Origin of the sequence: Vibrio sp. 10N.286.51.C3, from assembly GCF_003050065.1 — a bacterium.
GTDB lineage: Bacteria > Pseudomonadota > Gammaproteobacteria > Enterobacterales > Vibrionaceae > Vibrio > Vibrio crassostreae.
In genome coordinates this window covers 1-57671 of the sequence record NZ_PIGC01000009.1, presented here as the reverse complement: position 1 = coordinate 57671, position 57671 = coordinate 1, and the positions used below count along the sequence as shown (strand labels likewise).

The following is a 57671-nucleotide window of genomic DNA, read 5'->3' as shown; positions in this document are numbered from 1 at the left end:
TAAAGAAATGTTCATGGGTCATGTGGGGTGGGGATATATATCCTGATACACCCGACGAAAATTCTCCCTTATTATCGGTAATGCATCATACGTCTGAGTTTTGTAAAAGAATCATTGCGCCCCGTATTGGTAGATTGGTTACTTGTGTTAAGGGTGACTTAGTGCATGTTCGAGAAAAATATAAAGCTAAAGGTCAGTATGTATATTGCATAGTGTACGAGAGTAACTGTTTTGACAATAGTTTACAATTGGCGAAAAAAGAGTTCTCTCTTCCATTATCTATTCAGTTGGGAAATTCAGCAGATCCAGAAAACAACCATGAAAAAATTTTACATCGCTTAAAACATGGGGTTCCATCTACCTATAAATTGTTTGTTCCGCTGTCATACGGAGATAAAAATCACGCGAAACATATTTCGGATGTTGGAAAGAAAATTCATGGTGATTCATTTGTACCTATGCTTGAGTTTATGTCCTTAAAAGAATACCGAGAATGGCAGTCCAGTATTGATATTGCAATATTTGCACATAATCGCCAACAAGCCATGGGGAATATCATTACGTTATTAGGTCTTGGTGTTACTGTATATATGAACCTTAATATTTCTTCAGCAAAATATTTCTTAAGCTTGGGGCTTGTACTTGGAGATATTAATGATAAAGAGATAGTAAGACTACCTGAACTGTCGTTAAAAAATAATAGAGAAATTATTAGTCGTGCCTTCTCAAAAGAAACATTGGTTAGTCAATTAGTGTCGTGGATGGAACATTAAAATGATAAAAGAGAAGCCATTACTTAATCGAATATTGTCATTCTCAATAGGTCCAATTGGTCTGGCTGCTTTGAGTTTACTGTCTGTCCCACTTACGGCATGGATTTTTCCACCTGAAGTAATCGGAAAAATGAATTTTGTCGTAATGTTTTCAAGTTTCTGCTTGTTGGTTTTATCTCTAGGATTAGATCAGGCGTATATCCGTTTTTATTATGATGAAGACGATTCTCCTCGGTTGTTAATACAAACCTTTATACCTGGACTTATATTACTTTCAGCAGTTATGTCAGTGTTTGTTTTATTACTCCCTTGGTCTAAGGAATGGTTTGGAGTTGAAGGCTTAGTTCCAATGCTTATTATTGTTACTTACGCCATTCTTCTATTTATTTATAGAAGCTCAAGTATGATTCTGAGAATGAAAAACAAAGGATGGTTGTTTTCTATAACTCAAATATCGATTAAACTTATGACAGTGTTGGTTCTCCTCTATTATTCTTATTTCCTTTCCGAAAAAACATTTATTTGGTTATTATTTGCTCAAATAATAGGAGTTCTCTTTGCTGTAGTTGTTTCAGTAATTGTTACACGGAGAGAGTGGCTATTAGCGATGAAGGCTAAGTTCAATAAATCATTTCAAGTCGAGTTATTGAAGTTTTCCTTACCTTTGGTTATATCCGGTTTGTCTTTCTGGTGTATGACCTCATTAGATCGAGTTTTTATTAAGCATTATTTGGGGTTTGATTTATTAGGTATATATTCTGTAGCTATCAGTTTTTCTGGTGCGGTACTAGTATTGCAGAGCGTTTTTTCAACAATATGGGCGCCAATGGTGTACGAGTGGGCTGCAAAAGGCAAAGGTTTGGAAAATGTGGATGCGGTGACAAGATGGATGACTTTTGCCATCGGAGGTATCTTCTCCCTAGCTGGCCTTTTATCGTGGCTGCTACCCTATATACTTCCCACTGAGTACGCTAGTGTTGAGTTCCTACTTGTTGCCTGTGTTGCTTACCCATTGTTTTATACCTTATCAGAAGTTACTGTCGTAGGAATTAACTTAGCGAATAAAAACTAAATTTATCATGATTGGTTCTGTTTTTGCGTTATTAATTAATATTTCTCTTAATTACATTCTCGTTCCGGTTTATGGTTTAAAGGGAGCGGCTTCTGCAACTGCTATCTCATTTTGGTGCTTTTTGATTATTCGTACAGAGTTATCATGTCATTTTTGGAAAAAGTTACCTAGAGCATCTATCTATTTAGTTTCCACTTGCTGTTTAGTATTATCTATAATGCATGTTTTTTTTGCGAAGTTATACTTTAAAGAATTTATGCTACTTTGGCTTGCGTTTGGTCTTGCTTTAATAGCTAAAAGTTTTATTTATTTCAGGCAGCAAAGATCTCTTTGGGTTGTAGATAAATGAGTAATTATAATATTTATTGGATGAGTGAAAGTTTTGATTAATACGAGTGCAATTGAATTTAGAAAAAATAGTATATTAATTTTTTCTATAACTATAATTATTTCTATTGTGTTATCTTTAATTTCGAGTAATCGTAGTGACGTAAATAAAGACAGAAATGATACCGCTGTTTATAGTGAGCACTTTAGTTGTCTCGTTAAAAAAGGAGAAGACTGCTCATCCATTGTAGGTGGGTTGGACTATGGTTATGGTATTGTCGCAAGCATATCGGAAAAGTTTTCTTTCCATAGTTTTTTTATATTTAAATTTTTTGTTTCTTTTGTTATTTTATTTCCTATTTTGTATCTTGTCCTAAGCAAATCGATCAACCCAGTCCTTTCTTTTGCTTTTTTATTATCAGATTATCGTTTCTATGAATATTTTTCAAATGTTCTTCGACATGGTTTGGCGCTCTCTTTCTTCTGTATTCTAATATTGTTCTTTAGTCGTTATAATTGGAAATATTTACTTGCATTTATCATTGTTCCATTAACACATTTATCGACCAGTGTTCTATTATTGATTCCATTTACTAAACTTAGAACTGTTTTTATCTTTGTTTTATTATCCGGAAGTATTTTTGGTATATATTTTTTTGCACCAATAGGTGAATATTTCAGTGGTTATTTGCCAGGGAAGATTCAATATTATATCGATCATAGTGAGGGTTTTAAATTTGCATCACCTATACAGTATACAACAATGTTTTTGCTAACGGTTTTATTATATAGAAGTTTTGACAAGTCAAAAATTTTCTTTGCAAACGCGGTTGTTATATTGTTCTTACTATCTATTTGCTTTAATACCATTGGAATGGGATATAGGTTTATATCTTTTTCTTTGCCATTTTACGCAATACTCATTCCATCTATTTTGAATCTATTTTCTAAGTATTTTGGAAAGTTTGAAAACCAATTTTATGTTACATCTAGTTCGGTGCTCTCTATTGTTTTTATGTTATTGTTTATAAGAAACTATGATTTCATATATTTACACCTGTCATAGTTATTTGAGGTTTTTATGGATTTTTTAAAAATTGACCTCCCATCATTGGGGGATGAGCGTGGTGGATTAGTCGTTGCTGAGTATGGTAGCCATATCCCCTTTGATATAAAACGGGTATATAGCATATTTGAAACAAAACCTGGTGTTAGGCGTGGTTTTCATGCACACAAACAGCTCATTCAGGCTGCTATCGTTTTATCAGGGTCTTGTCGTTTCCTTTTAGATGATGGTACCGACAAGGCAGATGTATTGATTGATAGCCCGACACAAGCATTAATGATAGAGCCATTAATTTGGCATGAGATGTATGATTTTTCAGATGATTGCGTTCTATTAATGTTGGCTAGTGATTTGTATGATGAATCTGATTATCTACGAGATTATGACCAGTTTCTAGCCTTTTGTAATAACAGTGTTGTATGATTTATAAAGATTTTTAAGGATTTGGTAGTGATTAAGTTTTTAGATTTACAGTTAATGAATGAGCAGTATTCATCACAAATTGTTGAGGCTTCAGCCCGTGTAATCAAGTCTGGTTGGTATGTTCTTGGTCCAGAAGTTGATAACTTTGAGAACCAATTTGCAGAATTTTGTCAGGTCAAACATGCATTAGGTGTTGCCAATGGGTTAGATGCGCTGTCATTGATTTTTAGAGCCTACATTGAAATGGGATACATGAAAATAGGAGATGAAGTTATTGTTCCTGCTAACACTTATATTGCGAGTATTTTGGCAATAAGTGAAAATGGCCTCGTACCTATTCTTGTTGAACCTGAATTGGAAAATTACAATCTAGACCCTAGTTTAATAGAAGCAAACATAACGGATAAAACAAAAGCTATTTTATCCGTTCACCTTTATGGTCAAGTTACTAAAGCTAAAGAAATAAAAGAAATTGCCAGTAAACATGGTCTCAAGGTAGTAGAAGACTGCGCTCAAGCTCACGGTGCATTATCTGAAGGAACGCCTGTAGGCTCTTTATTTGATGCTGCTGGTTTCAGCTTTTACCCTAGTAAAAACTTGGGTGCACTTGGAGATGGTGGTGCTATAACAACAAACGATGTAGGTCTCTTAGAGTGCTTGAAAAAGCTAAGAAATTATGGGTCATCGCAAAAGTACGTTAATGAGTATAAAGGCTGCAACAGCAGGCTAGATGAACTCCAAGCAGCATTCTTATCCGTTAAGCTGAAAGGCTTGGTTGCTGACACTAATGTAAGAAAAAATATTGCATCTAGGTACTTAGCTGAGATAGATAATAAGTATGTAACTCTTCCATCTTGCAAAGATGTATCAGCGCATGTTTGGCACTTATTTGTATTGCGTTGTGATGATAGAAATTCATTTATTGAGCATATGAATAAAAATAATGTTGAAGTTTTGATTCATTATCCTATTCCTCCTCATAAGCAGGAAGCTTATTCAGAACTCAATGAACAATCGTTTCCGATTACAGAGCTGATACACGATACTATTGTAAGCATTCCAATGAGTCCAGTGATGAAAGATAGTGATGTCACTTTTGTTATTAATGCTGTTAACAGTTATGTGCCTCAAAATTGATTCTGAGTTTTAATATATGAATATCTTACAACTATCATTGGTTTGTGCTCCTAATTGGTCTCATGGTGGTCCTCCTAGAATCATGGCTGACTATGCAAATGGCTTAGCTAAAATGGGGCACAAGGTTACTATTTATACACCTAAAGGAAATAAGCCATTAGAAGAAGAGCAGTGGTCCGGTTTCGAAGATGGTGTAACCGTGGACTATTTTGAAAAATATAATGATTGGCGAAGCTCTTTTTATTTTGATTTTTCTTATAAAGAAATATATCAGTATTTGGTGAGTAACATTGATAATATAGATGTTATTCACCTACCTCAAACTCGCTCTTTGTTAAATGTTATAGCATTAAGGTTCTCGAGAGAGTTCAATATACCGATTATATTACACTCCTTCGGCTCTCTACCTGCGAGATCAGGGTTTGTTAAATCTCTTTACGATAAACTATTCGTATTTCCGATGGTGAAACATTCAGCTTTACTTTTAGGGCAAACAAACAACGAATTGTCAGTTTATCGGCAGTTTGGTGGAAAAGAAGAAGCAATTAAGCTTCTTCCACTAGCCGTTGATAAATACGGAATTCCGGAGTTAAAGGACGTCAATATTGTCAGACAGGAATTTTGTCAACGGTTCAATATTGAATCAAACCATAAATTATTCTTGTTTTTAGGGCGATTACACCCAACGAAAGGGGTACCTTTGTTGGTTGAATCATTCATTGAGGCGACAAAAAATGATGAACAGAGTACTCTAATAATTGTCGGAAATGATGAAGGTGTTGAAAGTAATGTTCGCTCCATCATTGCTGAAAATGATGCCGATAAAAGAGTACGGCTATGTGGGCCCCTATATGCAGATGAGCGTTGGGCTGCTTATCAGACAGCTGATGTCTATGTCATTTCACCTAATATCTTCGAAGAAACACCTTTGGCAGCTGTTGAGGCGTTATCTACAGCGACACCCGTTATAACCAATTTAAAAGCTGAACTGCCTTGGTTGGACGAGTACAAAGCAGGTATTGTTATGCAGTCTGACACTCATCAAGAGCTGCATGAAGCAATAACTCAGTTTGTTGAAATGGATGAAGTTGAGTTAATGAACCATAGAAATGCGGCCTATAAACTATTTTCTGATAAGTATGAGCTGACCGCAGTTTGTGAACAGCTTGATAACTATATATCAAGTATTGTTACTCTTAACATAAAGTCGGTATAAACAGGTAGAACTAATGAAAATTATCATTATTCAAAATACACTCAGCGCATATAATATTCCACTTTTTGATCAGATAGGTAAGCAAAATAATATTGAGTTGTCAGTTTTTTGTGCATCCTCCGAATTGTCTAAAAGTGCGCATAAATATGACCAGTCCGTTTTGAACTTTAATATTGTAAAGTCTCATTGTGGCTTTATTGGAAATGTTTTCAACTCAGTGGGAGTCCCTGGTCCTAGTTCTGATTTGATTGAAAATATAGAGTCTTTCAACCCTGATGTTATTGCTCTCGATGGTTTGAGCAGTGTCGGAAATGCCATGCAATTGTTCATGTCATCTATTGGGAAAAAGTACCCAATTATTTGGTGGTCGCTTGGTGCAATTCCACAACGTGATAATAATATTAGATCCAAAATCGGTGATGCAATACAAAAATTCTGTACACACAAGGCTAGCGCCATTTTTTCATATGGAACCCATTCTAAAAGGTATTATGAGTCACTGGGTGTGCCAAGTGAGAACATTGTTGTTGGTCATAATACAATCGACGAGCAAGATGTGATCAATAATATTAGTTCCATTTCTGATGATGATTTAACAGCTTTAAGAAATGAGCTAGCTATTAAAGATTCAGATAGAGTCAGCGTATATTGTGGTCGAATGCTCACACAGAAAAAAATCGACGTATTGTTAACTGCTTTCAGCCAGTTACAGGATTCGAAGAAGCCAAATGATAGACACTTGGTGTTAATTGGAGATGGGCCTGAACGCGAAAATTTGGAAAATTTAGCTTCGGAGTTGGGTATTGTTGAATCCGTATCATTTGTCGGTGCTCAACACGCAAAACTTAGTAACTATTTTTTGTTAGGTGATTTTTGCGTTTTGCCTGGTCTTGGCGGCCTTGCTATTAATCATGCATTCGCGCATTCACTCCCCGTAATTAGTGGTCCAGCTGATGGGACCGAACTGGATTTAGTCATCACAGATGAGACTGGGATCTACCTTGATTTTGTGAATGTTGATAGATTAAAATTTTCTCTGCAACGTTTATTTGACGATACTGACCTTTGTAGAAATATGGGTAAAAAGGCAAATGAGCTAGTGGTAGGTGAATACTCATTAGAAAATTATGCGAGAAGATTTATAGAAACTGCGGAACGTTGCAGTAAATCAATTTGATAATACTCATTATTTGGAATATGTATGTTCAACAATAAAACTTTATTAATCACTGGTGGTACCGGTTCATTTGGTAACGCTGTACTTCGTCGCTTTTTAGATAGTGACATAAAAGAAATCCGGATTTTCTCTCGAGATGAGAAAAAGCAAGATGATATGCGTAAAGCATTTAACAATGAAAAACTAAAGTTTTATATTGGCGATGTACGTGATCCACAAAGTATTTCGACTGCAATGCGTGGCGTCGACTATGTCTATCATGCAGCAGCACTAAAGCAAGTGCCTTCTTGTGAGTTTTATCCATTGGAGGCTGTTAAAACTAATGTACTTGGTACTGAAAATGTTTTAGATGCCGCAATTTTTCACGGTGTAAGTCGTGTTGTTTGTTTGAGTACAGATAAAGCGGTATACCCTATCAACGCAATGGGTATATCTAAAGCATTGATGGAGAAGGTTATTGTTGCTAAGAGCCGCAACTTGGAAGGTACGAGTACAGTTATCTCTAGTACTCGTTACGGTAATGTAATGGCTTCACGTGGTAGTGTTATTCCTCTGTTTATTCGTCAAATAATTGAGGGCACACCAATCACTTTGACTGATCCATCAATGACGCGTTTTATGATGACATTAGATGATGCTGTTGATTTAGTAATTCATGCGTTTGAGCATGGTGCAAATGGAGATATTTTTGTTCAAAAGGCACCAGCTGCAACAATTGAAGTATTGACACAGGCAATTTTAGAAATGATTGGTAAACCTGAACATAAAGTTAGTGTGATAGGTACGCGCCATGGTGAGAAACTGTTTGAAGCGTTATGTAGCCGCGAAGAGATGTTCGTTGCTCAAGACCAAGGTGATTACTACCGAATTCCTGCGGATAACCGTGACTTGAACTATGCACAGTATACTGAAGAGGGTGAAAAAGACCTGTCAGCCATCGAAGATTATAACTCGCACAATACTGAGCGGTTAGACGTTGAAGGTATGAAAGTTTTACTACGTAAACTTGATTTTATGCGGGAGATTGAGGCTGGTAATATCAATGTACCAGAGGGTGTATAAATGAATATTCTAGTTACGGGAGCTGCTGGGTTTATTGGACGTAACCTATGTGTGTTTCTAAATGAAGCTGGTTTTTCAAATATTGCAAAAATCACTGTTGATGACAATGACGCAAGCATTGTAGAAAAGGTGAAGTCTGCTGATTTTATTTATCACCTTGCGGGCATCAATCGCCCGAAAAATGATGAAGACTTTAAAAAAGGCAATACGGATCTAACACAGAAAATCATAGATACCTTGATTGAAGCAAAGCTTGAAACACCGATCGTTCTAACCTCTTCAATCCAAGCTGAATTAGAAAATCCGTACGGTAAGAGTAAAGCTGGAGCAGAGTTAGCTGTTGCCGAGTACAAGAAAGAAACGGGTGCAGCGACATATATTTATCGCTTACCGAATGTATTTGGTAAATGGTGTCGTCCTAATTATAATTCTGCTGTTGCCACCTTTTGTTACAACACTATTAATGACTTACCCATAACAATTAATAACTCAGAAGCTGCTCTTAGCTTGGTATATATTGACGATGTTTGTCAGTCATTTGTTGATTTGTTAAGTAATGCACCTCAAAGCGATGAGCAATACAGCCACGTTGAGCCGATTTACCAAACAACGGTTGGTGAAGTTGCTTCATTACTTGCGGAGTTTAAAGAAAGCCGCGAAAGCATGATTTCTGCAGAAGTGGGTGGAGGCTTTGTTCGCGCACTTTATTCAACTTATGTTAGCTACCTTGCTCCGGATCAGTTTGCTTACTCTGTGACTCGTCATAGTGATGAGCGTGGTACCTTTGTTGAAATGCTTAAAACCAAAGATTCTGGTCAATTCTCATTTTTCACTGCCCACCAAGGTATTACTCGTGGTGGTCATTATCACCATACTAAAACTGAGAAGTTTTTAGTTATTAGTGGTAAAGCATCATTTAAGTTCCGGCACATCACCACTGGTGAATCTTATGAATTGATTGTTGGTGGTGAAGAGTCTCGTATTGTTGAAACAGCCCCAGGTTGGTCTCATGATGTAACCAATATTGGTGAAAGTGAGTTAATCGTAATGCTCTGGGCAAATGAAATATTTGACCCTGAAAAGCCAGATACTGTTAATTTTAAGGTTTAAAAATGAAAAAGCTACATGTAGTAAGTGTTGTCGGAACACGCCCAGAGATAATTCGTTTATCTCGCGTACTAGCTAAATTAGATGATCACTGCGAACATACTATTGTGCATACTGGTCAAAACTATGACTTTGAGCTAAACCAAGTGTTTTTTGATGACCTAGGTGTTCGTAAGCCTGATTACTTTTTAGATGCTGCAGGTAAGAATGCGGCAGAAACGATTGGTCAAGTTATCATAAAAGTCGATCAAGCTTTAGAGGAGCTTAAACCTGATGCAATGTTGGTATTAGGCGACACTAACTCTTGTCTTGCGGCTATTCCAGCTAAACGTCGTAAGGTGCCTATTTTCCATATGGAAGCGGGCAACCGCTGTTTTGACCAACGTGTGCCCGAAGAGACCAATCGACGTATTGTTGATCACACGGCAGATATCAACTTAACTTACAGTTCTATTGCGCGAGACTACCTGCTTGCGGAAGGCCTACCGGCTGATCGTGTGATCAAAACAGGTAGTCCAATGTTTGAGGTATTAAATCATTATATGCCTCAAATTGATGGTTCAGATGTACTGTCTCGTTTAGAACTTGAAAAAGGTCAATTTTTTGTGGTGAGTGCTCACCGCGAAGAAAACGTGGATTCTCCAAAGCAATTAGCAAAACTGGCTGAAACTTTAAATACCGTTGCAGAATATTATGATTTACCAGTGATTGTTTCAACACACCCGAGAACTCGTAATCGAATTGAAGCTCAAGGTATTAAATTTCATCAGAACATTCAATTGCTGAAGCCATTGGGCTTCCATGACTATAATCACCTCCAGAAAAATGCCAAAGTGGTTCTTTCAGACAGCGGTACAATTAATGAAGAATCTTCCATAATGAATTTTCCTGCGTTAAACCTACGTGAAGCACATGAGCGCCCTGAAGGAATGGAAGAAGCTTCAGTCATGATGGTAGGTTTAGGTGTGAACCGTGTAATGCAGGCTCTACAAGTATTAGAGACTCAACCTAGTGGTAATGAGCGCCTATTACGCCCAGTATATGATTACAGTATGCCGAATGTATCAGACAAAATGGTCAGAATCATTCACTCGTATACTGATTACGTCAAGCGAGTAGTTTGGAAAGAGTACTAAGCGAATTAACTCGTGGGGCTAACTCACGAGTTGCAAAATAGAGTCATATATGAAAATTCTTTTGTTGACCCAATGGTTCGATCCGGAGCCAACTTTTAAAGGCCTTCTTTTTGCACAAGCTTTACGCGATAAGGGGCATGAAGTTGAGGTTCTTACTGGCTTTCCGAATTATCCAGGGGGAAAAGTGTACGATGGTTATAAAATTAACGGCTATCAGAAAGAGGTTATGGATGGGATAACGCTTCATCGAGCACCTTTATATCCAAGCCACGATGGCTCTGCAGTTAAACGAATTTTTAATTATATGTCGTTTGCGGTAAGTTCTTTTATTATCGGGCTTTTAAAAACTAGAAATATTGATGTTATTTATAGTTATCATCCTCCTTTGACGACATCATTATCAGCTTGTTTATTAGGGTTTTGTAAGAGGGTGCCCTTTGTTGTGGATGTACAAGACTTATGGCCTGATACGTTATCTGCGACTGGGATGGTTAATAACAAGAAAGTTCTTAACGTAGTAGGCAAAGTTTGTGATCTCGTATATAAAAGAGCATCTAAAGTTGTCGTTTTATCACCAGGTTTCAAAAAAAGACTCGTGTCAAGGGGGGTACCTGCCGAAAAAGTCGAAGTTATTTATAATTGGTGTAATGAACCAGCTTTAGATAACTTTGAGCTGACAGATATTAAATTGCCAGAAAACGGAAACTTAAACCTGTTATTTGCTGGCAACCTTGGTTTTGCCCAAGGATTACCTTCTATTGTCAAGGCGGCAGAGATACTACAAAGTAATTGTGTTGGCGTAAATATAGTTTTTCTAGGTGACGGTGTTGCTAAGCAAGCCGCTATAGAGGCTACTGAAGAACTAAAGCTAAATAATGTATATTTTTTACCAAGAGTTTCTATGCAACAAGTTGGTTCGTTGCTTTCTTGTGCTGATATGCTTCTTGTTCATTTAAACAAAAATGAATTATTTGAAATTACAGTACCTTCGAGAACTCAAGCAAACATGGCAATAGGTAAACCCATTATTATGGGGGTTGCGGGCGACGCTTCTGATTTAATTAATAAAGCTAAAGCTGGGATTTCTTGTCAACCTGATAACCCTGAATCTTTAGCTGAGGCTGTAACGAATATCTGTTCTTTGACCGAGTTGGAAAGGTTAAGCTTAGGTGAAGCTGGTAAACAGTATTACGAACAACACCTTTCATTGAAGCAAGGTGTTAATAAGTTTATTTCGATTTTTGAGGAAGTTAAGTGAAAAGAATCTTTGATTTTATCGTATCTTTGACTGCTTTGATTGTATTGTTACCAATCATTGCTTTAGTCGCTTGGAAGATCCGAAAAAACCTTGGCTCCCCAGTTTTATTTCGTCAAACTCGTCCAGGGTTGAATGGAAAATCCTTTGAAATGTTCAAGTTTCGCAGTATGAAAGATGCTGTTGATGCTAATGGTAACCTGCTACCTGACGACCAACGTATGACGCCGTTTGGCGGTAAGTTACGTTCAAGTAGCTTGGATGAATTACCAGGGCTTTGGAATGTTTTAAAAGGTGATATGAGCTTAGTTGGTCCTCGTCCTTTATTAGTGCAGTACCTCCCTCTTTATAACAAAGAACAAGCTCGCCGACATGACGTTCGTCCTGGGGTTACTGGTTGGGCGCAAGTTAATGGCCGCAATGCGATCAGTTGGGAAGAGAAATTCACGTTAGATGTTTGGTATGTAGATAACCGAACATTTTGGTTGGACATAAAAATTTTATATCTAACGGTAAAAAAGGTTTTTGTAAAGGAAGGTATCTCAGCTGATGGACACGTCACTATAGAACCTTTTACTGGCTCAAAAAGCCAAGGCTCACAAAGTCATGATAGTAGTCACTCATGAAAAGCTGCGCAATTTTAGGTGCTAGTGGACATGGTAAGGTAGTTGCAGAGATAGCTGAGTTAAATGGCTATCAAAATATTTCTTTCTTTGATGATCGTTGGCCTAGCTTGACTACTGTCGAGCATTGGTTGGTGTCTGGTGATACAAGTACGCTTTTAGCTAACGTAAAAGAGTATGATCTTACTATCGTAGCTATTGGCCACAACGCAACTCGCTGTGTAAAGCAGCGAGAGTTAAAACAAGCGGGCGCCAAGTTTGGTGTTATTGCACACCCTAGCGCAGTTGTAAGTAAACACGCCAAGATTGGTATAGGTTCGGTTGTGATGGCGAATGCGGTTATTAACCCGTTCAGCAACCTTGGAATGAGCTGCATTATTAATACGGGCTCAACTGTTGATCATGACTGTCAGCTTGCTGATGGAGTACACGTTAGTCCAGGTGCAAATTTAGCTGGCGGTGTCGAGGTTGGTGAAAACTCTTGGGTGGGTATCGGTAGTCAAATTAACCAACTTGTTATCGTTGGCTGTGGAGTAACCATTGGTGCGGGTTCAAGTGTTGTAAAGAATGTTCCAAATTTTCAAACCGTAGTGGGCTCTCCAGCTCATGAGCTTATCAAATCATAAAAATTAAAACTGATTAGGTGACATCGTGCTTAATACATCATTTTCCCCATGGCCTTCGTTTACTCAAGAAGAAGCGGACGCCGTAAGTAAGGTTGTACTTTCAAATAAAGTTAACTATTGGACGGGTCAAGAAGGTCGTGAATTCGAAAAAGAATTTTCCGCCTGGGTTAGCTGTAAATACGCAGTGGCTTTAGGTAATGGTACGCTTGCGTTAGATGTTGCGTTAAAGGCTCTTGGGGTTGGTCAAGGTGATGAAGTGGTCACCACATCACGCACTTTTTTAGCATCGGCTTCTTCCATTGTCACTGCTGGTGCTACGCCTGTTTTTGCGGATGTTGATCTGAACAGTCAGAACATTACTGCGGAATCTATTGAGGCGGTATTAACACCAAAAACCAAAGTTGTGATTGTTGTTCACCTCGCGGGTATGCCTGCCGAGATGGATGCAATTATGGCACTCTCTGAAAAGCATGGCTTCAAGGTTATTGAAGATTGTGCTCAGGCACATGGTGCAAAATACAAAGGCCGTAGTGTCGGTACTATTGGTCATATTGGTGCTTGGTCTTTTTGCCAAGACAAGATCATGACCACAGGTGGCGAAGGCGGCATGGTAACCACTAACAACAAAGACCTATGGTCGTTTATGTGGTCTTATAAGGATCATGGTAAAAGCTTTGATGCTATTTACAACCGCGAGCACCCACCAGGCTTTCGTTGGCTTCATGAAAGCTTTGGTACCAACTGGCGCATGACAGAAATGCAAGCGGTTATTGGTCGTATCCAAATCCAACGCATGGCTGAGTGGACTAAAAAACGTCAAGCAAACGCAGCCGCAATTGAAGCGGGGATTGCTGACCTTCCGATCATTCGTAGTGTAGAAATTCCTGAGTACATTGAACATGCAGAATATAAGCATTATATCTTTATTCGCCCAGAGCATTTAAAACCAAGTTGGAATCGTGACAAAATTGTTGACGCGATTGTTGGGCAAGGTGTCCCAGTATATCAAGGTAGTTGTTCTGAAGTTTATCGAGAAAAAGCATTTGATGGTACAAGTTACAGACCTAAAACGCCGCTAAAGAATGCAGTTGAGCTAGGTGAAACAAGTTTAATGTTCTTAGTTCATCCAACGTTGACTCAAGCAGAAATAAATGAAACTTGCCGCGTGTTACGTAAAGTTCTTTTAGAAGCCCAGAGTTAAGTTGATACACAAACCTTTTAACTCAAGTTAAGATTTTTTATTAAAACGTCAGTATAATGCTGACGTTTTATTTTTATAAGTGGATGATATGGTTAGGCTCAATTACATTTGGAATCTTTCTCGTTTTAACAAGCGAATGATTAGTGTTTTGATTGATTCACTTTTTGTTATAGCTTCGTTTTATGCTGCATATTGGACTCGCATTGGCCATATTAAACCTTTAAATGATGTGCTTAATCAATATGTGCTAATAGGTACTTTGTTGGTTACATTGCTTACATTTAGTAAGTTAGGTTTGTATCGAGCTGTTTTGCGTTATCTTACTTTTCATGCGTTAGCTGTCGTTAGTATAGGTACTTTAGTCTCAGCTACGACGGTGGCGTTTCTTGCATTTTATTTGGATGCATCTGTACCCCGCTCTGTTCCCATTATTTACGGAACTTTCTTATGTCTACTTTGCGGTGGTTCCCGGCTAGTTGTGCGCGTGCTAGTTGCACAAGCTAATAGTAAAGGCCGTAAAAAAGTCTTAATTTATGGAGCAGGGTCTGCAGGGCGCCAGCTAGCATTAGCATTAAGAACGTCTGAAACTCATAAGGTCGTAGGCTTCATTGATGAAGACAAAACATTAGAAAACACTATCATTATGGGGCTGCGTGTTTTCGATATTAGTGAATCTGAATCTGTACTTAATCGACAAAGCGTAGAACAAATTCTACTCGCAATTCCTAGTGCTTCTCGGTCAAGGCGCAAGCAGATTTTAGACTCGTTATTTCATCTGCCAGCTGAAGTTCTTACCGTTCCTGATATGAAAGATATTGTCGAAGGTAGGGCGAGTATTGATGAGTTGAAAGACGTACCAATCGAAGACCTATTAGGTCGGGACCCCGTAGCACCTCAACAGTCACTAATGGAAGCCAATATCAAAGGAAAAGTGGTAATGGTTACAGGGGCTGGAGGGTCGATTGGTTCAGAGCTTTGTCGTCAGATCGTCAAACAAAATCCAACTACCTTATTGTTGTTTGAGTTATCTGAGTTTGCTTTATACCAAATTGACCGTGAACTATCGCTATTGGTGGAAGAACTTAGCCTCGATGTGGATATCATTCCACTACTTGGTTCTGTGCAACGTGTTAATCGTTTAGCTACTGTGATGAAAAGCTTTAATGTTCAAACGGTGTATCATGCCGCGGCTTATAAACATGTCCCTTTAGTCGAGTATAATGTGGTCGAGGGTGTGCGTAATAACGTCTTCGGTACTTACTATACAGCTAAGGCTGCTATTGAAGCGAATGTTGAATCGTTTGTTCTTATCTCAACAGATAAAGCTGTTAGGCCCACAAATGTTATGGGGACAACTAAACGTGTGGCTGAACTCGGACTTCAAGCTTTAGCTCAACAAGAAAAAACCAAACAGAACGGAACGCGTTTTTGTATGGTGCGCTTTGGTAATGTTTTAGGGTCTTCTGGTTCTGTGATTCCTTTATTTAAAAGACAGATAGCTCAAGGTGGGCCGATTACTGTTACCCACCCAGACATAATCCGTTACTTCATGACTATTCCCGAAGCAGCCCAGCTAGTGATACAAGCTGGGGCCATGGGCAAAGGTGGTGATGTGTTTGTACTTGATATGGGGGAGCCTGTTAAAATTACCGATTTAGCTACAAACCTTGTCAACTTATCTGGACTTGAAGTTAAAGATGAACAGCACCCTTATGGAGATATTGAAATCTTGTTCTCTGGTTTGCGACCGGGTGAAAAGTTATATGAAGAGCTATTAATTGGCGACAACGTCGCGCAAACCGCCCACGAGCGGATCATGACCGCCAATGAATCATTTTTACCGATTGATGAATATAAACAGTTGATGGATGATTTAGATGCAGCGTGTCATAACTTTGAGCATGAAAAAATTCGTCAGCTTTTATTGAGTTCTCCAGCCGAATTTTCCCCTACAGATGGTATAGGTGATTTAGTTTGGTTGCGTAACAATAAGTAATCCAAATACAAATTATAAGGTATTGCTTATGATTTACTCATTTACTTGATTGTGGTTATTATTTATGATGATCAATCAGTTGTTTAAGCTGAGCAACTGATTGAGGGTGTGAAAACTATCCTCTACATATAAACGTTTATATTAATGGAAATCATTATGAAAAAGATGGCTCTAGCAGCTGCATTAGCAGTTAGCTTCTCAGGTGCTGCATTTGCAGCAGAAACGACAGCAGCAGCTGGCACTGGTACTGGCGCGAGCACAGGTACAGCAGCAGGCGCTGGTGCATCTGCAGCAGCAGCGGGCACAGCAACAACAGTTGCAGTTGCGACAGCAGCAGTAGCGGCAGCAGCAGCAGTAGCGGTTGCTTCTAACGAAAGCGGTGCAACGACTACAACAACTACTCGATAATTTTTGAGTAATACATGTTTTAGTTAACGTATGTTTAAAACCATTTTATGTGAAAGCATAAAGTGGTTTTTTTTATATCAGATTTTCATATTGGACAGCAGCAACCAGATTGCTAGGAAGCAGAACTCGTCATGCTTAAACCTCTAATCATATCTCTTGGTCTTTTTCTTGCTGGTTGTTCTCAGCAGTTTCAAGACGTCAATTCTACTTTTGATGAAGCCTTTTTTGGAAGCTCTGATGTTGAGCTGTCGAAGGAATACATTCAAACCTTACCGTACTCCAGCATTTACGCGGAAGTGAATGACCAAGGTAAAATCTTCATGGTCTTAGCGTACGTCGGTGAAAACCCTCAAACGGGCGCAGAGCAGTTAAAGTGGATGTCTTCTGACAAAGCGATGATCGTCACTGAAAATGGACGTATCGTACAAACGATATTGCTTCCTTACGAAAACCTCTCTGGTTTGGCATTCCAACCGTTGGATGCATTCTCTTCTGCAAACAGCTCGTCAGCAGATTCTTCTTCTGCGTTTGATGTGTCAGCGAACCCCGGAGCCCAAAAGTGGCAAGCGGTTTACGACTGGCAACCCAACTATCGATTCGGCTATAAAGCAAATATCACCCGAACGTATGCGGGAAATGAAACGGTCGAAACACCGTTAGCGTCTATCGATACTAAGAAGTTTAAAGAAAAAATTAGTTTCCCTATGTTAGAGCAAGAGATCACCAACGAGTATTGGGTCGACAGCAAAGGCAAAGTGGTCAAAACCATACAGTATTTAGGCCCTGATATGACAAGGCTTGAGTTAACCGTCCTTAAGCATTATCAAAGCAATTAACGAACAGGGTAATGAACTAAAATGATGAATTATATTAGTCACGCATCAAAAATGACGGGGCGTCGGTTGCCAGTAGTGAGTGCTCTGTTAATGATGAGCGCTTTGTTTGCTTTGAGCTCCGCTTCTGCGGCTTCTAATTTTGTTACACCTGATGGCTCTTCTTTAGTGAAAACAACAATCGAGCTTCCTCTTCAGGGTGTTACGCTTGAGTATAAAGCTAACGTTCGATTGCTTCAGGTGTTAGACGACGCGAACGCTAGCGGCAGCATTGGTTATTTCCCCCTTTCAGCTCAACTGTTTGATAAAACCAATATTCAAGCTAACGAATCTAACAAAGGTATCGAAACAAAAAAGCGCAATGTGCTGAACCAGCTTGAAGCTTTCGCAAGAGAAGAGCCAGAAGCAAACCTAGTGCGCCAACAATTAGCCTCTTTCCAATATCTCAATCGAGTTTTTATTGAATTAGATCGCAATGCCGTTATCTCGCAATCAGATAAGAACCCGTTACTTGTTTCAAGTTCTCGTACTAACAAGTCGTCGACCAGTCAAACTCAAATGTTTTCTCTGTACTTGCCACAACGACCAACGTCAATTCAGTTAATGGGGGCAATGAAAGAGTCGGTAACAATGAATCTGATTGAGCATGGAACCTTGAATGATTATCTAGATGCATTACCGAACGGTTTTGTTGGTGAATCAGCTGATAAAAGCGTGGCTTATGTTGTTCAGCCAGATGGTGTGGTGCAAACCATTCAATACGCTTACTGGAACGAACAGCCAGTTTATTTAGCGCCAGGTGCTATCGTGTTTATGGCGTTTTACTCTTTGCCATCGGAATACTCAACGTTGAACCAAGATATCGTCGATTTGTTACGTAATAAGGTTGGCCTGTAATGCTGAAACAGAAATCATTCCCTCTATCGACAGTGTGCACATCGGTTACCTGTGCTTTGTTAATGACCAGTAGTACCTTTGTATTTGCAGAGATGGTTTTTGCAGACACGGTTCGTGGTGAAAGGCTTAACGCAGAAACAACCATTGATTCCTCTTCGATTCGAGCAGAAAAATCATCATTCGACGACACCGAATACAGAACATCGCAAATGAACTTTGGTGGTGTTGGCCTAATGCAAATGCCAACAGGCCGAATGGCACCAGAAGGTGAGTTCAACTTTAGTGCTTCGTTTAACAATGAATACTATTTTTATAACGTCAGCCTGCAGGTGATGCCTTGGCTTGAAACCACTATTCGTTATGCTCAAGTTCAAGGTTTATTAATGAGTAACCCTGGTGCCGACGGAGATTGTTCAACAAATAATTTTAGTGGCTGCAATGAATATACAGATAAAGGAATTGATTTTAAGGTTCGCTTGATCGAAGAGGGGTATTACTTACCAGAAGTATCAGTCGGTGTGCGTGACTTTGGTGGTACTGGGCTATTCGATGGCGAATTTGTTGCGGCCACCAAACGTTTTGGCCTTGTTGACGTGACGTTAGGTATGGGGTGGGGATACATGGGCACCAGTGGTAATTTTACTAACCCATTTTGTAAGGTAAGTACTAAATTTTGTCAAAGAGAACTAGATCGGCCGGATGAAGTTGGACAAATTGAGTTTGAGCGGTGGTTTAAGGGGAATACATCTGTTTACGGTGGGTTTGAATATCAGACTCCGTATCAACCATTAACCTTGAAGCTTGAATACGACAGTAACGATTACTCTCAAGATTTCCCTACAGTATTAGGAAGTGTCGATATGACACAGCACACGCCATGGAACGTGGGTGCTGTGTTCCGTTTCACTGATTGGGGCTCAGCGAAAGTCAGCTACGAGCGAGGTGATACGCTAACCCTTGGTTTCGACCTCTCGACTAACTTCAATGAAATGTATTCGGTGTGGCGAGATACCGAAACAGCAGAATTGCGCCCAAGTGGTGTCGAGACGGTTGACGATATTGATATGGCAGCCCTGGCGGAAGAGCTTGAAACGATCGTTGGCTATGAACAAGCGCAAATCTTGGTCGACGACAACAGTATTGTCGTCAAGGGCACTCAGGTTAAATACCGAGACCGAGACATCGCCGTTGAGCGCGGTGCGACCGTGATTGCCAACGCGGTGCCGAGTTACATCGATACCTATAAAATAATTGAAAACGATAAATCGATGGAACTCACCGAGACAACGGTAGATGCACAAGCGTTCAAAGCGGCGGCGAACAACAATTACCTTAATGCTCAAACCAGTGACGCAACCGATACTCACGAATTAGAGCGTAAGAAGTCCGTTATCTATCATGATGGGCGTGAGCGCTTCGATGTGTCGATTTCACCAAACCTCGCTCAATCGTTTGGTTCGGCTGAAAACTTCTACTTGTACAGTTTGGGTTTATACACTAACGCTTCGTTCTGGGCGTTAAACAATGTTGAACTGTCGGGCTCGCTTTACGTTAACTTAATCGATAACTACGACAAGTTTAATTACGAAATCCCATCAGACGGCACTGACCAAACACCAAGGGTAAGAACCTTGTTCCGCTCTTACGTTGACGATCCAGTTCGCTTAGATCGCTTACAGCTGACTTGGTTTGAAGACTACGGCAGCGGTGTCTACACCCAAGCTTACGGCGGCTACCTTGAAAGCATGTTCGCGGGTGTGGGTGGCGAAATCCTGTATCGTCCATTCAACCAAAACTGGGCGATTGGCGCAGACATGACCGCGATCAGCCAACGAGACCCTGAAAGCTGGTTTGGTACGTTTGATCAAGAGATCCAAGTCAACCCAGACGACAGCAGCCGAACGTATAAAGTGATCGATAAAGGCACTACTGGCTTCATTACCGGTTACTACACCCCACAATGGGATTTCTTGAGCGATACCTTACTGAAAGTCGGCGTAGGTAAATTCCTTGCGGGTGATATTGGTACTCGTGTCGATTTCTCTAAGCAGTTCAAGAGCGGAGTGATTGCTGGCGCGTTTGTCAGCCTAACCGACATGACAACTGAAGAGTACGGTGAAGGCAGCTACACCAAAGGCTTCTATGTATCGATTCCGTTTGATCTCGTTACCGTGAAACCAAGCTCAAGCCGCGCTGGCTTTACCTGGTTACCGATCACGCGTGACGGCGGCCAAGTGCTGAACAAACAATACAACTTGTTCGATCAAACCGATGCGCGCTCACCTTGGTTCCAAAGACCGAGTAGCGTGAAGTAGCTTGAAAGCAGATGCGGGTAAACGAGTAATCGTGTATCGAAGAGCGAGAAAAGATAGATGCGGGTAACGAGTAAGCGGGATACGAAGAGCGAAAAAAGATAGATACGGGTGACGAGTAGACGGGATACGAAGAGCGAGAAAAGATAGATACGGGTGACGAGTAAGCGGGATACGAAGAGCGAGAAAAGATAGATACGGGTAACGAGTAGCGAGATACGAAGAGCCGGGAAAGAGCTGTTTTGAATAATCGAGATTTGAACCTGCTCTTATCTCTTATCTCTTATCTCTTCGTTTACTCGTATCTCGCTACTCTCATCTGCTCTTTAGCTCTTCGAATCTCGTTCACTCGAATCCCGAATCTGCCCTTAGGCTTTTCGCATCTCGTTTACTCGAATCCCGTATCTGCCCTTAAGCTCTTCGCATCTCGTTTACTCGAATCTCGTATCTGCTCTTTAACCATTCAACTAGGTTGATAATAACCACAATTTGTGGATAATGCTTACGGATTAAACTAACCGTATGCAAGCACACTTTTTTGCTACGCCTTAGACAAAATACGCCTATTCAAATTCCATATTGATAGGGGCAGATTAACTACGCAGTGTGATGTCGCGGAATATCAAGGGGCGGTAGCGTTCCTATCTTTGATATTAAGATGGAAGCGAGGTCACGGTAATAGCTCTCCTTAGCTCTCTTAAATACTGCGTAGCTGATAAAATTGTTTGTTCTAACTTCCTTTGGGTGTCCTTTGGGATATCACGACACATTCCGTTTCTATGACTTGGTTAACATGAAGATTAATAAAAATCGTCTCCTTTTAGCGCTCCTTCCTGTATTGCTTGCAGGGTGTACTACTCCAGGAACTCACCTTTCTACTAGCAACAAGAATGTGATTCAGCCTTCAGAGGAACAACAAGAATCTGATATCTCTGATGTGGTTAACCTTTACCCACTGACAGCGCAATCAGTATCGAGTTACCGAAGCGAATCTTTATCGGTTTCCCAAGCTAACCCGACGCTAGATGTTGATATTGCAAAGTATGAATACCAAGTGGGCGTTGGTGATATCTTAAACATCACCATTTGGGATCACCCTGAACTGACCATTCCTGCTGGTTCTTACCGTAGCAGTACCGAAGCGGGTAACTGGGTTCATGCTGATGGAACCATCTTCTACCCTTACATTGGTACGGTAGAGGTTGCAGGAAAAACGGTTCGTGAAATTCGTTCTGATATAGCGTCACGTTTGGCGAAATACATCGAAAGCCCTCAGGTTGATGTTAACGTAGCGGCCTTCCGATCTAAGAAAACTTATATTACTGGTGAGGTTTCAAAACCTGGCCAGCAAGCGATTACCAATATCCCATTAACATTACTGGATGCCGTGAACCGCTCTGGTGGTTTATCTGAAGATGCGGATTGGCGTAATGTTTCATTAACCCGCAATGGCGTGGAAGAAAATCTTTCGCTTTATGGTTTGATGCAACGTGGTGACCTAACGCAAAACCGCTTACTGGAAGCGGGTGATATTGTTCACGTGCCTCGTAACGACAACCAAAAAGTATTCGTGATGGGTGAAGTTAATGACCCACAACTGTTGAAGATCGACCGTGTAGGTATGAGCCTAACCGAAGCTCTCAGCAATGTAGGCGGCATCAACCAGCTGACTGCAGATGCAACCGGCGTGTTTGTCATCCGAACTTCAGATGATAAATCAGAACGCATGGCGGACATCTATCAACTGAATATGGAAGACGCATCAGCTTTAGTCATTGGTACCGAGTTTGATTTAAGACCTTACGACATTGTTTACGTAACGGCAGCACCAATCAGCCGGTGGAACCGTGTAATCGGTCAGCTTGTACCGACCATTTCAGGCTTCAACGACCTAACCGAAGGTATGTTGCGCGTCCGTAATTGGTAATAAGCCCTGGTTTGTAATAAACCCTAATTAATCATCAGGTTGCATTGTACGTGTAACCTGATTTTTACATCTAAAAGTAAACCCAGTTTATAAGCCCAATACAATTAGAGACCATTATGTTTAATAAAATTTTAGTCGTATGTGTGGGCAACATTTGTCGTTCCCCGACCGGAGAGCGCGTTCTTCAAAAATTGCTACCGAACAAAGAAGTGGCCTCTGCCGGTATCGCGGCCGAGAAAAGCCGTTTAATCGGTAAGCCAGCAGACGACACGGCGATTTTAATTGCCGCTGAAAATGGTGTCGATGTTGAAAATCATCAGTCGCAGCAAGTTACACCACAGCTGTGTGCCCAATATGATTTGATATTGGTGATGGAGAAGGGCCATATGGAGGCGCTCACTCAAATATCACCGGAAGCGCGTGGTAAAACCATGCTATTTGGCCAGTGGATAGGTCAGAAAGACATTCCAGATCCGCACCGTCAAAGCCGTGAAGCGTTTGAATATGCTTATAAGCTGATTGACGAAGCAGCGCAATCTTGGGTAAAAAAACTGTAGGTTTAAATGCAGTAGATTTTAGATGCAGTAGGTTTTAAATAGACAGCTTTTTAAATGTCATGCTCTAAACATAAGCTTGGCTAAGCCACCAACAGAATCATATAAAAGAGAAGTACGCGGAGCGTATATATCGTCTCTTAAATAGCAATAATTTAGGAAGTAGCAAACAAATGACAACACAACCCTCTCAGCAATCGCATACAGATAACTCTGATGAGATAGATTTAGGAAAACTGCTTGGCATTCTGCTGGACGCTAAATGGCTAATCATGCTGACCACATTCGCTTTTGCTGTGTTTGGTATTGCGTTTGCATTGCTTTCAACGCCGATATACAAAGCGGATGCCCTGATCCAAATTGAAGAGAAGAGCTCTGGCGGCATTTCATCGATGGTCGGCGATATGGGCGACCTGTTTTCTCAGGAATCTTCTGCGACAACGGAAGTCGAGATCATCAAATCGCGTATGATCTTGGGCGAAACGGTTGATAAATTCAATTTAACTACCGTAACCTCTCCAAATTATGCCCCCATCGTGGGTAAAGGCTTTGCTCGTTTAACCGGTGATATCAACCACATTGTGGTGAGCCGTTTTACCTTGCCAAGCTATGCGAGCAGTTATACACACACCATTCAGATCGTCGATGCCGAACAAGGCACCTATCAACTGGTACGTGACGATGAGCGCGTTATCTTAAAAGGCAAAGTGGGTGAGCTAGCACCTTCTGATGACTACAGCTTGTTTGTAGCCGGTCTTGAATCGCACAACGGTTTTGAGTTCTCTATCGAGAAACAAAGCCGATTAGAAGCAATTGAATGGCTGAAAGAGTCTTTATCTCTGTCAGAGCAAGGTAAGCAAACCGGCATTCTGAAACTGAGCTTTGAAGGCGAAAACAAACAGCAGATTTCTGAAATCCTTAACCACATTAGCCAGATCTACTTCTTACAGAACGTGAAGCGTAACTCAGCCGAAGCAGAAAAAAGCCTAGAGTTCTTAGAGAGCCACCTTCCGGGTATTAAATCTGAGCTAACAGGCTATGAAGACGTACTAAACAATTATCGTCAAAAGAACGAATCGATCGATTTGGGTTTAGAAGCGCAATCAACCTTGAAGGTAATGGTAGAGCTTGAAGCTCAATTAAATGAACTAACGTTTAAAGAGAGTGAAATCAGCCAGCGTTTCACTAAAGATCACCCTGCATACAAAGCCCTGCTTGATAAGCGCAAAACACTATTAAGTGAGAAAGAGCGCCTAAACAAGCAAGTGCAAAAGCTTCCGAAAACACAGCGTGAAGTACTGCGTATGACACGTGATGTTGAAGTAAACCAACAAATCTACATTCAGCTGTTAAACAAGGTTCAAGAGCTGAGCATCATCAAAGCCGGTACGGTTGGTAACGTTCGTATCTTAGATGACGCGCAAGCCTATGCTCGCGCCGTTAAACCGAAGAAGCCATTGATTGTTGTGTTAGCAACGCTGCTGGGTGGCATGCTAAGCGTCGCGTTTGTATTAGTGAAAGCGGCGTTCCACCGTGGTGTTGAAAGCCCAGACCAAATTGAACAAATTGGCTTGCCTGTTTACGCAGCGGTACCAAAATCTGATTTACAGATTGAGCTAACCAACCGCTTTAAATCGAAGAAAGTACAAACAAAAGGCGTTCAAGCATTGCTTGCCGAATCGAACCCTGCGGATCTTTCGGTTGAAGCACTGCGTGGTCTGCGTACTAGCTTGCACTTCGCAATGCTCGAAGCGAAAAACAATATCTTGATGATCTCTGGCCCTGCGCCAGGCATTGGTAAGTCATTCATCTCGACCAACTTTGCCGCAGTAGCCGCAAAAACAGGCCAAAAGGTATTATTGATTGATGCCGATATGCGTAAAGGTTACCTACAACAAAGCTTTGGCGTGAACTGGGACAACGGTCTTTCTGATGTATTGAGCAGCAAACAAGAGTTCACTCAATCAGTGAAGTCTACGCCAGTTGAAAACCTAGAAATTATTACTCGCGGCCAAGTGCCACCTAACCCATCTGAACTGCTGATGCACCCACGCTTTGCCGAGCTAATGGAATGGGCATCAAAAGAGTATGACTTGGTGATCGTCGATACCCCACCAGTACTCGCGGTAACCGACCCAAGCATCGTCGGCGCCTTCGCTGGCACCACATTAATGGTCGCGCGTTACGGTCAAAACACCATTAAAGAGATCGATGTAGCTCGCAACCGCTTCGAGCAATCGGGCATCGAAGTGAAAGGCGTTATCTTCAACGCCATCGAGAAGAAAGCATCAAGCTCATATGGTTATGGTTACTACAACTACACGTATTCGAGCGACAAGAAGTAGATAAGAGCAGTAACGAGATGCGAGTAGCGAAGAGCAGATACGGGATGCGAGTTATCGAGTATCGAAAAAATAAGAGCTAAAGAGCTGAAAGGCAGATACGAGATGAGAGTGGCGAGATACGAAAAGCGCCACTCGAGTCCGCTCTTCATATCTTCGTTACTCGTTTACTCGCATCTGCTCCTCTAGCTTTTCGCATTCCGTTTACCCGCTACTCGAATCTGCTCTTTGGCTCTTCGTATCTCGTTTACCCGCCACCCGAATCTGCTCTTTGGCTCTTCGTATCTCGTTTACCCGCCACCCGCACCTACTTTTTAACCACTCGCATCCGCTCTTAGTCTCTCCGCATCTCGATACCCGTCACCCGCATCTGCTCTTAGTCTCTTCGCATCCCGTTTACCCGTCACTCGAATCTGCTCTTTAGCTCTTCGCATCTCGCTTACTCGCATCCCGCATCTGCTCTTAAGCCTTTCGAATCTCGTTTACCCGTCACTCGCATCCGCTCTTGAGCCTTTCGCATCTCGCTTACTCGAATCCCGCAACTGCTCTTCAAGCTCTTCGCTACTCGCTACCCGCTACTCGCATCCGCTCTTAGTCTCTCCGCATCTCGCTTACCCGTCACTCGCACCCGCTCTTCAAGCTCTTCGAATCTCGCTTACTCGAATCCCGCATCTGCTCTTCAAGCTCTTCGAATCTACTCGCATCCGCTCTTTAAGCTCTTCGAATCTCGCTACCCGTCACTCGCATCCGCTCTTTAAGCTCTTCGAATCTCGTTTACCTGCCACCCTCATCTGCTCCTCTAGCTTTTCGCATCTCGATTACTCGCATCCCGCATCTGCTCTTCTACTTCTTAACCACGCCACCCGTTAAATACAATCCAATCGCCGCTAGCACAGGATAACCAAACGCTTCATTGGTCATTTCCCCCAACGGTTTCCAATCGTAGCCGTGCATACAACCTAAAATAACCATCACATGCAGCGCCACATAAGGAATGGTGAACAACAACACGATGTAGCGCTGTACCAACTTAAAAGGTTCATACGCTTTAAGCAGTGCCAGCTTGTGCTTCGCTTTTTCTTCATCAGTAAAAAACATCGCATCTCCTGTGTTGGTGATTGCATCTAACCCCTTGTTAATGGAAGACTGGCTCCCAAATATTCTTCCGAACAATGTCATACTGCTCCTTGGTTGATTGATTGGCTTTGACCGCATGTATAGCCTTTGACAGTCTAACCCTCTCGCTCTTCATCTCTGCTTTCCCGCTCTTCCTGCTTTTCGCATCTCGCTTACCCGAATCCCGCATCTGCTCTTCAAGCTCTTCGAATCTCGCTACCCGTCACTCGCATCCGCTCTCTTAGCTCTTCGCATCTCGATACCCGAATCCCGTTACTGCTCTTCAAGCTCTTCGCATCTCGTTTACCCGAATCCCGCAACTGCTCTTCAAGCTCTTCGCATCTCGTTTACTCGCATCCCGCATCTGCTCTTAGTCTCTTCGAATCTCGCTACCCGCCACTCTCATCTGCTCTTAAGCCTTTCGCTACTCGTTTACTCGCATCCCGTATCTGCTCTTATGCTCTTAAAGCCATAACCGGACACGCCTTATTCACGCCCCAATCTTTATGCCCCTTAACATTCTCATCTGAAATCAAGAACTGCTCTTGTAGTGCAGCAGTCAAACCAAACAGTGCCTTACGCTGCGCAAGCGTAAAGTTATCTTCTGGTTGCAGGTCGGCATTACAGCCACCGACCATACAAATCCCAATATTGCCCTTGTTGTGTCCTTTCACATGCGCGCCGGTTTGCGACAGCGGCCTGCCGAGTTCGACATCCCCATTGCGACGAATAACAAAGTGATACCCGACATCGCGCCAGCCTCTCTTTTTATGCCATCGACGAATCTCGGCTACGTCTACATCTTGCTTTGGTGACGTTGCGCTGCAATGCACAGTAATAAAAGAGTATGGCGGGCAATGAGGTAAGCGGAGTAAAACCGAAACCAGACTGAAAGAGTAGGATGCTGAAGGTAAGCAAGGCTCTAACGAAGGGATGAGCTCTATAGTGCCAGCTTCTTTTTTAGAATTCGCGAGGGCTTTCGAGTCAGTCAGTTCTTGTGAGCAATCCCGCTCACGTGAACGAGTAGGATTTTGTAAACAAGTCCGCTCTTGCAAAACAGCAGGCGATTCTAACGACTGGTGTGGAACTCGATCAGTTGCTGGTGGAGTGTTTGACAAAATAAATCCTCGTGTTGTTGTAACCAAGTGATTAAAGACGTTGATAACGATTCTTTTAAATTGGGGTGTAATGCGATGTGTTGGCGCAAACTGGCGGCTACGGTTTTTGCATAACCAGAGTGGTGGTTGACATAACGTAAATACATTACGCAATAACCCAGTGGCTGCCTGCGTCGTGCTCGGCTGATCATCCAACAAATGTCCTCATAGCTGGGATCTCCAAAACATTGATCTTCAAAGTCAGAGCCTTCAAAACAGTCATCTTCGGAGCGGTTTAGTTCTTCACTAGGCCAATCGTCATAAACCTTGTCTTTATAAACCCCAGCTTCACTGCACCCGCTGCTATGGCTAAAAAATAACGACTGGCGCGACTGAGTGAGGGAATAAGCTCGGCACTCGATGCTCGCCATACCGGGTTGATACGCTGAAATAAAAAGAGAAACTATCGCCTTCATTAAGCACCTTATTGCTGCATGGGGAGGGCAATGTACTGCAACATTCTTGATTGGGGTTGGTGGCAATTATGTAAAAACGGAGGAAGACAAAAAAGTGAGAGGTGCTTCGAAGGTTATCAGTCTAGATGATGGTGTTGTTGCATATCGATGAGAGCAAGCAGGAGAAACACTTTTTGTTACTTTTTATCTCGCCTTACCTTTGCCCCTAATGCCCCAAAAAGTGTTGTTAATGCCCTTTATATCAATGGATTTCTGTACGAATGATCATTTAACAAGGAGCGTTAACCATGTGTGTTTCTCTTATTCTTTCTTTTATCCCATTAAAAACCGGCTCGCCCATCAGCAAGTTGGTGTTATTAAAATTAGCCGATAACGCAGACGCGCGCGGCGTGTGTTTTCCTTCCCTAAATTACTTAGCGCAATATTGCGAAGTGTCGGTAAGAACCGTGAAACGACACGTCAACGAGCTCGAAAAACAAGGCTTTGTGAAACGGATAAAGCGGTTTGATGATTCAGGACGCCAGCGCAGCAACATATATCAGCTGCGCCTACCCAGCGACAGCCACATTCAGCAGACCGATCTAGACCTAAATGATCAAATCGACCTAGATAACGCCAAGGTAGAACGAACAGACATACCGCAGGCCTCGCCAGAAAATGCACAGAAGACAGAGCGAGCAAAGAAAACAGAACAGGCGCAGAAAACAGATCATTCAGACACCCACCTGGGTGACTCAAGATCCAACACGGGGAGTGATCATCCTGCACACATAATCTTTCATAAAGAACATAAAACAGAGTTGAGTTTGAAAAACGGCATCTTGGATGGCAACGATGTTCTTGATCCCCCAAGCGGTTCTGAACAACATGAGATATCGATACCTCAAGCCACCACCAAACCAATAAGCCAAAAGAATGAAGCTGTGATTCACCTGCTCACCAAAGAGGGCAGCGCGCCGATTTATCATGAGTTCACCACCATACTAGAGCGCACCTACCCCAAGTTAGATGTGCTGCAAGAACTGCATGCCATGCAAGCGTGGTTGTACATCAACCCCGATAAGCGCAAACCCTTTGAGCACATTGGCCACTTTGTGAATGGCTGGCTAAGAAGAAGCGCCCAAGCCAAAGCGAAGCGAGACTCATCGCCAGTCTTTAAGCAAACAAGAGCGGATAAACAAGCTAAAGCGGCTAAGCAAACAAAAACGGTTAAACCATCAAAGAAAGCTCAATCGATAAAAGCCGTAGGATCAAGAAGAGCAGGTGCGCCTACAGCTGCTTCAAACCAAGCGCAGCCAATCAAAAGCAATCAAGCCGAAAGCAAATCTCAAAACCCCACGCCCGTCTCTCAGGCCCTAGCGGACTACCAAGCCAAAAGCACCACCAATCCGTTCGAAGCACGTATCAAGGCCCTCGTTCAATCCAAATCGCCCGGCACGGATTCTAAGCAGTGACCATTCGATTATTCACAAACGAAGCGCTTGTTCGCACAGCCCAAAGCTATTGAAAACCAATAGCTTAGTAAACCAAAAGCTTAGGAAAACCAAAGGCTAGGGCAGACCAAGCGCGAATACAGACAAAAAACGTCAAGAAACAAAAGTAGAATTAGGGAGAGGGCAAATGGACGATACCAGCCTAAAAACTGACAACGGAAGAAAAAGTAACCATTTTAGAAAAAGAGGTAGCGCGGGTTGAAGGGCGCATTGGCGAGTTCTTAGGTTTGCTTGTTAGCCATTACCCACAAGGGCTAACACGCACCGAAATTAAAGCGTTATTGGCGGTAAACAACAATCCAAGCTTCGTCTCGCTGTACCGAAACGGCAATATTTTCATTGATATAGAAAAGCGCTACTGCGATGCAGCACAAGAAAACCGCTACCACATAGGGACTCAGTATCTACAAAACGTACAATGCTTTCGTTGGGTGAATGCGTGGTGACATCTTGGTTCAAATTTCAAACTAGTCAATATGCACTTACTTTGCTAGAATACGCATCAAATTAGAAACCGTATGAAAACCGCATTAACATGAAGTACGGTGAAAAATTGTGATTCATTGCTTGTAGGAGCCAAACCTAAGGGCGGTAGCGTACCCAAATGCGGGTGGCCAGCAAATCAAAAGGGCTTCGAGCCGCAAAAAGAATGTTTTTGCAGCCTATTGGGACGGTTTTAAGAAAGTAAGCAAGCTCAAGGTTTTATAAAGGATAGCCCGCAACGGGGTGTCTCAAAGTGAATAAAAAAATGTCTCAGTGGCTTCAAAGAGGTTGAGGCAATAAGTTTAAACAAATTACTTCTTTTAATTTCATCAGTTGGTTGGAAATTCAATAAAATGACTAAGAAAAAAATTCTTACGGTTTTTGGCACACGTCCAGAAGCCATCAAAATGGCACCTTTGGTTCATGCTTTAGCTGCCGATGAGCGCTTTGAAGCAAAATGTTGTGTAACCGCACAGCACCGTGAAATGCTTGATCAAGTATTAGAGCTATTTGAAATCAAACCAGACTACGATTTGAATTTAATGAAAGCAGGCCAAACGCTTAACGAGGTGACCGCGCGCATTTTGTTAGAACTTAAACCTGTTTTAGAAGAGTTCAAACCTGATGTGGTATTAGTGCATGGTGACACAGCGACAACATTTGCTGCAAGCTTAGCCGCTTACTATGAGCAAATCGCAGTCGGTCACGTGGAAGCTGGCCTTCGCACAGGTGACATTTATTCACCATGGCCGGAAGAAGGTAATCGCCGATTAACGGGGGCGCTAACCAAATATCACTTTGCACCAACACAAACCTCAAAAGAAAACCTTCTAAAAGAAAACTTCAATCCAGAAGATATTTCAGTAACGGGTAATACCGTAATTGATGCGCTGTTGATGGTAAAAGATAAAATTGATTCTGATAAAGATTTGAACGCAACGCTTGCTGCACAGTTTCCGTTTTTAGACGAAAATAAAAAGCTGATTCTAGTGACTGGCCATCGTCGTGAAAGCTTTGGTGGTGGTTTTGAGCGCATTTGTGAATCGCTTGCTATTACTGCTAAAGATCATCCAGATACACAAATCCTGTATCCGATGCATCTTAACCCAAATGTACGTGAACCCGTCAACCGTATTCTAGCTAACATTGATAACATTCATCTTATTGAGCCTCAGCAATACCTACCATTTATCTACTTAATGAGCCGTGCACACATCATTTTGACAGACTCAGGTGGTATTCAAGAAGAAGCGCCTTCTTTAGGTAATCCTGTACTGGTGATGCGAGATACGACCGAGCGTCCAGAAGCGATTGAAGCAGGTACGGTTAAACTAGTTGGAACTGATGTAAATACGATTACTGCGAACTTGCATACTTTACTGGCCGATGAAGCGGTATATCAAGCGATGAGTTTTGCACATAACCCTTACGGCGATGGCCAAGCTTGCAAACGAATTTTGAACGAATTAGCAAAATAAAACTTTAGGAAATCAGAATGTCTTTTGAAACAATTTCAGTTGTAGGCTTAGGTTACATCGGGCTACCGACAGCAGCGATGTTTGCATCACGCAAGAAAAAAGTAATTGGTGTCGATGTAAATCAACGTGCTGTAGATACCATTAACCGTGGTGAGATTCATATCGTAGAACCGGATCTGGATATGATTGTGCATGCAGCAGTAACGGAAGGTTATCTAAAAGCCGTAACTACTCCGGAACCTGCTGATGCGTTTTTGATTGCAGTACCTACCCCCTTCAAAGAGTGCGCTGAAGGTGAAATTCCAGAGCCCGATTTAAGGTTTATTGAAGCTGCGAGTAAAGCTATTGCTCCTGTTCTAAAGAAAGGAGATTTGGTAATTCTTGAATCGACTTCTCCAGTTGGAGCTACTGAGCAAATGGCGGAATGGCTAGCGGAAGCGAGACCTGAATTAACATTCCCTCAAAACGCAGGGCAAAGTGCGGACGTAAATGTCGCTCACTGCCCTGAACGAGTGTTGCCTGGGCATGTTGTGCACGAATTAGTAGAAAACGACCGTGTTATTGGTGGTATGTCAACTCGTTGTTCAGAACGTTCTGTTGAGCTATACAAAGCCTTTGTTCTAGGTGATTGTGTTATCACAAATGCTCGTACAGCCGAGATGGCAAAGTTAACTGAAAACTCATGTCGTGATGTGCAAATAGCATTCGCGAACGAGCTTTCAATTATTTGTGACAAACTGGACATTAATGTTTGGGAGCTAATCTCTTTAGCAAATCGTCATCCTCGTATTAATATCTTGCAGCCTGGCCCTGGTGTAGGTGGGCATTGTATTGCCGTTGACCCTTGGTTCATTGTTTCGAAAACACCAGAAGAAGCGCAAATTATCCATACGGCACGCAAAGTAAATGATGCAAAACCAGAGTGGGTTATTAACAAAGTTAAACTGGCTATTGCAGAGTTCTTACAAACCAATCCTGACAAAACAGCACGTGAAGTGACGGTAGCTTGTTATGGTTTGGCATTCAAGCCTGATATTGATGACTTACGTGAAAGCCCTGCAATGGCGATTGCAAAAAAAATTGCAGAAATGCATGCGGGACGTGTGATTGCAGTTGAACCTAATATTGACTCTGCTACTGAAAAGCTTGGAAATATTGAACTTGTAGAGTTTGAATTAGCGTCAGAAGAGGCTGATGTTCAGGTTCTTCTTGTTGATCATAAGGTTTTCAAAGAAACATTGATTACCAATGGTGTTGTAATTGATACTAAAGGTATTTGGTAAATATATTATCAAATAGAGTTGGATATGAATCAATGAAAATATCGGACATGATATCGTCTAATCAAATTTTTGCCATCTTAAGTAAAGGAGCTGAAGGTGGGAAGGTGATATTAGTCAACATCCTTGTCGCAAGATTTTTAGGAGTTGAAACATTAGGGATTTATGCATACATAATCGGTCTTGTTAGCTTAGTTGCTGTTATAGCAGAATTTAGGATTCTAAATGTATTAGTAAAAGAACTAGTTGTATCTAATGACAACGATATAGGTTGTTTACTTGGTTCTTCACTGTTAAGTAATGTTATTTTTTCACTGGTTGGCTTATCTTGTATCGCGTTATATGTTTTTTTGTTTGAGCATGATAGTGATATTGTTATTGGACTGTTTATTGCTTCTACAATCTATATTGCAAAAATACCTAGAGTGTTCAGGGCACTATTTATATCCCTTGAGAAAAATAAATTAATAATGATTGCTGAGTTTTTTTCTACGATTATTATGATATCAGTGTCGGCGCTAATTGTTTTTTATTCTGATAATCTAAACTATATATTAGCTATTAGAGTTGTTGATTGTCTAGTTATATCTTTTTTCTTGATAGTTTTCTTTAAAAAACTGAACATTAAACTATCTGTAGATTTGGCGAAAATGAAACTGTTGATTTATAAATCAGCACCACTAGTTTTATCTGCAGCAGCTATGATAATTTTTCAGAGAATAGATATAGTAATGATAAAAATGATAAAAGGTAATGAAATGGCAGGGCTTTATAGTGCTGCTACAAATTACATGATGGTTTTTTCATTGCTACCAATGGTTTTATCAGAATCACTCTCTCCGAGGTTGTTCAGAAAAAATGCGATCAAACATAATGAAGTTATTCAAGAAAAGTATATTAGGATTATTGTTTTTTCAGGTTTTCTGATGTCTTGCCTTATGGGGGGAAGCTCTTATTACTTCATACCATTATTATATGGGGATGAGTTTTATAGGAGTGTACAACCGGCTTTGATACTATCATTAAGCCCTGTCCTTATTTCTCTTGGTTGCAGTGCAGGTCAAATAATAATAAATAGTAACTTACAGAGTAAAGCTTTTATTAAGAGTATTTTTGCATGTGTTATAAATATTATCTTTAACTTTTTACTTATTCCCAAGTATGGAATTAATGGAGCAGCAATAGCAACTGTGATTGGTTTTTCTGTGGCAAATTTTATTAGTCATAAGTTTATTTTTGAATTTAATAACATTTTTAGAATGCAAGTTAATGTTTTAACATTTAATAAGAAAGGCTCTAATGATAAAAAAACATTTTAACCTAATTAATCATAACACGTTTAAAACTTCCACTATATGTCAAGATTTTTTTGAGTATCGAGAAGTTGATGAATTGATCGAATTTCATAGTAAAGGTGGGTTGGATTCGAGAGAATATCTAATATTAGGTAGTGGGAGCAATATTCTTTTTAAATCTGATTTTCAAGGGATCATTTTACACCCTAAGAAAAGTAGTATTGAAATTACAGATTTGAATGATGGAACAGTACACCTTAAGGCTTATGCTGGTTTGAGTTGGGATAAATTAGTCGAAAAGTCACTAGAGCAAGGTTTTGTTGGACTTGAAAATTTATCTCTTATCCCAGGGAGTGTAGGGGCTTCACCTGTACAAAATATTGGAGCTTATGGTGTAGAAGTTTCAAATTTAATTTATGAAGTAGAGTGTTATGATTTAGATAATAAAATGTTTGTTACTTTGAATAATAGACAGTGTGAGTTCTCTTACAGAGATAGCATATTTAAAGTAAAGACAAGCCACGTGGTCATATCTGTAACTTATAAATTATACAAATCTAATTTTTTGAAGTATGAAGAGGATAACAATAAAAAGGTATCACCATTAACCTACTTTAAAGAGCTATTTTTGTTTAGTAAGGTTTGTTTAAAAAGTGTAAGTATTGGGAGCAATACTAAATGGAAACTAAAACTGCATTTTGATTACCTAAGAAATTTACTTTCTTCATTTATCCTTCCTGCCAAATTTAAAAGAAAAATTGTAGTATTTATTCGTACACGAGCAATGCCTGATCCAGTAATAAAGCCAAATGTAGGTTGTTTCTTTAAAAGTCCAATTATAACCAATCAACAATTTGACATATTGAAAAAGAAAAACTCGAAAATTACCACCTTTTATTATAATGAAGGTTTTGTAAAGGTTTCTGCAGGAGACTTGATTAGGGACTGTATAAATGAAGATGATTATATTTCGGCTGTTTGTGTTGACCGCCGTCGCCCTATTATCTTGATTAACAATAAGCTTGTGGATGGATCTGAAATTTTTTCTTATTCTCAAGACCTTATCAATCGAGTCGAAGAAAAATATAATATTAAAATTGAACCAGAAGTTGTAATCATTTAGGTTAATATAATGAAAAAAATCAGAACGATGACATTCCACCATGTACTTAATTACGGTGCTGTTTTACAAGCTTATGCTTTAGTTAAATTTCTCAACGATGAAGGTCACGATGCTAAAGTTTTAAACTACTTACCATCATACTTTTTATTTCAAACCTATAGACCATGTAAAGGAATTAAAAAAACAGCAGATAAGTTGAAGAAGATTAAACATTTTTATGATTTTAGAAAACAACATTTACCTATAACAAAAGAAAAGTATTTCTCTTATAATCAATTGAAGAATGTTGATGGAGTTGATGCATTTATATGTGGTAGTGATCAAATTTGGAATAAAAATTTAACAAAAGGAAAGGTAGATAAATCATTTTTGTTAGAATTTTCTGATGTTAATTCTAAGCGAATTTCTTTTGCAGCAAGTGCGGGTTCCAGTCGAATTAGTAATGATCTAAGTTTGGGTAATAATTCATTTGAAAAATTTGACGCTTTGGGAGTAAGAGAAGATACGCTTCAAAAAGACCTAATAGAAATGACTAATAATAAATATGTTGAAGTGGTTTTAGACCCATCCTTGATTGTCAACGATTATAGTAGCGTATCTCGTTTTGATTTAGTACCTGAAGGCGAATTTATTGTAACTTATGTCGTTGGATCAAATGATACATTAGAATATTTTGATCAAAGTATTAAGGAACTTAAACAACATACAAAAATGAAAGTAATTCACTTAGGGGCTAAATCAATTAGTTCTGCTGATGAGAATATCTTAAATCTAGGTCCACAAGATTGGGTTGCGTTTTTGTCTAAAGCCAAATTTGTTGTAACAAACTCGTTTCATGGAACAGCATTTTCAGTTAATTTTAAAAAGCAGTTTATATTTGTCCCTAATCTAAATGAAAATTTAAATAGTCGTCAACTAACCTTATTAAAGAGTTTAGATATTGTTGAAAGGAAGATGAATGATATTACCGAGATGAAAGGTCTTTGTGAAACTGAGATTGATTACAACATCGTTACACCAAAGCTAGATTTACTTGTTGAAAAGTCGAAAGAATTTTTACGTTCAGCATTAAATGGTTAGCTTTTTTCTTCCTCCGTATCGGTTCCGGGTACTATAAAAGGTTAATATTTTGGTTGTAAAAAAAACAATATTATTTTCTATAATATATTGGCTTTTTGCATTCGATTCAGCTTTGAAAATTGACTTTGGCTTTCAAATTCACTTAGGGGTTTTTTTGCTGATTGTTTTGGGTGGGGTTGTTTTACTTTCTTCACCTCAAAAGGCTTGTTGTTTTGTAGGACGCGATAAATTTTATTTCATAGTTACAATATATATTATAATATCTGGCTTTATTTTTTTTGAGAGCGGTTATAAATCAATTCTGATATATGTATTATTGTCATTGTTTATTTATTTTACCTGTTATTCAATGGAGAGGAAATTCACACATCAAGCATTTTATTATTTTCAGATTTTTATGATAGTTACCGGCCTGTTTCAGTATTCATTATATAAGATAACAGGCTATCAAATTAGTTTTATAGATGCCGAGCATTATAGTAAAGGTTCTTCCGTATCTCATCGATTGCGTGGTTTTTTTGTTGAGCCTAATTGGTTTGCTATCTCTTTTATTTTTAACTCGTTACTTCTCATTGGTAGAGATATAGTTACTTTCACAAAGAATAATAAATATTTGGCCTTGTTTTCTGCGCTAGTTTTAATTTTGAATGGGTCATTAACAACTATGGGTATTTTTATGATTATATATACAGTGCCCGTAATTATAAGAAACCCTATCAAAGCAATTTTCGGTGTTGTTTTTTTGACTTTTTTACTGTCATTAGTTTTTTATTTCAGAATGATTATTAACCAAAAGCAGCCAAGTGAAATGTTAAACCATACTTCTAGGCTGATACCTTTTGAAAGAGTAGTCGAACACTTGAGAGCTAGTGAACCTATAAATCTTGTTTTCGGTTACGGACTCGGAAGTTGGGGGACTAAAGCGATAGAGAATCGTTTGTCTGTACTTGTATTTGAAGAGAAGCCTTCAGCAAGGGACGGAAGTGAAGCTCCTGTTATGCTTTTTGAATTTGGTATATTTGGTGTTGTTCTGCTAATTATAGACCTAATTATTGTTTATTGTAGGGCTAGCAATGATGATATTCACCTAAAGGGAGGTGTTATATTATTCTTTGTATGCTTACTTTTCTATCCTACTTTAAAATTTTGGATTTATATGCCTTATTACTTCATTATCCGTACTAGAATTGTTAAGGGTTAATACATGAATATTCATTTAATTAACGATTCAAATATTACTCGAGGTGGAGCCCAAAAAATAGTCAATGAACTTGGTAATATCCCCAATTCTATTGTTCTTGATAAAAACAGCCCATCAGATATATGGTTCACTAAATTTAAATTTAAATTTAGCTGGATAATTGACTTGATTTGGATAATATCTAGATGTAAAGACCCAAAAATAATTATGCATAGCCGATGTTTTTTTATATTATTACCATACTTTAAAATTAAAAATATAAATTGTATATTTTATTGTCATGCCCAATATAGGAGCTTTAAGTTTTTATTTGGTTTTCTAAGTTTTAAACGTTATATATGTGTATCAAATAGCACTAAAGATTATTTGATAGGATGTAATGTTCGAAGTGATATTATAGACGTTGTATCTAACCCCATACTATCTTTGAGTAGAGATATTGATTCTATTAAGTATGATTTTGGTAAAAGAGAGTATGCATATATAGGAAGCTTAGAACCATGGAAGGGGATATTAGATTTAGTTAAGTTGTTAGAACTTCATGGAAGAATTAATAGTCTAACTTCAACGTTATATGTTGTAGGTAAGGGAAGTCTAGAAAGTGAATTAGAACAAATGAAAGTTGAACTAAATTATGTTGAGCTTGTTTTCTTCGGGTATAAAGAAGATCCGTTTTCTGCCATCAAACTTGTACCAATTGTTATTATCCCTTCATTAGAAGAAGGGTTTGGTTTAGTAGCGATAGAATCTAGGTATAAAAATAAAATTGTAATTTTTAACAATATTGCAGCACTAAATGAAGTTTGTAGGCAGGATTCATTATGTATACCGTATGATAATTCTGATTTCTCTTCATTTAATCATGCTCTTATTCTATCGAAAACATTAATTAGTAAACTTCATGATAAACGCAATGGATTGAAGCGTAGAGATGTTATTAGTAAAGAATTTGGTTTAGCTCGCTTTAAAAATAAAGTGTCTTTTATTTTAAAATAATAATGTAAGTGGTCAAATGAAATTATCAAATTGTACTGTTTTTGAATGTGAAGTAAATAACTCCACGATGAAGGAAACGCTAGATGTAATAACTCATCGAATTAATAACTCCATTTTTACACAGCATTGTGTGGTTAATGTTGCGAAGATAGTAAATATGCAGAGTGATCAAAGACTTAAAGAATCTGTTACATCTTGTGACGTTGTTAATATTGATGGTATGGGCGTTGTTTGGGGAGGGAGATTGCTAGGGTGCAACATTCCTGAAAGAGTTGCGGGTATAGATTTATACTCTGAGCTTATATCTTTAGCCGCAGATAATAGCTGGCCTGTTTATTTCCTAGGTGCTTCTGATAATATTGTTCGAAGTGTTGTTGAAATCGAGCAATCTCGTCACCCTGACTTGATCGTTGCTGGATTCAATCATGGGTATTTTGGGGAAGACGAAAAACCTGTTGTGGAAGATATACGAAACTCGGGGGCAAGGCTGCTATTTGTTGCAATAACGTCGCCTAAAAAAGAGAACTTTATAAATAAGTGGAAAGGTCAGCTGAATGTTGATTTCGTTATGGGAGTTGGGGGCACGTTTGATGTTATAGCTGGTAAAGTTAATCGAGCACCTGTTTGGATGCAAAAATCTGGATTAGAGTGGTTGTATAGAGTGTTACAAGAACCTAAGCGGATGGCAAAACGGTATTTCGTAACTAATAGTATGTTTATATTACTATGCTTTAAAGCAAGGTTTAATAAAATTAGGTAGCCCATTAATGAAATATCAGAAAGGAGTCTTGCAGACTCGTCAGTCCTCAGTAGTTATGTTTACAAGGTTTTCCGACTTAATTATAATTTTTTTCAGTTCAATCTTAGTCTCTAGTTATTTTACGGAATTAGGAAAAGCAGAAAGCTATTTGGCAGCATTCAGTTCAATGTTGGTATTCTATGCAATCTGTGAGTTTCAAAATTTTTATGTATCTTGGCGAACAACACCTTTTAGAATAGAATTTCGAAAGTTGAGTATTATTTGGTTTTTTTCATTCTTGACTGTTATCAGCTTTGAATCATTTGTTAACCTTGATATTTTCACTTCGTCTGCACATCAGTTCTATTGGTTTCTTTCTACATGGTTTCTTTTGATTTCTTATCGCAGAATTCTTAAATCGCTACTTCATTATATTCGTAGTCGTGGATTTAGCACACAAAAAGTAGCAATTGTAGGCTATGGAAGGCTAGGGCAAGAACTATCAACAAGAATTTCCTCGTCTCCTTGGATGGGACTTCAAGTTTTTGGGTTTTACGACCTGCCAGGATTTTGCCAGAGTGAAGGTGTTTCTTTAGACATGATGAAAGGCGACTTATCTGATTTAATATTAGATGCTCAATCTGGTAAATTTGAAAAAGTATATATAGCCCTTCCCGTTTCTAAGCAATCCCATATCTCTGATATAGTTAATGAGTTATCAGATACTACTTGTTCGGTATTTTATTTACCGGATATATTTACTTTTGAGTTATTAAATTCTAGAAGTGATAATTTAGCTGGTCTACCTATAATTAGCATCTATTCTTCACCAATGGATAGCTCTAATCGTATTCTTAAGAGGTTTTTTGATTTATTAGTAGGAAGTATTATTTTAACTATTATTTTGTTACCTATGATCGTAATTGGTTTTGCTGTCAAATTGACATCCCGAGGTCCTGCTCTATTTAAGCAGCATCGTTACGGTATTGATGGTATTGCCATAAATGTTTGGAAGTTTCGTACCATGGATGTTATGGAAAATTCCAATATAGTTACTCAGGCAAAGAAAGGTGATAGTAGACTTACGTCGATCGGTGGTTTTTTGCGTCGTACCTCTTTAGATGAATTACCACAGTTTATAAATGTTATCCAAGGAAGCATGTCCATTGTTGGTCCTCGTCCCCATGCGGTTGCACACAATGAAGAATATCGAAAACTAATTAATGGTTATATGTTAAGACACTTGGTTAAACCGGGTATAACAGGGTGGGCACAAATTAACGGTTGGCGGGGAGAAACTGATACCTTAGACAAAATGGAAAAGCGAGTTGAGTTTGATCTCGATTATATACAAAACTGGTCTATTCTGTTGGATGCTAAAATTGTATTTTTGACAATATTTAAAGGCTTTTTAGATAAAAATGCGTATTAGAGTTTATAGGTAGCTTTGTTAGGCGTTGTGATCAAATCAACTTGAAGATGAACGACACCATATACGACTAGCCGTTAGCTTCTAACAAGCATGCCTAGTCCTATGACTTTGTTTATTGCTTTGACATTCTCCATGATTTCGCCCACTTGAGCGCTTGAGGAGCTCAAACTCAATTTGCCGTTTGTTAGTCCTTTATATCGGACATTGCCGTCTCAGATATTGAGCGATAGTGGTAGCCAGACTTGGCTTTCCACTCCGCAGTTATCCCTTTTTTATAGTTATTACTGCTTCGTTTTTGGGATGGCAGTCTTCCCAAAGTGCTGTATTTTTTCGAGGTGCTATCAACGTCGTACAGCCTTTTTGTCTCAGAGCCTCTTGGCTTTTTTTATGTGATATGCCCCATTGGCTACTCAGCGGTGACCTTTCTGCGTTGTTGGTTGAGTAACGTCGGTAGCACTTTACTATCGCCAACACTTACAAGGTGACTTCCGCGCTAATAGCTTCGTGAGTCTCCACATGTTCAGCTAAGTGCACTTTGCGCCATGTTCTACGTTTTTCTATACCATACTTTTTCACTCACTCCCACCAAAGACTTTAAGGCTAGTCGAATCAATGGCTATATGGCGAATAATCCCTCTAGATTTATTGCGACATTTGACCTAAATCGTCTTCGGTCGTTTACTAATGCAGGTGTAGTTAGGAGACGTCAGATATAGATCCAATAGCTCAAAAATGGAGTCTGTAAAGCCTTGAGGATCACGTAATGGCAGGGAGAAACTCCCTTAATTATCAACGCAGTTTCAATCGTTGTATCAGAGTCTCGGAAGCCTCTACCACGCAGCCATGATAGGTTTTGTATCGCCATGCATCTACGGTTTAATCGTCTATCCAGAACGCAACTGAACCACGATTGCAAAGAGCTTTGTTGTACTCAGCCTAGTTGGTTATCTTCTTTTTACGTTGGCTTGCTAACCTTACAGGACTGGAGGGGGGGGCGTATGGTTGATGGTATCTTTGGTGTACAAAAAACATCGCACGGCTTAACGTGCGTTGTGTGCCACGCTGATGGGTAGAACTTTATTTTCAAGGAAACAGTAGACAGATAATGTCTGCGAAAAGTTGTTCATCAAATGACGCTTTTTTTCACATTCGATCATCCTACCTGCGCCCTTTCTTGATCTTCCACTACAGTTTTGACTGTAAACTGTAGTAAAATTACGCTAATTTGTTTTTATACCGATTTATTTTGAATTGAACGAGGTCAGTCCTATGTCAGCTAAGAAGCCAATGGCTCTAGTGATCCTTGACGGTTACGGTTACCGTGAAGACAACCAAGACAACGCTATCGCGAACGCTAAAACACCAGTATTAGACGGTCTTATTGCTAACCAACCTAACACGCTAATCTCGGCTTCTGGCTTAGATGTAGGCCTACCAGATGGCCAAATGGGTAACTCTGAAGTGGGTCACACCAATATTGGTGCGGGTCGCGTGGTATATCAAGATCTGACTCGTATCACTAAGTCAATTTCAGACGGCGAGTTCGGCCAAACTGAAACGCTAGTGAATGCTATCGATAAAGCGGTGAAAGCTGATAAAGCGGTTCACATCATGGGCCTTATGTCTCCAGGTGGCGTTCACTCTCATGAAGATCACATCTACGCGGCTGTTGAAATGGCAGCAGAGCGTGGCGCAGAGAAAATCTACCTACACGCTTTCCTAGACGGTCGTGATACACCGCCACGTAGTGCAGAAAACACATTAGCTCGCTTCCAAGAGTTGTTCGCTAAACTGGGCAAAGGCCGTGTGGCTTCGCTTATTGGTCGTTACTACGCAATGGACCGTGATAACAACTGGGATCGCGTTCAAGAGTCTTACGACCTACTGACTCAAGCAAAAGCTGAGTTCACATTCGACACTGCAGTAGCTGGCCTAGAAGCGGCTTACGCTCGTGATGAAAACGATGAGTTCGTGAAAGCGACTGAAATCAAAGCGGAAGGCGAAGAGTCTGCCGCTATCGTTGATGGCGATGCGGTTATCTTCATGAACTACCGTGCTGACCGTGCGCGTGAAATCACACGTGCATTCGTTCCTGATTTCGACGGCTTTGCTCGTAACGTATTCCCAGCGATCGATTTCGTGATGCTAACTCAATACGCTGCAGACATCCCACTTCTATGTGCATTCCCACCGGCTTCTCTAGAGAACACCTACGGTGAGTGGCTATCGAAAGAAGGCAAAACGCAGCTACGTATCTCTGAAACAGAGAAATACGCGCACGTGACGTTCTTCTTCAACGGCGGTAAAGAAGACGAGTTTGAAGGCGAAGAGCGTCAGCTTGTTGCTTCTCCAAAAGTAGCAACGTACGACCTACAACCAGAAATGAGCGCACCAGAGCTTACTGAAAAGTTAGTTGCTGCAATCAAAGGCGGCAAATACGACGCTATCGTTTGTAACTTCCCTAACTGTGACATGGTTGGCCACACTGGCGTTTACGATGCAGCGGTTAAAGCCGTAGAGTCACTAGACGAATGTCTTGGCAAAGTGGTTGAAGCAATCAAAGAAGCTGACGGCCAACTGCTTATCACTGCTGACCACGGTAACGCGGAAATGATGGTAAACCCAGAAACGGGCGGCATCCACACTGCGCACACTAACCTACCAGTGCCACTTATCTACGTGGGCAGCAAAGACGTTGAGTTCAAAGAAGGCGGTAAACTGTCTGACCTAGCACCAACGATGCTTTCTCTGTCTGATATCGCAATTCCGGCTGAGATGTCAGGTGACGTGATCGTTAAATAGTTTTAACTTTCATCGAATACTAGAACGGCTGCGCGTGAGTGTGGCCGTTTTTTTGTATCTGGAGTTTGAGGAATAGATGCGAGATACGAGTAAACGGGATTCGAAGAGCTTAAGAGCGGATGCGTGATACGGGTAATCGGGATTCGAAGAGCTTAAGAGCAGATTCGGGATACGGGTAAACGAGTAGCGAAGAGCTTTAAGAGCAGATGCGAGATACGGGTAAACGGGATACGAAGAGCTTAAGAGCGGATACGGGATGCGAGTAAACGGGATTCGAAGAGCTTAAGAGCAGATTCGGGATGCGAGTAAACGGGATACGAAGAGCTTAAGAGCGGATACGGGATGCGAGTAAACGGGATTCGAAGAGCTTAAGGGCTGGATGCGTGATACGGGTAAACGAGATGCGAAGAGCTTAAGAGCGGATGCGGGATGCGAGTAAACGGGATACGAAGAGCTTAAGAGCGGATGCGAGATACGAGTAAACGGGATTCGAAGAGCTTAAGAGCAGATTCGGGATGCGGGTAAACGGGATACGAAGAGCTTTAAGGGCAGATACGGGATGCGCGTAAACGGGATTCGAAGAGCTTTAAGGGCAGATGCGAGATACGAGTAAACGGGATTCGAAGAGCTTTAAGAGCAGATTCGGGATGCGAGTAAACGGGATACGAAGAGCTTTAAGGGCAGATACGAGATACGGGTAATCGGGATGCGAAAAGATTTAGAAGGTTAGAGCAGATATGAGATTAGAAAAGATGAAAGGATAGAAGTCTCGAACTTTGGTTCTTTATTAATACTTTTCTACGATGTTCTTTTGAGATGATTAGGTTTTCGGTCTTTAGGTAGAAATTGTGCTTTATAGAAAACTTGATGTTTGGCAACGAAGCCCGCAGTTATCGATAAATGTTTATCGGGGAATGTCTATGTGTAGAGATTTTGGTTTTAAAGATCAGATTACTCGTAGTGCTTTATCTGTACCTAGCAATATCGCAGAAGGCTGTGAGCGGAAATCTCTGAAAGAGCGTAAGCACTTCTTTGCAATCGCTAAGGGGTCTATAGGTGAATTTGCAACTCAAGCTGACATAGGCTCTGAAGTTGGGTTCATTTCCAAGAGCGTTGGTGAGCAATGGCAATCGGAAGCATTTCAAATCTCACGCATGTTAGGAGCTTTAATCAAGTCACTAGAACAATAACTTCCTTTGCTTTTCTCATCTCGTTCACTCGAATCCTACATCTGCTTTTATCTCAGCTCTTTGCCTTTCGCATCTCGCTACCCGAATCTCTCACCTGCTCTTACATCTTTTCGCATCTCGATACCCGAATCTCTCACCTGCTCTTACATCTTTTCGCATCTCGATACCCGAATCTCGCATCTGCTCTTACATCTTTTCGCATCTCGATACCCGAATCTCTCACCTGCTCTTATATCTTTTCGCATCTCGCTACCCGAATCTCGCATCTGCTCTTACATCTTTTCGCATCTCGATTACTCGCATCTCGCATCTGCTCTTACATCTTTTCGCATCCCGGTTACTCGCATCTCGTATCTGCTCTTAAGCTCTTACATCTTTTCGCATCTCGATTACTCGCATCCCGTATCTGCTTTCCCCCTCACACGAAGTGCAAAACAATAGCATGAAATACCACCCATGATGTTCCCCAAGGCTAAGCCAATAAACAGCCCTTCGACACCATCAATTTGGCTGCCTATCCAAGCGAATGGCAATGTGAATACAAACAAACGCATGAAGCTCCATTGAAAGGCTTTGAGAGGTTGATGCATGGCATTCATTGCACTAATCAGCATCATGATAATTCCTTGGAAGCCATAGCTAAACGGGACAACTAACAGGTAATGCCACAGGATGCCTCGTACAGATTCTTCTTGAGAGAACAGGGCGGCCAAAGGGATGCTCAATGGCACCATCATTAAGAAAATCAAACCTTGGAACATCACGGCGAAGCGCATGCTTAAGAACAGAGCTTTGAAACTACGTTGTGGATTATTAGCGCCAAAGTTTTGCGCCATGAAAGGCGTAAGAGCCGAAGTCAGAGACATCAACACAATGATAAGAATCGATTCAATACGCTGGGCAGCGCCATAAGCCGCTACAGCTTCTGTCCCTTGTTTGGCTAACATCATCATGATAATGGCGCCAGCAAGTGGGTTAAGGGCATTGGAAAGCGCGGCGGGTGTGCCAATGGTTAAGATCTGTTTCCAGTCATCGATGATGTTTTTTAGCTTAGGCGGAGCAAGTAGCTTTTCTCGTATGGTTAATACATACAGTGAGCCACATAAAGCACCAAACCAACTGAATCCGCTAGCAATGGCTGCGCCTTGAATTCCTAGCTCTGGGAAAGGGCCGTAACCAAAGATTAATAGAGGATCGAGAATGCCGTTAATCAGGCCTGCCAACATCATGATTTTGGCCGGTGTTTTGGTATCACCACTGGCTCGTATTGCGCTATTACCTGCCATTGGAATAACAAGTAGCGGTATCGCTAAATACCAGACTGACATGTATTCGGATATCAGTGGCAGTAACTCAGGTTCTGCCCCCAACAGAGTAAACATAGGCTCTAGTGTTACTAAGCCCAGTGTTGATGCAAAGCCAACAAGCAACACCGCAAGCAGTAAACCGTGGCAAGTAAAGCGAGCGGCATTTTGTGCGCAACCTTGGCCAAGTAACCTTCCAATACACGTCGAAAGGCCGATGCCAAGCCCCATGGTGATGCAGTTGATGGCAAAGGTGACAGGGAAGGTGAAGCTCACCGCAGCAAGGGCTTGGGTACCCAGTAATGAGATAAAGAAGGTATCGACTAAGTTAAACATCAAGATCGCCACCATACCGAATATGGTCGGTATGGTCATGGTACGCAATGTACTCTCAATAGGAGCAGTTAATAGCCCGTGCTTATCTTGCATGTAAAACGCCGATTGAACTAGAATATGGCTAGGATACAGTGAATTGTGAGTAGTCTGAAGATCGCTTTCATAAAGTTTACAAATCACACAATACTAACAGCATACGGTGTGATAGCATTCTGCCGTTATTAATTCAGATGTTTTGAGAGATTTATAGTGAAGCAGCATACACAGCCACACTCCCTGCAAGACCCATCGTTGGATACAACGGGCGATAAGATTGATTTGTTAGAGCTTTTTAAGGCCTTGTGGGACGGCAAGTTAATGGTCATATTGGTTACTGCTTTATTTACTGCTAGTAGTATTGGTTTTGCTTTGTTAGCTCAAGAGTTGTGGTCTTCCAATGCAAAGATCACCAAGGGTCAACCCCAAAACCTAGCTGCATATCAACAACAAGTGAAGCAGTTTCAACCTATTTTCGATATCTATCAAGAAGATGGCACCGTCCTTGTCAGTAGAGAACTGGATGGTTTGGTTGATCCTAAGGTATTGTTTCAGCGCTTTATGAATACCTTTAACTCAGCGGATAATAAGAGAGATTTCTTAGGTAATAGTGCTGCGTTTCAAGAGTTTAAAAACTCTATGCTTGTTGACAGTTCTGATATGACACCGGATGAGGTTAGAATCTTATATGCAAAATGGTTTGATAGTATTTCCGCTTCTAAAGTCGATAAAAAGGATCTTAATTCACCATATACTATTAGTTTTCAAACAACGACTAAGGAAAGTAGTTTCGACTTGTTAACAGCTTACATTTTGACTACAGAGTTAAAAGCTCGTGAAGATGCATTTAATAACTTACGCGCTATAGTGAATAGCAAGCATAATGAGCTGATCCAACAAAAAAGAATTTTAGAAAGCCAGGCAAGTACTAAGTTGTTAGTTGAAACTGAGCGAACAAAATATGCAGCCCAAATTGCCAAGTCTGCAGGAGTCGATAGACCAATTCAAACAGGCAATGAGAGTGAATTATTTAGCATCGATTTAGGTGCTAAGGGCTTAGATGCAAAAGTTAAAGCCCTAGAGTCAGTTAAAAATTTAAGTGTTATTGAGCCTCGTCTTCAACAAATAAATGCAAAACTGGATATGTTGAAGAATCTTGAAATTGATCGAAATGCTGAGTTTCAAACGTTCCGTTACTTAGATAATGTTGAAAAACCGATAACTCGTGATAAACCTAAACGTGCTTTGATAGTTATATTTGGAACATTGTTAGGTGGTATGTTTGGGGTTGCGATCGTTCTAATACGTTTTGTGTTTAGAAAAGAAGACTAAGTTTCTAATGGCTAGTGTTATCACTGGCCATTTTTCTTTTCTCACTCCTTGTTGTTTGAGTTTCCTCACAAAAAGTCCACCTCCCCCCTTGGGTTCTTCCACATCGCCCCAACATACTCTTTAACCCCATGCCAATCGTGGCAACTATCAAATTAAATGGAAATTATCAGGAGATCTGACCGATGAATATCCGTCCTCTACACGACCGAGTTATCGTTGAGCGCCAAGAAGTTGAATCTAAATCTGCTGGTGGCATCGTTCTAACTGGTTCTGCCGCTGAAAAATCAACTCGCGGTGTAATTCTAGCTGTTGGCAAAGGCCGCATTCTAGAAAACGGTTCAGTACAACCATTGGACGTTAAAGTTGGCGACACTGTTATCTTCGCTGAAGGCTACGGCACTAAATCTGAAAAAATCGACGGCAAAGAAGTTCTGATCATGTCTGAAAACGACATCATGGCGATCGTTGAGTAATCCGACCCATAAAACTGAACTGACTGAATAAAGAATTTAAAGGAAATAAAGATGGCTGCTAAAGACGTTAAATTTGGTAACGACGCACGTATTAAAATGCTAGAAGGTGTAAACGTTCTGGCTGACGCGGTAAAAGTAACGCTAGGTCCTAAAGGCCGTAACGTTGTTCTAGACAAATCATTTGGCGCACCAACGATCACTAAAGATGGTGTTTCTGTTGCACGTGAAATCGAACTTGAAGACAAGTTCCAAAACATGGGCGCACAAATGGTGAAAGAAGTGGCTTCGCAAGCGAATGACGCAGCGGGCGACGGTACAACAACGGCGACAGTTCTTGCACAAGCAATCATCACTGAAGGCCTAAAAGCCGTTGCTGCTGGCATGAACCCAATGGATCTTAAGCGCGGCATCGACAAAGCGGTTATCGCAGCAGTTGAAGAGCTTAAAGGCCTTTCTGTTCCATGTTCTGATACTAAAGCTATCGCTCAAGTAGGTACTATCTCTGCGAACTCGGATTCGACAGTAGGTAACATCATTGCTGAAGCGATGGAAAAAGTAGGCCGTGATGGCGTAATCACAGTTGAAGAAGGCCAGGCTCTACAAGACGAGCTAGACGTAGTTGAAGGTATGCAGTTCGATCGCGGTTACCTATCTCCTTACTTCATCAATAACCAAGAAGCGGGTTCTGTTGATCTAGAAAGCCCATTCATTCTGCTTATCGACAAGAAAGTTTCGAACATCCGTGAACTTCTTCCGACTCTAGAAGCAGTAGCTAAGGCATCTCGTCCACTTCTTATCATCGCTGAAGATGTAGAAGGCGAAGCGCTTGCAACTCTCGTTGTGAACAACATGCGTGGCATCGTTAAAGTGGCTGCTGTTAAAGCACCTGGTTTCGGTGACCGTCGTAAGTCTATGCTTCAAGACATCGCTATCCTAACGGGCGGCACGGTTATCTCTGAAGAGATCGGTCTAGACCTTGAGAAAGTAACGCTAGAAGACCTAGGTCAAGCTAAGCGTATTACTATCACTAAAGAAAACTCAACCATCATTGATGGCGCGGGTGATGAAGTGATGATCCAAGGTCGCGTTTCTCAAATCCGTCAACAAATCGAAGATGCAACGTCAGATTACGACAAAGAGAAGCTTCAAGAGCGCGTAGCGAAACTAGCTGGCGGTGTTGCAGTAATCAAAGTTGGCGCTGCGACTGAAGTTGAGATGAAAGAGAAGAAAGACCGCGTAGAAGATGCACTTCACGCAACTCGCGCTGCAGTTGAAGAAGGTGTGGTTGCTGGTGGTGGTGTTGCACTTATCCGCGCTGCATCTAAAGTTGCTAACCTTGAAGGTGACAACGAAGAGCAAAACGTAGGTATCCGTGTTGCACTACGTGCAATGGAAGCACCGATTCGTCAAATCACTAAGAACGCGGGTGATGAAGAATCAGTGGTTGCTAACAACGTTCGTGCTGGCGAAGGTAACTACGGTTACAACGCGGCTACGGGTGAATACGGCGACATGATTGCTATGGGTATCCTAGATCCAACTAAGGTGACTCGTTCTGCACTTCAGTTCGCAGCATCAGTTGCTGGTCTTATGATCACAACAGAAGCGATGGTGACAGACAAGCCTCAAGATTCAGCTCCTGCAATGCCTGATATGGGCGGCATGGGCGGTATGGGTGGCATGGGCGGTATGATGTAAACCACTAAAGATAATTAAGTTATTAATAAACAATGACTTAATTTCACGTGGGCGCGAATGTAGACGTTGAGGGATGCCGGTTTGAAGATTCTGGCATCCCTTTTTTAATGGCAACTCTATTCTTTTTATTTTAAAAGGTTTCCGGAGTTATGTTTTGTCTTTAAAGTATGTGACAAGGTGTTCATATAAAAGAGTTAAGAGCAAAGGCAAAGGGGCTACAGTTTATTACAAGGCTGGATTGTGTTGGGAGGGGTAATAGTAGCAACCAAGCGTTGTCTGTTGGGAAGAAGCACAAAACATCTGTTGGAAGGTGTTGATTATTTGGAATAAAAAAGGAGTATCACCGGCGGTATTAAGCCTTAGTACCCATAAATAATCATCGACAGGTCAATTGATGTTTATCATGGCTGGTGCGGTTGCTAGTTTTGATTTCTAGGTGTTACTTGAAGGTAAGAAGAAGGAATTGTTATTGTAAATTCAAAGGGCGAGAGTCGTGTTTGTTTTTCAAGTATTTATCGATCAGGAAAAGATGAGGGGCAAAACGAAGTATAGATTTCATTTACAGCTTCTTAGTTTAGGGTATGATTAACCTTTTTACTTCCCATAGTAATGTGTCAGGGGGATCGGCTTTGGATAAGAAAAACCAACAAATATTATCACTTCAGATCTTAAGGGGGGTAGCAGCTTGGCTTGTTGTTTATCATCACTATAGTCAAGTGTTTTTTTCTTGGGATATGTCGAAAAGTATATTTGGAGAAAGTGTAGGCTATTTCCTTATGCATTATGGAAAGCTTGGAGTTGATATATTCTTTGTTATCAGTGGTTTTATTATATTTCTAAGCGCACAGCGAATGCTAAATGCGAAAAAGTTTATAATAAATAGGTTATTACGAGTGGTTCCACCCTACTGGTTCTATACATTAGTAATGGTTATTCTTTCATTTTTTATACCAGATGCTATAACTTCAGAATGGACTGTGTCATCGCTGATAAAGTCATTACTGTTCATACACCATGAAAACCCATCCCCCTCTCTAGGAGCTTATCCATATTTAACAGTTGGTTGGACTTTGTTATTTGAAGTGTCATTCTACATAATATGCATGTCTAGTATACTAATTTTTAAGAAGTATTGGTTTATGCCTGTCGTTCTTTTGTTGTTGTTTCCTCGTCAATTATGGCCATTCGACAGCTTTAGTTTCTTCTTTGAGTCAAAGTACATTGGAGAGTTTGCTTGGGGGATTGTTATTGGGCTAGGGTATACCAAAGGGTTATTCAAGACTAATAATCTTATCTCATTGCTTTTGTTATCTTTCTCTTGTGGTTTCTTTATCTATGGTGGTGCTCAACCATATAAAATAACTGCTATTGTTTTATTGGTTATGGCGCTTCTCATGTGTAACGAGAAAGTGTTTGATAGCTATGCTTTTTTTCCGCTTAAGAAGTTAGGTGATTATTCCTACTCTACATATTTAATCCATGCAGCAATATCTGTTCCAATTTGCAGTTATATTTTTGATATTAAAGACTACCATAACAATGATCTAATATTGTTTTTTACTTATACAGTATTGACCTTGCTTCTTTCATACTTGAGTTATAGGTATATTGAAGGGCGTTTAGTTTCACGCTGTAAAAAAGTAAGCTGTGTATTTAGCGTCTTTAAAGAAAAAAAGATTGAGATTAGTGGTTAAAATGTAGTCGTTCATGAACGAGGCTATATCTATATAAAAAATCGAAAACCCATCTCAGAGTATGTATTTAGATGGGTTTTTTTATAAATTTTCTCTAGTAGCTCTTTTCTAGTTTGCTTGAAATGTTAGTGACTTTGATTCGAAAAAACCATCGGTTTACATTAGAGGCACTTCATATATTAAGCGCCTTAATTAAATAGCTAGAACAATGAAAAAAAGAAGGCGATTATTCTCTTTCTCTATTCTTATCTCTTCGAAACTCATTTATCAGCACCTCGCATTCGCATTCGCATTCGCATTCGCACCTCGTCACCCGTATCCCGCATCTGCTCTTATCTCTGCTCTTTGCTTTTCGAATCTCGTTTACTCGTATCCCGCATCTGCTTTTATCTTTGCTCTTATTCTTTTCGCATCTCGCTACTCGTATCTCTCATCCGCTCTTATTCTTTTCTCATCTCGTTCACTCGAATCCCACATCTGCTCTTTGCTTTTCGCATCTCGTTTACTCGCATCCCGCATCTGCTCTTAATCATTGCTCTTTTTGATTTACCGTCTTATATTCAACAGTACAGTTATGACATTGGTCTAACATGGATAGCTGTTGAATAAAGGATAATAAATGCTTGATTGAAAATGGATTAATCAAGTCAACAATAAGTCAGTGGAGACTCCCCAATGAAAAAACTACTTTCAGTACTTGCTGTGTCGGCAGCAGTAATGGCACCAGCGGCATTCGCTTCTTCGCCTGTTATGTTTTCAACGATCAACGGCTTCAACGCACCTGATTCAGATGCGGTTGGCGGTGTACGTTTAGCTCTGCTTCACGGACAAGTAAACGACCTTAAAGGTGTTGATCTTGCGGTCGTTGGTATGTCTGAGACGCAAACAACAACAGGTGTGAACCTGGGTATCTTCGGTGCATCAAAAGTGAATCAAGAAATGACTGGTGCTTCACTTGGTTTCTTCAACTGGAACACAGGTAAAACAACGGGTGTTAACCTTGGTGCAGTGAACATTACCAATGATGTAAAAGGCGCGAACGTGAGTTTCGTCAACTACTCAGAAGGTAACACTATGGTTGATGTTGGCGCAGCGAACCTTTCAGAAGTGTCGACGGTTCAGGTTGGTATCTTCAACAAAACCAACAAAATCGAAGGTGTACAAGTTGGCCTGATCAACTGTGCTGATAACGGTTTCTTCCCGTGCTTCCCGATTGTCAACTTTGCTAAATAAAGCGGTCGTTTAGCCTTTAGTTCTACTATTGGCGAGCGATGTTTAGTTGGCGTATTAGCTTTTATTTAGCGCATTAGCGTTTAAAAGCTAAGCCTATCAACGCCTAAACCCTTGTTTAGGCGTTATTACATTCAATTCCACAACCAAGATAAACTTCTCAAACCACCTGATAAGCATATTGTTTTATATTTCCTGTTGCAGTATTTTTACTTATAAGTACAATGTGCGATAAATTCCCAATGATGATTTATATGCTTTGATTAACCACCATACCATCGATTTTAAAAAGGCTTTTTTAAGTCTGACCGCCAGTTTTTTAGTAGTTTTGAGCTTGTTGCTCGTTGATTCAGCGGAAGAATCAGATAAACAGTATGGAATCGAAAACCAAGGCGTGACACGCTCTTTAGCGGAGCTCACACAGATCATAAATGCGCTTGAGTACAACATCACTGCGCTTTATCCACTGCATGGGGATACCTACGTATTCTCGCATGACAAAAAGATTGAAGGTGAGACGTGCTACTTCACTAGTGAGGAGCAACATGCCCCTCGTTTTGATTTTATGTTCTCTGGCCCTCGCGAGATGTGTAACCCGAAATCGGACCTTTATACCGAAGCGGGTAAGCGTTTGTTTACTGCGCCTACCATGGCCTATTTCGCCAATACCATTGATACCATCTCAGCGATCTACTTCATCTCGAAAGAGAAGTTTATTATCTCTTCCCCCTCTGATATTGCCCAATATATGAAAGGTGATACGTTCGACTCTGTCGTAAATAGCCGACCATATTGGATCAATACGGTTCGCTTTGGCCTATCGCAAGGCAAAGACCAAGTGGTGTATACCGGCCAATACGATGATTATCTGACAGGTCAAAAAGTGGTGACCTTAACCAAAGGGATCTACGTTAATGGTGAGTTTAAAGGGGTATTGGGTGTCGATGGCTATGTCTCTAACCTAGTATCAAACCCTACCCATGGCTATAAAGTCACAAGTACGCGAGGCGCAAACAAATACGGCTTTATGGACTTTACCTATTCTAAGCCTCTGTATGTTGATGACATTAACACCCAGCTATATCTGAGTATTGAAGAAGATAAGAGCGAGCACTTTCTGCATGTATTGGAGATGGAGAAGATTCAGCTTTCGATACTGTTGGTTTTGTATCTGCTCTCGGTTTTATGGCTATGGCGTTTCTATACAAGACAAGAGCACCAGCGTTTAAATGCCCTAGCAATGTGCGACCCATTAACGGGCTTGCTGAATCGACGTGGCTTTGAAACCCGATTACTGGCGCAAGATGAAGAGCCGATTATTGGTGTTGGCGTGTTTGATATCGATGATTTCAAAGTCGTTAATGATCAATATGGTCATAAAGTGGGGGACGAGGTGATTTGTCATGTTGCTCAGTTGATGCTGAACAGCGTTAGACAGCAAGATATCGTGGCTCGATTTGGTGGTGAAGAGTTTGTTGTTGCGATTACGGGTGAATCATCAGAGTTGCTTTCATCGATCTTTGAGCGAATCAAAAACGACATTAGCCTACAGAGTTATCGATGCCCAACGGGTGACAAGATAAATATCTCTGTCTCTGGTGGCGCGACGCTCTACTCTTTGTACAAATTCGACAGTGTTGGGCACTTGTGGGAAAACCAGAGTATTCGCGCTTGCGACGAACAGCTCTATAAGGCAAAGGCTGCGGGCAAGAACCAGGTGTGTATTCAGGTGTATTAAGCGCTTTCGTAATAGCTTAAAGCCTAGTCGTTTGACTAGGCTTCTTTTTTGTCTAAGGAATTGTGTCTAGTAAATCTCATTCAAGAAGAGAGGTTACTTTTTCGCGCGACCTTTTCTCATCCACTTTTGGTGAACACCACGACGCAGGCTCTGGAAGCTATTTTCCACCTTGTCGACACCAAGCAGAATCACTAGCGCCATTAGCGTGATAATGACTGATTGAGAAAGGTGGCCAAGTGCGATCATCATACCTAATGCAGCGAGCACCCAGATAATCGCGGCTGACGTGACTCCATGAATCTTGCCATCCAGTGTCATCATTACCCCTGCGCCAAGGAAACCCACCCCAGTAATTATCTGCCCAAGCACACGAGCTTGATCGAGCGTATTAGGGGAAAGGCTAATCGCCATGGTGAGGAAGAAGTAGGTGCCGCTGATGATCAGAATCGATGTCCTGATCCCTACCGGTTTACCGCGTGTTTGTCGCTCGATGCCGATTAACGAACCACACAGCATGCATACTGCAAGACCTGCCCAGCTAAAGGGGGCAAGGTTGAGAGTTTGTTCTATAAATTGTGTCATATCACCCCTCCTAAAAATTTAGAATAGAGCCGAGTATGCTAATAATAGACCGGACGATCGAACAAAAACTTTTTGTCTTAACGATTGATAAAGATGACTTAAAGTCTAGCAGCCGATGTTGTTAAGGTGAAGCTAGGGGAGTTTTTTCTTTTGTCGCTTCTTGATACTCAAGAAGCGACCATTGCTCGAGATAGAGTTATTCAATGTGTAGGTCGAGTGGTGTCTTGCTGCTGCGTCCGCCAATCTCTCGGGTTAACTTAGGTACTAGGTAGCCAGAAACCTCAGAGATCAAACCCTTGAAGTGGTGCTTGGCTTCTTCATCTGAAATATAGAAATGAGCAGCGCCCTGAACCTTATCAAGCACATGCATATAGTAAGGTAAAACACCGGCATCGAATAGTTTTTCGCTTAATTCTTTCAATGAGTTAGTGCTGTTGTTCACACCTTTAAGCATCACGCCTTGGTTGAGCAGAGTCGCACCAGTTAGCTTAAGCTTATGGAAGGCTTGCTTGAGCTCCAAGTTGATTTCATTGGCATGGTTAATATGGCTGACCATGACCACATTGAGATGAGTTTGAGCTAGCAATTGGCACAGTTCATCCGTTACTCGAGCGGGAATCACAACCGGTAATCGGCTATGAATTCGAACGGTTTTTACATGTGGGATCTGTTCGATAGCATTGATAAGCCACTCTAGTTCGCTGTCTTTGGCCATCAGTGGATCGCCACCCGACAAGATAAACTCGTTGATCTCTGGGTGAGCCGTCACATAGTCGAGGCTGGTTTGCCAAACAGACTTTGAGCCCTTGTTATCTTGATAAGGGAAGTGACGACGGAAGCAGTAGCGGCAGTTAATCGCACAGCCACCTTTCACTATCATCAGTGCACGATTTTTATATTTGTGCAGTAAGCCCGGGATTGCGTTCTCTTGCTCTTCCAGTGGATCGGCGGAATAGCCTTGGTGCACCTCAAACTCTTCACTTAGCGGTAAAACCTGTCTTAGCAAAGGATCGTGTGGGTTGCCTTTTTCCATTCGTTCGACAAAGCTAAGAGGTACCCGAAGTGCAAATAGCTCACGAGCAGCGAAGCCTGCTTGCCACGGTGTTGGGTCTATTTCCAATGCCTCAAGCAGTTTTGTCGGGTCAGAGATCGCATTCGATAGTTGTTTGAGCCAGTTTTGCTCAACAGATTCGACTTTTCGGGTTATGATATGCGGCATTGAAATTAACTCAAAGATGTGGAAGAGAAAATCATGGCGTCAGTAAGCACCAATGAATTCAAAGGCGGTTTAAAATTCATGTTAGATAACGAGCCTTGCTCAATTATCGACAATGAATACGTTAAGCCAGGTAAAGGCCAAGCGTTTAACCGTGTAAAACTTCGTAAACTGCTGTCAGGCAAAGTGTTAGAGAAAACATTCAAATCAGGCGAAAGCTTTGAGCTTGCAGATGTTGTTGACGTTGAACTAGGTTACCTATACAACGATGGCGAATTCTATCACTTCATGAACAACGAAACATTTGAGCAAATCGCAGCAGACGTAAAAGCAGTTGCTGACTCTGCAAAATGGTTAGTTGAAAATGACGTTTGTACTCTAACGTTGTGGAATGATAACCCTATCACAGTAACTCCACCAAACTTTGTTGAGATCGCAGTAACAGAAACCGATCCTGGCCTTAAAGGCGACACACAAGGTACTGGCGGTAAGCCTGCAACTCTAGCAACTGGCGCGGTTGTTCGCGTACCTCTATTCATCGCAATCGGTGAAGTTGTTAAAGTTGATACTCGTACTGGCGAATACGTTGGTCGTGTGAAGTAATTTGATTGTGCCCATCTTGTTTTGGATGGCTCAGTACAATGAAAAAGGTCGCTCATGAGCGACCTTTTTTGTATCTGGCGGTCAGGAAAAGCAGAAGGGCAGATTCGAGTAAGCGAGATGCGGGATGCGAAGAGCTTAAGAGTAGATGCGAGTAAGCGAGATACGGGATACGAAGAGCGGAAGAGGAAGATACGCGTAAACGAGATGCGCGATACGAAGAGCTTGAAGGGCAGATGCGCGTAAACGAGATGCGAGATACGAAGAGCGGAAAGGGTAGATGCGCGTAAACGAGATGCGGGATGCGAAGAGCTTGAAGGGCAGATGCGAGTAAGCGAGATGCGAGATACGAAGAGCTTGAAGGGCAGATGAGAGTAAGCGGGATGCGGGATACGAAGAGCTTGAAGGGCAGATGAGAGTAAGCGGGATGCGGGATACGAAGAGCGGAAAGGGCAGATGCGCGTAAACGAGATGCGAGATACGAAAAACAAAAAAAAAGCAGAGCTGGATAACCTAGCTCTGCTTTCGCTTTTCTGCTCTTAAGCTTTTCGCATCTCGATTACTCGAATCCCGCATCTGCTTTAAGCTCTTCGCATCTCGATTACTCGAATCCCGCATCTGCTTTAAGCTTTTCGCATCTCGATTACTCGAATCCCGCATCTGCTTTAAGCTTTTCGCATC

48 protein-coding genes and 2 pseudogenes (1 of these 50 running past the window's edge) are annotated in these 57671 nt (G+C 40.9%); 43 read left to right on the top strand and 7 right to left on the bottom strand.

The genetic code is table 11. The annotated features are described in order from the left end of the window. The 23 genes from CWO27_RS11710 to CWO27_RS11600 form a co-directional block, all read left to right on the top strand. Positions 1 to 773, top strand: partial view of a TDP-N-acetylfucosamine:lipid II N-acetylfucosaminyltransferase gene (locus tag CWO27_RS11710; RefSeq protein WP_102431705.1) — the 3' portion only. 283 nt of this gene lie to the left of the window's left edge; 773 of the gene's 1056 nt are visible here — the last part of the coding sequence; the start codon falls outside the window, past its left edge; the stop codon is at positions 771 to 773. A gap of 1 nt (position 774) precedes the next feature. Further along, positions 775 to 1845, top strand: coding sequence for a lipopolysaccharide biosynthesis protein (locus tag CWO27_RS11705; RefSeq protein WP_107899012.1), 1071 nt, complete (start codon positions 775 to 777; stop codon positions 1843 to 1845). Between the two features lie 7 nt (positions 1846 to 1852). Further along, entirely contained in the window at positions 1853 to 2194 is a 342-nt protein-coding gene (locus CWO27_RS11700; RefSeq protein ID WP_107899011.1) for a polysaccharide biosynthesis C-terminal domain-containing protein, read from the top strand. A 24-nt stretch (positions 2195 to 2218) separates the two neighbouring features. Next, the gene (locus tag CWO27_RS11695) at positions 2219 to 3238 is read left to right on the top strand and encodes an EpsG family protein (protein WP_102460925.1); all 1020 of its coding nucleotides are present in this window, start codon (positions 2219 to 2221) and stop codon (positions 3236 to 3238) included. A gap of 15 nt (positions 3239 to 3253) precedes the next feature. Beyond that, a complete protein-coding gene (locus CWO27_RS11690; protein ID WP_102433559.1) occupies positions 3254 to 3661 on the top strand; it encodes a sugar 3,4-ketoisomerase in 408 nt (135 codons plus the stop codon). 27 nt (positions 3662 to 3688) lie between these two features. Next, positions 3689 to 4798: a DegT/DnrJ/EryC1/StrS family aminotransferase gene (locus CWO27_RS11685; RefSeq protein WP_102433558.1), complete on the top strand. Its 1110-nt coding sequence runs from the start codon at positions 3689 to 3691 to the stop codon at positions 4796 to 4798. 16 nt (positions 4799 to 4814) lie between these two features. Continuing rightward, the gene (locus CWO27_RS11680; RefSeq protein ID WP_107899010.1) at positions 4815 to 6014 is read left to right on the top strand and encodes a glycosyltransferase; all 1200 of its coding nucleotides are present in this window, start codon (positions 4815 to 4817) and stop codon (positions 6012 to 6014) included. 13 nt (positions 6015 to 6027) lie between these two features. Beyond that, positions 6028 to 7191 carry a glycosyltransferase family 4 protein gene (locus tag CWO27_RS11675; protein WP_102433556.1) on the top strand — a complete coding sequence of 388 codons (1164 nt, stop codon included), beginning with the start codon at positions 6028 to 6030 and terminating at the stop codon, positions 7189 to 7191. Between the two features lie 24 nt (positions 7192 to 7215). Continuing rightward, entirely contained in the window at positions 7216 to 8253 is a 1038-nt protein-coding gene (locus CWO27_RS11670; RefSeq protein ID WP_102433555.1) for a polysaccharide biosynthesis protein, read from the top strand. Then, positions 8254 to 9363: a UDP-2-acetamido-2,6-beta-L-arabino-hexul-4-ose reductase gene (gene wbjC / locus CWO27_RS11665; protein ID WP_102433554.1), complete on the top strand. Its 1110-nt coding sequence runs from the start codon at positions 8254 to 8256 to the stop codon at positions 9361 to 9363. It begins immediately after the preceding gene. Between the two features lie 2 nt (positions 9364 to 9365). Then, positions 9366 to 10496 (top strand): non-hydrolyzing UDP-N-acetylglucosamine 2-epimerase, encoded by a 1131-nt coding sequence (gene wecB, locus CWO27_RS11660; protein WP_102433553.1) that lies wholly within the window; start codon positions 9366 to 9368, stop codon positions 10494 to 10496. A gap of 49 nt (positions 10497 to 10545) precedes the next feature. Continuing rightward, positions 10546 to 11754, top strand: a complete 1209-nt coding sequence (locus CWO27_RS11655; protein WP_102433552.1) for a glycosyltransferase family 4 protein — start codon at positions 10546 to 10548, stop codon at positions 11752 to 11754. Continuing rightward, on the top strand, positions 11751 to 12377 hold the full coding sequence (locus CWO27_RS11650) for a sugar transferase (protein ID WP_102433551.1): 627 nt from the start codon (positions 11751 to 11753) through the stop codon (positions 12375 to 12377). The genes CWO27_RS11655 and CWO27_RS11650 overlap by 4 nt, the downstream gene beginning before the upstream one ends. Continuing rightward, complete coding sequence (locus tag CWO27_RS11645) at positions 12374 to 13000, top strand: acetyltransferase (RefSeq protein WP_102433550.1); 627 nt, start codon at positions 12374 to 12376, stop codon at positions 12998 to 13000. The genes CWO27_RS11650 and CWO27_RS11645 overlap by 4 nt, the downstream gene beginning before the upstream one ends. A 25-nt stretch (positions 13001 to 13025) precedes the next feature. Beyond that, a complete protein-coding gene (locus tag CWO27_RS11640) occupies positions 13026 to 14201 on the top strand; it encodes a DegT/DnrJ/EryC1/StrS family aminotransferase (protein WP_102433549.1) in 1176 nt (391 codons plus the stop codon). An 88-nt stretch (positions 14202 to 14289) separates the two neighbouring features. After that, complete coding sequence (locus CWO27_RS11635; protein ID WP_102433548.1) at positions 14290 to 16197, top strand: polysaccharide biosynthesis protein; 1908 nt, start codon at positions 14290 to 14292, stop codon at positions 16195 to 16197. A gap of 156 nt (positions 16198 to 16353) precedes the next feature. Beyond that, positions 16354 to 16605 (top strand): hypothetical protein, encoded by a 252-nt coding sequence (locus CWO27_RS11630; RefSeq protein WP_004733264.1) that lies wholly within the window; start codon positions 16354 to 16356, stop codon positions 16603 to 16605. Positions 16606 to 16736: 131 nt separating this feature from the next. After that, entirely contained in the window at positions 16737 to 17441 is a 705-nt protein-coding gene (locus CWO27_RS11625; RefSeq protein WP_107899009.1) for a YjbF family lipoprotein, read from the top strand. A 21-nt stretch (positions 17442 to 17462) separates the two neighbouring features. Further along, on the top strand, positions 17463 to 18335 hold the full coding sequence (locus CWO27_RS11620; protein WP_107899008.1) for a capsule biosynthesis GfcC family protein: 873 nt from the start codon (positions 17463 to 17465) through the stop codon (positions 18333 to 18335). Next, positions 18335 to 20650 (top strand): YjbH domain-containing protein, encoded by a 2316-nt coding sequence (locus tag CWO27_RS11615; protein ID WP_107899007.1) that lies wholly within the window; start codon positions 18335 to 18337, stop codon positions 20648 to 20650. The genes CWO27_RS11620 and CWO27_RS11615 overlap by 1 nt, the downstream gene beginning before the upstream one ends. Positions 20651 to 21440: 790 nt before the next feature. Further along, positions 21441 to 22574, top strand: a complete 1134-nt coding sequence (locus CWO27_RS11610; protein ID WP_107899006.1) for a polysaccharide export protein — start codon at positions 21441 to 21443, stop codon at positions 22572 to 22574. Positions 22575 to 22690: 116 nt separating this feature from the next. Continuing rightward, positions 22691 to 23131, top strand: coding sequence for a low molecular weight protein-tyrosine-phosphatase (locus CWO27_RS11605; protein ID WP_107899005.1), 441 nt, complete (start codon positions 22691 to 22693; stop codon positions 23129 to 23131). Between the two features lie 170 nt (positions 23132 to 23301). Further along, positions 23302 to 25473 carry a polysaccharide biosynthesis tyrosine autokinase gene (locus CWO27_RS11600; RefSeq protein ID WP_107899004.1) on the top strand — a complete coding sequence of 724 codons (2172 nt, stop codon included), beginning with the start codon at positions 23302 to 23304 and terminating at the stop codon, positions 25471 to 25473. A gap of 840 nt (positions 25474 to 26313) precedes the next feature. Here the strand turns inward: CWO27_RS11600 and CWO27_RS11595 are convergent. From CWO27_RS11595 to CWO27_RS11585, 3 genes are all read right to left on the bottom strand, one after another. Further along, on the bottom strand, positions 26314 to 26649 hold the full coding sequence (locus CWO27_RS11595) for a hypothetical protein (RefSeq protein ID WP_017063134.1): 336 nt from the start codon (positions 26647 to 26649) through the stop codon (positions 26314 to 26316). Positions 26650 to 27041: 392 nt separating this feature from the next. Further along, entirely contained in the window at positions 27042 to 27704 is a 663-nt protein-coding gene (locus tag CWO27_RS11590; RefSeq protein WP_170960808.1) for an N-acetylmuramoyl-L-alanine amidase, read from the bottom strand. Continuing rightward, the gene (locus CWO27_RS11585) at positions 27656 to 28159 is read right to left on the bottom strand and encodes a hypothetical protein (protein ID WP_107899003.1); all 504 of its coding nucleotides are present in this window, start codon (positions 28157 to 28159) and stop codon (positions 27656 to 27658) included. Before CWO27_RS11585 ends, CWO27_RS11590 begins: the two co-directional genes overlap by 49 nt. 287 nt (positions 28160 to 28446) lie before the next feature. Here CWO27_RS11585 and CWO27_RS11580 point away from each other — a divergent pair, with 287 nt between their 5' ends. From CWO27_RS11580 to CWO27_RS11530, 11 genes and pseudogenes are all read left to right on the top strand, one after another. After that, positions 28447 to 29613 (top strand): helix-turn-helix domain-containing protein, encoded by a 1167-nt coding sequence (locus CWO27_RS11580; protein WP_107899002.1) that lies wholly within the window; start codon positions 28447 to 28449, stop codon positions 29611 to 29613. Positions 29614 to 29779: 166 nt separating this feature from the next. Then, a pseudogene (locus tag CWO27_RS11575) lies at positions 29780 to 30098 on the top strand (hypothetical protein). 390 nt (positions 30099 to 30488) lie between these two features. After that, on the top strand, positions 30489 to 31613 hold the full coding sequence (wecB, locus tag CWO27_RS11570; protein ID WP_107899001.1) for a non-hydrolyzing UDP-N-acetylglucosamine 2-epimerase: 1125 nt from the start codon (positions 30489 to 30491) through the stop codon (positions 31611 to 31613). A gap of 17 nt (positions 31614 to 31630) precedes the next feature. Beyond that, positions 31631 to 32896: a UDP-N-acetyl-D-mannosamine dehydrogenase gene (gene wecC / locus CWO27_RS11565; RefSeq protein WP_107899000.1), complete on the top strand. Its 1266-nt coding sequence runs from the start codon at positions 31631 to 31633 to the stop codon at positions 32894 to 32896. 32 nt (positions 32897 to 32928) lie between these two features. Beyond that, positions 32929 to 34212 carry a flippase gene (locus CWO27_RS11560; protein ID WP_107898999.1) on the top strand — a complete coding sequence of 428 codons (1284 nt, stop codon included), beginning with the start codon at positions 32929 to 32931 and terminating at the stop codon, positions 34210 to 34212. Then, positions 34193 to 35311: an FAD-binding protein gene (locus CWO27_RS11555; RefSeq protein WP_107898998.1), complete on the top strand. Its 1119-nt coding sequence runs from the start codon at positions 34193 to 34195 to the stop codon at positions 35309 to 35311. Before CWO27_RS11560 ends, CWO27_RS11555 begins: the two co-directional genes overlap by 20 nt. Positions 35312 to 35320: 9 nt before the next feature. Further along, complete coding sequence (locus tag CWO27_RS11550; RefSeq protein ID WP_107898997.1) at positions 35321 to 36391, top strand: polysaccharide pyruvyl transferase family protein; 1071 nt, start codon at positions 35321 to 35323, stop codon at positions 36389 to 36391. Between the two features lie 49 nt (positions 36392 to 36440). Further along, entirely contained in the window at positions 36441 to 37592 is a 1152-nt protein-coding gene (locus CWO27_RS11545) for a hypothetical protein (RefSeq protein ID WP_107898996.1), read from the top strand. A gap of 3 nt (positions 37593 to 37595) precedes the next feature. Beyond that, positions 37596 to 38588 (top strand): glycosyltransferase, encoded by a 993-nt coding sequence (locus CWO27_RS11540; protein ID WP_107898995.1) that lies wholly within the window; start codon positions 37596 to 37598, stop codon positions 38586 to 38588. 16 nt (positions 38589 to 38604) lie between these two features. Then, positions 38605 to 39348: a WecB/TagA/CpsF family glycosyltransferase gene (locus CWO27_RS11535; RefSeq protein WP_107898994.1), complete on the top strand. Its 744-nt coding sequence runs from the start codon at positions 38605 to 38607 to the stop codon at positions 39346 to 39348. A gap of 7 nt (positions 39349 to 39355) precedes the next feature. Continuing rightward, positions 39356 to 40759, top strand: a complete 1404-nt coding sequence (locus CWO27_RS11530; RefSeq protein ID WP_107898993.1) for an undecaprenyl-phosphate glucose phosphotransferase — start codon at positions 39356 to 39358, stop codon at positions 40757 to 40759. Between the two features lie 74 nt (positions 40760 to 40833). On the opposite strand, the pseudogene CWO27_RS11525 reads toward CWO27_RS11530, so the two are convergent. Then, positions 40834 to 41707: pseudogene (locus tag CWO27_RS11525) on the bottom strand (IS5 family transposase). Positions 41708 to 42028: 321 nt separating this feature from the next. On the opposite strand from CWO27_RS11525, the gene gpmM reads away from it, so the two are divergent. After that, positions 42029 to 43561: a 2,3-bisphosphoglycerate-independent phosphoglycerate mutase gene (gpmM, locus tag CWO27_RS11520; protein ID WP_107898992.1), complete on the top strand. Its 1533-nt coding sequence runs from the start codon at positions 42029 to 42031 to the stop codon at positions 43559 to 43561. Between the two features lie 848 nt (positions 43562 to 44409). Beyond that, on the top strand, positions 44410 to 44751 hold the full coding sequence (locus CWO27_RS11515; protein ID WP_107898991.1) for a four helix bundle protein: 342 nt from the start codon (positions 44410 to 44412) through the stop codon (positions 44749 to 44751). 389 nt (positions 44752 to 45140) lie between these two features. Here the strand turns inward: CWO27_RS11515 and CWO27_RS11510 are convergent, their stop codons facing one another. Beyond that, positions 45141 to 46484, bottom strand: coding sequence for an MATE family efflux transporter (locus tag CWO27_RS11510; RefSeq protein WP_107898990.1), 1344 nt, complete (start codon positions 46482 to 46484; stop codon positions 45141 to 45143). A gap of 156 nt (positions 46485 to 46640) precedes the next feature. Between CWO27_RS11510 and CWO27_RS11505 the strand changes: the two genes are divergently transcribed. From CWO27_RS11505 to CWO27_RS11480, 6 genes are all read left to right on the top strand, one after another. Then, positions 46641 to 47759, top strand: coding sequence for an LPS O-antigen chain length determinant protein WzzB (locus CWO27_RS11505; protein WP_102431593.1), 1119 nt, complete (start codon positions 46641 to 46643; stop codon positions 47757 to 47759). Between the two features lie 182 nt (positions 47760 to 47941). Next, on the top strand, positions 47942 to 48232 hold the full coding sequence (locus CWO27_RS11500) for a co-chaperone GroES (RefSeq protein WP_004741353.1): 291 nt from the start codon (positions 47942 to 47944) through the stop codon (positions 48230 to 48232). Positions 48233 to 48283: 51 nt separating this feature from the next. Beyond that, positions 48284 to 49930: a chaperonin GroEL gene (gene groL, locus CWO27_RS11495; RefSeq protein ID WP_048607778.1), complete on the top strand. Its 1647-nt coding sequence runs from the start codon at positions 48284 to 48286 to the stop codon at positions 49928 to 49930. A 629-nt stretch (positions 49931 to 50559) separates the two neighbouring features. Beyond that, entirely contained in the window at positions 50560 to 51624 is a 1065-nt protein-coding gene (locus tag CWO27_RS11490; protein WP_170960805.1) for an acyltransferase family protein, read from the top strand. 675 nt (positions 51625 to 52299) lie between these two features. Beyond that, on the top strand, positions 52300 to 52857 hold the full coding sequence (locus CWO27_RS11485; protein WP_017068001.1) for a VC2662 family protein: 558 nt from the start codon (positions 52300 to 52302) through the stop codon (positions 52855 to 52857). A 256-nt stretch (positions 52858 to 53113) separates the two neighbouring features. Beyond that, positions 53114 to 54592, top strand: a complete 1479-nt coding sequence (locus tag CWO27_RS11480) for a sensor domain-containing diguanylate cyclase (RefSeq protein WP_107898988.1) — start codon at positions 53114 to 53116, stop codon at positions 54590 to 54592. A 93-nt stretch (positions 54593 to 54685) separates the two neighbouring features. Here the strand turns inward: CWO27_RS11480 and CWO27_RS11475 are convergent, their stop codons facing one another. Together CWO27_RS11475 and epmB are read right to left on the bottom strand one after the other, a co-directional pair. Next, positions 54686 to 55174, bottom strand: coding sequence for an MgtC/SapB family protein (locus CWO27_RS11475; RefSeq protein WP_055320086.1), 489 nt, complete (start codon positions 55172 to 55174; stop codon positions 54686 to 54688). A gap of 196 nt (positions 55175 to 55370) precedes the next feature. Then, positions 55371 to 56393, bottom strand: a complete 1023-nt coding sequence (gene epmB, locus CWO27_RS11470) for an EF-P beta-lysylation protein EpmB (RefSeq protein WP_107898987.1) — start codon at positions 56391 to 56393, stop codon at positions 55371 to 55373. Positions 56394 to 56426: 33 nt separating this feature from the next. On the opposite strand from epmB, the gene efp reads away from it, so the two are divergent. Beyond that, positions 56427 to 56993, top strand: a complete 567-nt coding sequence (gene efp, locus CWO27_RS11465; protein WP_048661402.1) for an elongation factor P — start codon at positions 56427 to 56429, stop codon at positions 56991 to 56993. Positions 56994 to 57671 lie beyond the last annotated feature (678 nt).

Coding starts and splice junctions, on each gene's coding strand:
- CWO27_RS11535 (WP_107898994.1), top strand. CDS start 38,605: ATGAAATTATCAAATTGTACTGTTTTTGAATGTGAAGTAAATAACTCC.
- wecB (WP_107899001.1), top strand. CDS start 30,489: ATGACTAAGAAAAAAATTCTTACGGTTTTTGGCACACGTCCAGAAGCC.
- CWO27_RS11485 (WP_017068001.1), top strand. CDS start 52,300: ATGAAAAAACTACTTTCAGTACTTGCTGTGTCGGCAGCAGTAATGGCA.
- CWO27_RS11620 (WP_107899008.1), top strand. CDS start 17,463: ATGATGAATTATATTAGTCACGCATCAAAAATGACGGGGCGTCGGTTG.
- CWO27_RS11690 (WP_102433559.1), top strand. CDS start 3,254: ATGGATTTTTTAAAAATTGACCTCCCATCATTGGGGGATGAGCGTGGT.
- CWO27_RS11680 (WP_107899010.1), top strand. CDS start 4,815: ATGAATATCTTACAACTATCATTGGTTTGTGCTCCTAATTGGTCTCAT.
- CWO27_RS11700 (WP_107899011.1), top strand. CDS start 1,853: ATGATTGGTTCTGTTTTTGCGTTATTAATTAATATTTCTCTTAATTAC.
- efp (WP_048661402.1), top strand. CDS start 56,427: ATGGCGTCAGTAAGCACCAATGAATTCAAAGGCGGTTTAAAATTCATG.
- CWO27_RS11610 (WP_107899006.1), top strand. CDS start 21,441: ATGAAGATTAATAAAAATCGTCTCCTTTTAGCGCTCCTTCCTGTATTG.
- CWO27_RS11630 (WP_004733264.1), top strand. CDS start 16,354: ATGAAAAAGATGGCTCTAGCAGCTGCATTAGCAGTTAGCTTCTCAGGT.
- CWO27_RS11600 (WP_107899004.1), top strand. CDS start 23,302: ATGACAACACAACCCTCTCAGCAATCGCATACAGATAACTCTGATGAG.
- CWO27_RS11540 (WP_107898995.1), top strand. CDS start 37,596: ATGAATATTCATTTAATTAACGATTCAAATATTACTCGAGGTGGAGCC.
- wbjC (WP_102433554.1), top strand. CDS start 8,254: ATGAATATTCTAGTTACGGGAGCTGCTGGGTTTATTGGACGTAACCTA.
- CWO27_RS11670 (WP_102433555.1), top strand. CDS start 7,216: ATGTTCAACAATAAAACTTTATTAATCACTGGTGGTACCGGTTCATTT.
- CWO27_RS11705 (WP_107899012.1), top strand. CDS start 775: ATGATAAAAGAGAAGCCATTACTTAATCGAATATTGTCATTCTCAATA.
- CWO27_RS11675 (WP_102433556.1), top strand. CDS start 6,028: ATGAAAATTATCATTATTCAAAATACACTCAGCGCATATAATATTCCA.
- CWO27_RS11625 (WP_107899009.1), top strand. CDS start 16,737: ATGCTTAAACCTCTAATCATATCTCTTGGTCTTTTTCTTGCTGGTTGT.
- CWO27_RS11560 (WP_107898999.1), top strand. CDS start 32,929: ATGAAAATATCGGACATGATATCGTCTAATCAAATTTTTGCCATCTTA.
- CWO27_RS11500 (WP_004741353.1), top strand. CDS start 47,942: ATGAATATCCGTCCTCTACACGACCGAGTTATCGTTGAGCGCCAAGAA.
- wecC (WP_107899000.1), top strand. CDS start 31,631: ATGTCTTTTGAAACAATTTCAGTTGTAGGCTTAGGTTACATCGGGCTA.
- CWO27_RS11580 (WP_107899002.1), top strand. CDS start 28,447: ATGTGTGTTTCTCTTATTCTTTCTTTTATCCCATTAAAAACCGGCTCG.
- CWO27_RS11475 (WP_055320086.1), bottom strand. CDS start 55,174: ATGACACAATTTATAGAACAAACTCTCAACCTTGCCCCCTTTAGCTGG.
- gpmM (WP_107898992.1), top strand. CDS start 42,029: ATGTCAGCTAAGAAGCCAATGGCTCTAGTGATCCTTGACGGTTACGGT.
- wecB (WP_102433553.1), top strand. CDS start 9,366: ATGAAAAAGCTACATGTAGTAAGTGTTGTCGGAACACGCCCAGAGATA.
- CWO27_RS11510 (WP_107898990.1), bottom strand. CDS start 46,484: ATGCAAGATAAGCACGGGCTATTAACTGCTCCTATTGAGAGTACATTG.
- CWO27_RS11605 (WP_107899005.1), top strand. CDS start 22,691: ATGTTTAATAAAATTTTAGTCGTATGTGTGGGCAACATTTGTCGTTCC.
- CWO27_RS11530 (WP_107898993.1), top strand. CDS start 39,356: ATGAAATATCAGAAAGGAGTCTTGCAGACTCGTCAGTCCTCAGTAGTT.
- groL (WP_048607778.1), top strand. CDS start 48,284: ATGGCTGCTAAAGACGTTAAATTTGGTAACGACGCACGTATTAAAATG.
- CWO27_RS11550 (WP_107898997.1), top strand. CDS start 35,321: ATGAAAAAAATCAGAACGATGACATTCCACCATGTACTTAATTACGGT.
- CWO27_RS11595 (WP_017063134.1), bottom strand. CDS start 26,649: ATGACATTGTTCGGAAGAATATTTGGGAGCCAGTCTTCCATTAACAAG.
- CWO27_RS11585 (WP_107899003.1), bottom strand. CDS start 28,159: ATGAAGGCGATAGTTTCTCTTTTTATTTCAGCGTATCAACCCGGTATG.
- epmB (WP_107898987.1), bottom strand. CDS start 56,393: ATGCCGCATATCATAACCCGAAAAGTCGAATCTGTTGAGCAAAACTGG.
- CWO27_RS11655 (WP_102433552.1), top strand. CDS start 10,546: ATGAAAATTCTTTTGTTGACCCAATGGTTCGATCCGGAGCCAACTTTT.
- CWO27_RS11645 (WP_102433550.1), top strand. CDS start 12,374: ATGAAAAGCTGCGCAATTTTAGGTGCTAGTGGACATGGTAAGGTAGTT.
- CWO27_RS11615 (WP_107899007.1), top strand. CDS start 18,335: ATGCTGAAACAGAAATCATTCCCTCTATCGACAGTGTGCACATCGGTT.
- CWO27_RS11555 (WP_107898998.1), top strand. CDS start 34,193: ATGATAAAAAAACATTTTAACCTAATTAATCATAACACGTTTAAAACT.
- CWO27_RS11635 (WP_102433548.1), top strand. CDS start 14,290: ATGGTTAGGCTCAATTACATTTGGAATCTTTCTCGTTTTAACAAGCGA.